Annotated in this window: 46 protein-coding genes, 1 other RNA gene and 2 pseudogenes (2 of these 49 only partly in view); 26 read left to right on the top strand and 23 right to left on the bottom strand. The window is 56.5% G+C overall.

The features are described from left to right. A protein-coding gene (locus ACOYXE_RS18830; RefSeq protein ID WP_454565781.1) for a hypothetical protein crosses the window boundary here: on the bottom strand, positions 1–147 show its 5' portion. 15 nt of this gene lie to the left of the window's left edge; only the first 147 of its 162 coding nucleotides appear in the window; its start codon is at positions 145–147; its stop codon lies beyond the left edge, outside the window. Between the two features lie 463 nt (positions 148–610). Here ACOYXE_RS18830 and ACOYXE_RS18825 point away from each other — a divergent pair, with 463 nt between their 5' ends. From ACOYXE_RS18825 to ACOYXE_RS18810, 4 genes are all read left to right on the top strand, one after another. Continuing rightward, a complete protein-coding gene (locus ACOYXE_RS18825; protein WP_460926418.1) occupies positions 611–1,960 on the top strand; it encodes a GntP family permease in 1,350 nt (449 codons plus the stop codon). A gap of 16 nt (positions 1,961–1,976) precedes the next feature. Further along, complete coding sequence (locus ACOYXE_RS18820; protein WP_160055627.1) at positions 1,977–2,837, top strand: MurR/RpiR family transcriptional regulator; 861 nt, start codon at positions 1,977–1,979, stop codon at positions 2,835–2,837. A 1-nt stretch (position 2,838) separates the two neighbouring features. Then, complete coding sequence (locus tag ACOYXE_RS18815) at positions 2,839–4,296, top strand: N-acyl-D-amino-acid deacylase family protein (protein WP_460926417.1); 1,458 nt, start codon at positions 2,839–2,841, stop codon at positions 4,294–4,296. A gap of 118 nt (positions 4,297–4,414) precedes the next feature. Further along, entirely contained in the window at positions 4,415–4,783 is a 369-nt protein-coding gene (locus ACOYXE_RS18810) for a glyoxalase superfamily protein (protein ID WP_007911550.1), read from the top strand. Between the two features lie 251 nt (positions 4,784–5,034). Here the strand turns inward: ACOYXE_RS18810 and ACOYXE_RS18805 are convergent, their stop codons facing one another. Together ACOYXE_RS18805 and gliR are read right to left on the bottom strand one after the other, a co-directional pair. Then, positions 5,035–5,400, bottom strand: a complete 366-nt coding sequence (locus ACOYXE_RS18805; protein WP_099757938.1) for a DUF6124 family protein — start codon at positions 5,398–5,400, stop codon at positions 5,035–5,037. 480 nt (positions 5,401–5,880) lie between these two features. After that, positions 5,881–6,897, bottom strand: a complete 1,017-nt coding sequence (gliR, locus tag ACOYXE_RS18800; RefSeq protein WP_160055631.1) for an AraC family transcriptional regulator GliR — start codon at positions 6,895–6,897, stop codon at positions 5,881–5,883. A gap of 211 nt (positions 6,898–7,108) precedes the next feature. Between gliR and ACOYXE_RS18795 the strand changes: the two genes are divergently transcribed. The 7 genes from ACOYXE_RS18795 to ACOYXE_RS18765 all read left to right on the top strand — a co-directional run bounded on the left by ACOYXE_RS18795 (position 7,109) and on the right by ACOYXE_RS18765 (position 17,290). Beyond that, positions 7,109–8,704 carry an FAD-binding oxidoreductase gene (locus tag ACOYXE_RS18795; RefSeq protein WP_460926416.1) on the top strand — a complete coding sequence of 532 codons (1,596 nt, stop codon included), beginning with the start codon at positions 7,109–7,111 and terminating at the stop codon, positions 8,702–8,704. Positions 8,705–8,709: 5 nt separating this feature from the next. Next, positions 8,710–10,302 (top strand): glycerol-3-phosphate dehydrogenase/oxidase, encoded by a 1,593-nt coding sequence (locus tag ACOYXE_RS18790; protein ID WP_460926415.1) that lies wholly within the window; start codon positions 8,710–8,712, stop codon positions 10,300–10,302. A gap of 20 nt (positions 10,303–10,322) precedes the next feature. Next, a complete protein-coding gene (locus ACOYXE_RS18785) occupies positions 10,323–11,891 on the top strand; it encodes an FGGY-family carbohydrate kinase (protein WP_460926414.1) in 1,569 nt (522 codons plus the stop codon). Positions 11,892–12,132: 241 nt separating this feature from the next. After that, on the top strand, positions 12,133–13,422 hold the full coding sequence (locus ACOYXE_RS18780) for a phospholipase (RefSeq protein WP_460926413.1): 1,290 nt from the start codon (positions 12,133–12,135) through the stop codon (positions 13,420–13,422). Positions 13,423–13,469: 47 nt separating this feature from the next. Beyond that, positions 13,470–15,428 carry a DUF1302 domain-containing protein gene (locus tag ACOYXE_RS18775; protein ID WP_460926412.1) on the top strand — a complete coding sequence of 653 codons (1,959 nt, stop codon included), beginning with the start codon at positions 13,470–13,472 and terminating at the stop codon, positions 15,426–15,428. Positions 15,429–15,591: 163 nt separating this feature from the next. Beyond that, entirely contained in the window at positions 15,592–16,965 is a 1,374-nt protein-coding gene (locus tag ACOYXE_RS18770; protein WP_405122341.1) for a DUF1329 domain-containing protein, read from the top strand. 76 nt (positions 16,966–17,041) lie between these two features. Beyond that, entirely contained in the window at positions 17,042–17,290 is a 249-nt protein-coding gene (locus tag ACOYXE_RS18765) for a FitA-like ribbon-helix-helix domain-containing protein (RefSeq protein ID WP_460926411.1), read from the top strand. A gap of 294 nt (positions 17,291–17,584) precedes the next feature. On the opposite strand, the gene ACOYXE_RS18760 is transcribed toward ACOYXE_RS18765, so the two are convergent. Both ACOYXE_RS18760 and ACOYXE_RS18755 read right to left on the bottom strand, forming a co-directional pair. Beyond that, positions 17,585–18,289: a methyl-accepting chemotaxis protein gene (locus ACOYXE_RS18760; RefSeq protein WP_371919303.1), complete on the bottom strand. Its 705-nt coding sequence runs from the start codon at positions 18,287–18,289 to the stop codon at positions 17,585–17,587. A gap of 201 nt (positions 18,290–18,490) precedes the next feature. Then, positions 18,491–19,369: pseudogene (locus ACOYXE_RS18755) on the bottom strand (methyl-accepting chemotaxis protein); the annotation flags it as partial. 388 nt (positions 19,370–19,757) lie between these two features. Here ACOYXE_RS18755 and pmrG point away from each other — a divergent pair. Both pmrG and ACOYXE_RS18745 read left to right on the top strand, forming a co-directional pair. Further along, complete coding sequence (pmrG, locus tag ACOYXE_RS18750; RefSeq protein WP_460926410.1) at positions 19,758–20,429, top strand: lipopolysaccharide core heptose(II)-phosphate phosphatase PmrG; 672 nt, start codon at positions 19,758–19,760, stop codon at positions 20,427–20,429. Beyond that, a complete protein-coding gene (locus tag ACOYXE_RS18745; protein WP_460926409.1) occupies positions 20,426–21,247 on the top strand; it encodes a phosphatase PAP2 family protein in 822 nt (273 codons plus the stop codon). Before pmrG ends, ACOYXE_RS18745 begins: the two co-directional genes overlap by 4 nt. A gap of 66 nt (positions 21,248–21,313) precedes the next feature. Here ACOYXE_RS18745 and ACOYXE_RS18740 read toward each other — a convergent pair whose 3' ends face one another. The 4 genes and pseudogenes from ACOYXE_RS18740 to ACOYXE_RS18725 form a co-directional block, all read right to left on the bottom strand. Then, positions 21,314–22,753 carry an ArnT family glycosyltransferase gene (locus ACOYXE_RS18740; RefSeq protein ID WP_460926408.1) on the bottom strand — a complete coding sequence of 480 codons (1,440 nt, stop codon included), beginning with the start codon at positions 22,751–22,753 and terminating at the stop codon, positions 21,314–21,316. Positions 22,754–22,820: 67 nt separating this feature from the next. Further along, complete coding sequence (gene rimJ, locus ACOYXE_RS18735) at positions 22,821–23,408, bottom strand: ribosomal protein S5-alanine N-acetyltransferase (protein ID WP_405122337.1); 588 nt, start codon at positions 23,406–23,408, stop codon at positions 22,821–22,823. Positions 23,409–23,667: 259 nt separating this feature from the next. After that, the gene (locus ACOYXE_RS18730) at positions 23,668–24,039 is read right to left on the bottom strand and encodes a DUF6124 family protein (protein ID WP_460926407.1); all 372 of its coding nucleotides are present in this window, start codon (positions 24,037–24,039) and stop codon (positions 23,668–23,670) included. Between the two features lie 176 nt (positions 24,040–24,215). Next, positions 24,216–25,456: pseudogene (locus ACOYXE_RS18725) on the bottom strand (DUF2252 domain-containing protein). Positions 25,457–25,763: 307 nt separating this feature from the next. Between ACOYXE_RS18725 and ACOYXE_RS18720 the strand changes: the two are divergent. Continuing rightward, on the top strand, positions 25,764–26,804 hold the full coding sequence (locus tag ACOYXE_RS18720; RefSeq protein ID WP_460926406.1) for a DMT family transporter: 1,041 nt from the start codon (positions 25,764–25,766) through the stop codon (positions 26,802–26,804). 544 nt (positions 26,805–27,348) lie between these two features. Next, positions 27,349–28,203, top strand: coding sequence for a hypothetical protein (locus ACOYXE_RS18715; protein ID WP_460926405.1), 855 nt, complete (start codon positions 27,349–27,351; stop codon positions 28,201–28,203). Positions 28,204–28,362: 159 nt separating this feature from the next. Here the strand turns inward: ACOYXE_RS18715 and ACOYXE_RS18710 are convergent, their stop codons facing one another. The 3 genes from ACOYXE_RS18710 to ACOYXE_RS18700 form a co-directional block, all read right to left on the bottom strand. Then, positions 28,363–29,388, bottom strand: a complete 1,026-nt coding sequence (locus tag ACOYXE_RS18710) for a hypothetical protein (protein WP_460926404.1) — start codon at positions 29,386–29,388, stop codon at positions 28,363–28,365. Between the two features lie 166 nt (positions 29,389–29,554). Further along, the gene (locus ACOYXE_RS18705; RefSeq protein WP_460926403.1) at positions 29,555–31,405 is read right to left on the bottom strand and encodes a phospholipase D-like domain-containing protein; all 1,851 of its coding nucleotides are present in this window, start codon (positions 31,403–31,405) and stop codon (positions 29,555–29,557) included. After that, positions 31,402–35,064: an AAA domain-containing protein gene (locus ACOYXE_RS18700; protein WP_460926402.1), complete on the bottom strand. Its 3,663-nt coding sequence runs from the start codon at positions 35,062–35,064 to the stop codon at positions 31,402–31,404. The genes ACOYXE_RS18705 and ACOYXE_RS18700 overlap by 4 nt, the downstream gene beginning before the upstream one ends. Before the next feature lie 1,369 nt (positions 35,065–36,433). Here ACOYXE_RS18700 and ACOYXE_RS18695 point away from each other — a divergent pair. The 4 genes from ACOYXE_RS18695 to ACOYXE_RS18680 are packed head-to-tail and all read left to right on the top strand — an operon-like array spanning position 36,434 to position 39,410. Next, positions 36,434–37,834 carry a YfjI family protein gene (locus ACOYXE_RS18695; protein WP_460926401.1) on the top strand — a complete coding sequence of 467 codons (1,401 nt, stop codon included), beginning with the start codon at positions 36,434–36,436 and terminating at the stop codon, positions 37,832–37,834. Further along, entirely contained in the window at positions 37,827–38,180 is a 354-nt protein-coding gene (locus tag ACOYXE_RS18690; RefSeq protein WP_460926400.1) for a hypothetical protein, read from the top strand. The genes ACOYXE_RS18695 and ACOYXE_RS18690 overlap by 8 nt, the downstream gene beginning before the upstream one ends. Beyond that, positions 38,164–39,144 (top strand): integrase domain-containing protein, encoded by a 981-nt coding sequence (locus ACOYXE_RS18685; RefSeq protein WP_460926399.1) that lies wholly within the window; start codon positions 38,164–38,166, stop codon positions 39,142–39,144. Before ACOYXE_RS18690 ends, ACOYXE_RS18685 begins: the two co-directional genes overlap by 17 nt. Beyond that, positions 39,141–39,410, top strand: a complete 270-nt coding sequence (locus ACOYXE_RS18680) for a hypothetical protein (RefSeq protein ID WP_029299025.1) — start codon at positions 39,141–39,143, stop codon at positions 39,408–39,410. The genes ACOYXE_RS18685 and ACOYXE_RS18680 overlap by 4 nt, the downstream gene beginning before the upstream one ends. A gap of 52 nt (positions 39,411–39,462) precedes the next feature. Here ACOYXE_RS18680 and ACOYXE_RS18675 read toward each other — a convergent pair whose 3' ends face one another. From ACOYXE_RS18675 to ACOYXE_RS18640, 8 genes are all read right to left on the bottom strand, one after another. Further along, positions 39,463–40,734: an integrase domain-containing protein gene (locus ACOYXE_RS18675; protein WP_460926398.1), complete on the bottom strand. Its 1,272-nt coding sequence runs from the start codon at positions 40,732–40,734 to the stop codon at positions 39,463–39,465. A gap of 186 nt (positions 40,735–40,920) precedes the next feature. Further along, positions 40,921–41,309, bottom strand: a transfer-messenger RNA (tmRNA) gene (ssrA, locus tag ACOYXE_RS18670). Positions 41,310–41,405: 96 nt separating this feature from the next. Then, positions 41,406–41,678 carry a hypothetical protein gene (locus tag ACOYXE_RS18665; protein ID WP_460926397.1) on the bottom strand — a complete coding sequence of 91 codons (273 nt, stop codon included), beginning with the start codon at positions 41,676–41,678 and terminating at the stop codon, positions 41,406–41,408. A gap of 130 nt (positions 41,679–41,808) precedes the next feature. Next, positions 41,809–44,619 (bottom strand): FAD-binding and (Fe-S)-binding domain-containing protein, encoded by a 2,811-nt coding sequence (locus ACOYXE_RS18660; RefSeq protein ID WP_460926396.1) that lies wholly within the window; start codon positions 44,617–44,619, stop codon positions 41,809–41,811. Further along, positions 44,616–45,287, bottom strand: a complete 672-nt coding sequence (locus ACOYXE_RS18655) for a LutC/YkgG family protein (protein WP_405122325.1) — start codon at positions 45,285–45,287, stop codon at positions 44,616–44,618. The genes ACOYXE_RS18660 and ACOYXE_RS18655 overlap by 4 nt, the downstream gene beginning before the upstream one ends. Further along, positions 45,287–46,741, bottom strand: a complete 1,455-nt coding sequence (locus tag ACOYXE_RS18650; RefSeq protein WP_460926395.1) for a LutB/LldF family L-lactate oxidation iron-sulfur protein — start codon at positions 46,739–46,741, stop codon at positions 45,287–45,289. Before ACOYXE_RS18650 ends, ACOYXE_RS18655 begins: the two co-directional genes overlap by 1 nt. After that, positions 46,738–47,562 carry a (Fe-S)-binding protein gene (locus tag ACOYXE_RS18645; protein WP_460926394.1) on the bottom strand — a complete coding sequence of 275 codons (825 nt, stop codon included), beginning with the start codon at positions 47,560–47,562 and terminating at the stop codon, positions 46,738–46,740. Before ACOYXE_RS18645 ends, ACOYXE_RS18650 begins: the two co-directional genes overlap by 4 nt. 150 nt (positions 47,563–47,712) lie before the next feature. Next, positions 47,713–49,407 (bottom strand): lactate permease LctP family transporter, encoded by a 1,695-nt coding sequence (locus tag ACOYXE_RS18640; protein ID WP_460926393.1) that lies wholly within the window; start codon positions 49,405–49,407, stop codon positions 47,713–47,715. Positions 49,408–49,669: 262 nt separating this feature from the next. Here ACOYXE_RS18640 and ACOYXE_RS18635 point away from each other — a divergent pair, with 262 nt between their 5' ends. Beyond that, positions 49,670–50,437, top strand: coding sequence for an FCD domain-containing protein (locus ACOYXE_RS18635; RefSeq protein ID WP_007915207.1), 768 nt, complete (start codon positions 49,670–49,672; stop codon positions 50,435–50,437). A 119-nt stretch (positions 50,438–50,556) separates the two neighbouring features. Here the strand turns inward: ACOYXE_RS18635 and smpB are convergent, their stop codons facing one another. Next, the gene (gene smpB / locus ACOYXE_RS18630; RefSeq protein WP_008088297.1) at positions 50,557–51,039 is read right to left on the bottom strand and encodes an SsrA-binding protein SmpB; all 483 of its coding nucleotides are present in this window, start codon (positions 51,037–51,039) and stop codon (positions 50,557–50,559) included. Between the two features lie 119 nt (positions 51,040–51,158). Here smpB and ACOYXE_RS18625 point away from each other — a divergent pair, with 119 nt between their 5' ends. From ACOYXE_RS18625 to ACOYXE_RS18615, 3 genes are read left to right on the top strand one after another with little or no spacing between them, the layout of a single operon-like run. Then, entirely contained in the window at positions 51,159–52,562 is a 1,404-nt protein-coding gene (locus ACOYXE_RS18625; protein ID WP_016986511.1) for a sodium-dependent transporter, read from the top strand. A 7-nt stretch (positions 52,563–52,569) separates the two neighbouring features. Further along, a complete protein-coding gene (locus ACOYXE_RS18620; RefSeq protein ID WP_053117014.1) occupies positions 52,570–53,004 on the top strand; it encodes a type II toxin-antitoxin system RatA family toxin in 435 nt (144 codons plus the stop codon). Continuing rightward, a complete protein-coding gene (locus ACOYXE_RS18615; protein WP_160055771.1) occupies positions 52,997–53,311 on the top strand; it encodes an RnfH family protein in 315 nt (104 codons plus the stop codon). The genes ACOYXE_RS18620 and ACOYXE_RS18615 overlap by 8 nt, the downstream gene beginning before the upstream one ends. 59 nt (positions 53,312–53,370) lie before the next feature. On the opposite strand, the gene ACOYXE_RS18610 is transcribed toward ACOYXE_RS18615, so the two are convergent. Then, positions 53,371–53,898: an outer membrane protein assembly factor BamE gene (locus tag ACOYXE_RS18610; protein WP_160055773.1), complete on the bottom strand. Its 528-nt coding sequence runs from the start codon at positions 53,896–53,898 to the stop codon at positions 53,371–53,373. 97 nt (positions 53,899–53,995) lie between these two features. On the opposite strand from ACOYXE_RS18610, the gene fur reads away from it, so the two are divergent. Beyond that, positions 53,996–54,400, top strand: a complete 405-nt coding sequence (gene fur / locus ACOYXE_RS18605; protein WP_064119476.1) for a ferric iron uptake transcriptional regulator — start codon at positions 53,996–53,998, stop codon at positions 54,398–54,400. Positions 54,401–54,475: 75 nt separating this feature from the next. Here fur and recN read toward each other — a convergent pair whose 3' ends face one another. After that, positions 54,476–56,149 carry a DNA repair protein RecN gene (recN, locus tag ACOYXE_RS18600; protein ID WP_460926392.1) on the bottom strand — a complete coding sequence of 558 codons (1,674 nt, stop codon included), beginning with the start codon at positions 56,147–56,149 and terminating at the stop codon, positions 54,476–54,478. A 240-nt stretch (positions 56,150–56,389) separates the two neighbouring features. Here recN and grpE point away from each other — a divergent pair, with 240 nt between their 5' ends. Beyond that, on the top strand, positions 56,390–56,956 hold the full coding sequence (gene grpE, locus ACOYXE_RS18595; RefSeq protein ID WP_007915219.1) for a nucleotide exchange factor GrpE: 567 nt from the start codon (positions 56,390–56,392) through the stop codon (positions 56,954–56,956). A 102-nt stretch (positions 56,957–57,058) separates the two neighbouring features. Beyond that, on the top strand, positions 57,059–57,671 hold the 5' portion of the coding sequence (dnaK, locus tag ACOYXE_RS18590; protein WP_007915221.1) for a molecular chaperone DnaK. The gene runs 1,304 nt beyond the window's last position; only the first 613 of its 1,917 coding nucleotides appear in the window; its start codon is at positions 57,059–57,061; its stop codon lies beyond the right edge, outside the window.

Raw genomic sequence — 57,671 nt, 5'->3', positions numbered from 1 at the left:
CAAGTGCAGGAACTTACTGGACCTGAGTTTGAGTTTGCGCTCAATGGTCTCGACGCTTTGACCTGTCTCGATGGCTGTCGAACTGGCAACTGCGCGGATCAACGTTTCGGTTGTCAGTTTTTTTTTGGTGCGAGGCGTGGGGCTCATGGCAGGGACTCCGCGGAGGTTGTCAGGCGAGTATAGCGCTTGGCTGGATTTGAAAAACATGTCCATGGCTGGGCACCGAAGCGCACGTCGGTGGTTGAATGGATTCGTAACGAAATGGTGTGAGTCGTCCACCAGCTCCCACAGGGTTTGCGCATTCTGTCTGGAGGAATGCGATCAAAACTGTGGGAGCGAGCCTGCTCGCGAAAGCGCTGGATCAGTCGGCAGAGATGTTGAATGTGAAGCCGCCTTCGCGAGCAGGCTCGCTCCCACATTGATTTCTCGTTCACCGAAAAGCCATGTAAATCCCGCCCCGTGATTTTCATTAATCACGACAAGACATATCCATCTGCGACACGCCTTGCCTCTCCACGAAAATTACTTTCATGTGGTTTGAAATCTCGATCTCGAAATGATTTATGAGTTTCACAACCCATTCGAACGTGACCCTTTCGAGGAGTACCGCATGACGCCTTCCTTCGGCTATTGGCTGCTGGTCTACGCCGCCGTCGCCATCATCGCGCTGATCGTGTTGATCGCCCGTTACCGGCTCAATCCGTTCATCGTCATCACCCTGATTTCCATCGGCCTGGCGCTGGTGGCCGGGATGCCGCCATCGGGTGTGGTCGGGGCGTATGAGGCCGGGGTGGGCAAGACGCTGGGGCATATCGCGCTGGTGGTCGCGCTCGGGACAATGCTCGGCAAGATGATGGCCGAGTCCGGCGGCGCCGAGCAGATGGCGCGCACGCTGATCGACAAGTTTGGCGAGAAGAACGCGCACTGGGCGATGGTCTGCATCGCTTTTCTGGTCGGGCTGCCGCTGTTCTTCGAGGTCGGTTTCGTCTTGCTGGTGCCGATCGCATTCACCGTGGCCCGGCGCGTCGGCGTGTCGATTCTGATGGTCGGTTTGCCGATGGTTGCCGGCCTGTCGGTGGTGCATGCGCTGGTGCCGCCGCATCCGGCGGCGATGCTCGCGGTGCAGGCTTATCAGGCGTCGGTCGGGCAGACCTTGCTGTACGCGATTGCCATCGGCATTCCCACCGCGATCATTGCCGGGCCGCTGTACGCCAGATTCATCGTGCCGCGCATTCACTTGCCGGCCGATAACCCGCTGGAAAAGCAATTTCTCGACCGCGAACCGCGCGACAAACTACCGGGTTTCGGCATCACCATGGCGACCATTCTGTTGCCGGTGGTGTTGATGCTGATCGGCGGCTGGGCCAACCTGATTTCCACCCCGGGCAGCAGCTTCAACCAGTTTCTGTTGTTCATCGGTAACTCGGTGATTGCGCTGTTGCTGGCGACCTTGTTGAGCTTCTGGACGTTGGGCATCGCCCAGGGTTTCAACCGTGAATCGATCCTCAAATTCACCAACGAATGCCTGGCACCGACCGCCAGTATCACCTTGCTGGTCGGTGCCGGTGGTGGCTTGAACCGCATTCTGGTCGACGCGGGCGTCACCGATCAGATCGTCGGCCTCGCTCATGAATTCCACCTGTCGCCGCTGATCATGGGCTGGCTGTTCGCCGCGCTGATGCGTATCGCCACCGGTTCGGCAACCGTGGCCATGACCACCGCGTCCGGCGTGGTCGCGCCAGTGGCCATTGGTCTGGGTTATCCACACCCTGAGCTGTTGGTGCTGGCGACCGGCGCGGGCTCGGTTATCTTTTCCCACGTCAACGACGGCGGCTTCTGGTTGATCAAGGAATACTTCAACATGACGGTCGCGCAGACGTTCAAGACCTGGACCGTGCTCGAGACGCTGATCTCGGTAGTCGCGTTCGGCCTGACCGTCGGCCTTTCTTATCTGCTGTAACCGGAGCCCGCCGCCCATGGATATCCTCTACCAGATCCGCGCCCGTCAGGATTCCTTCAGCGCCGGTGAAGGCCGCATCGCCCGTTTGATGCTCGATGACGTTGGTTTCGCCGCCAGCGCCAGCCTCGAAGACCTCGCGCAACGCGCCGAAGTCAGCACCGCCACGCTGTCGCGTTTCGCCCGCACCGTAGGCTGCCGCGACTTGCGTGATCTGCGCCTGCAACTGGCTCAGGCCAGCGGCGTTGGCAGCCGTTTCCTCGACCCGGCGGGCACGCCTGAACAGTCGGCGTTTTACGGGCAGATCGTCGGTGATATCGAAACCACGCTGCGCCAGCATCTGGCCGGATTCGACGAGTCACGCTTTGCCGATGCGGTGAAGATGCTCGGCCAGGCACGAATGATTCACGCCTTCGGCCTGGGCGGTTGCTCGACCCTGTGCAGCGATGAATTGCAGGTTCGCCTGGTGCGCCTCGGCTATCCGATCGCGGTGTGCCATGACGCGGTGATGATGCGCGTCACCGCCGCCAGCCTGAACGCCGAGCAAGTGCTTATCGTTTGTTCGCTGACCGGCATCACCCCGGAGCTGCTGGAGACCGTGGAACTGGCGCGCAACTACGGCGCGCGCATTCTGGCGATCACCCGCGCCGACTCGCCACTGGCAGAACTGGCCGACATCGTCCTGCCGCTGCAAGGCGCAGAAACCTCGTTCATCTACAAACCGACGGCGGCCCGCTACGGCATGCTGCTCGCCATCGATGTGCTGGCGACCGAGCTGGCGCTGGCCAGTCCTGAAGACAATCAAGAACGTCTGCGGCGGATCAAACTCGCCCTCGACGAATACCGTGGCGGCGACGATCACCTGCCGCTGGGAGACTGACATGCTGTACGACACCCTGATTCGCAATGCCCTGATCATCGACGGCAGCAACGTGCCCGGCTACAAGGCCGACGTGGCGATCCGCGAGGGCCGCATCGAGCGTATCGGCGACTTGCACGATGCCACGGCGACCGAGGAAATCGACGCGGCCGGCCGTGTGCTGGCGCCGGGTTTTATCGATGTACACACCCATGACGACACCGTGGTGATTCGTCAGCCAGAGATGCTGCCCAAGCTCAGCCAGGGCGTGACCACGGTGATTGTCGGCAACTGCGGCATAAGCGCCTCGCCCGTGACATTGAAGGGCAATCCGCCCGACCCGATGAACCTGCTCGGTACAGCGGCGGCATTCGTTTATCCGCGCTTCAGCGATTACCGCGCGGCGGTGGAAGCGGCCAATACCACGCTGAACGTGGCGGCACTGATCGGCCACACGGCGCTGCGCAGCAATCATCTGGATGATTTGTTCCGTACCGCGACGCCAGAAGAAATCGCCGCGATGCGCGAGCAGTTACGCGAAAGCCTTGAGGCCGGTGCATTGGGTTTATCCACAGGTCTGGCGTATGCGAGCGCCTACAACGCCTCCACCGATGAGGTGATGCAACTGACTGAAGAGCTCACGGCCTTTGGCGCGGTGTACACCACCCATTTGCGCAGCGAATTTGCCCCGGTTCTGGAAGCGATGGACGAGGCGTTTCAGATCGGTCGACATGCGAAATCGCCAGTGATTATTTCCCACCTCAAATGTGCCGGCGTCGGTAACTGGGGGCGCAGTCCGCAGTTGCTCGCGTCGTTGGAAGAGGCAGCGAAAACTCACCCGGTCGGCTGCGATTGCTACCCGTATGCGGCGAGTTCTTCGACGCTGGATTTGAAGCAAGTCACCGATGCTCATCGCATCACCATCACCTGGTCGACGCCGCACCCGGAAGTCAGCGGTCGCGATCTGATCGACATCGCTGCCGAATGGAATCTGAAGCTGCTCGATGCCGCGAAACGCCTACAACCGGCAGGCGCGGTGTATTACGGCATGGACGAGGCGGATGTACGAAGAATCCTCGCCCATCCGTTGTCGATGGTGGGTTCTGACGGACTGCCGGAAGACCCGTTCCCGCACCCACGCCTGTGGGGCGCTTTCCCACGGGTGTTGGGACATTTCAGTCGTGATGTCGGGCTGTTTCCGCTGCACACCGCCGTACACAAGATGACCGGTTTGTCGGCGGCGCGATTCGGGCTGAAAGAGCGCGGTGAGATTCGTGAAGGTTATTGGGCGGATCTGGTGTTGTTCGATCCGGCGACGGTGCGTGATGTCGCGGATTTCAATGATCCACAACGGGCTGCGCAGGGGATTGATGTGGTTTGGATCAATGGCGTGTTGAGTTACCGCGATGGACAGGCGAATGGTCGCAGGGAAGGGCGGTTTCTCGCTCGACAGGGTGATCTGCGCGACAACTTTCACTGAGGTTTCGCGGACTGGATCACAGTGATGGCACATTGCGACTAAAGAAAGTCATCAACAGGCCGAATTGCTGACATCCACCCCGTCTACACTGTGGGGCCAATCAGTCAGGGAGCACCCCATGAGCTTCGGCAAAACCACCCCGATCCTGCGGATCTTCGATGAAGCCAAAGCTGTCGAGTTTTACGTCGACTTCCTCGGTTTCAAGATCGACTGGCAGCATCGCTTCGAGGCGAATTTTCCGTTGTATCTGCAGGTGTCGCGTGGCGAATGTGTGTTGCATTTGTCCGAGCATCATGGCGATGCGTGCCCGGGTTCGGCGCTGCGTATCGAGACGGATGAGCTGGAGGCGTTTCAGCAGCAGTTGGTGGCCAAGGATTACAAGTTTTCGCACCCGGGTATTCAGGCGATGCCGTGGGGGAGTCAGGACATGACGATTGTTGATCCGTTTGGTAATCGGCTGGTGTTTACCAACGCGATTTGTCTCTGAGCTGAAAAGCCCCTCACCCTAGCCCTCTCCCGGAGGGAGAGGGGACTGAACGAGTTGTCTGGCGCTGTACATCGACCTGAAAGACCGAGTCGATTATGGATTCACAGCAGCACTCTCAGGTCGGTGTATCTAGTGAACATCCCCCGGTCGGCCCCCTCTCCCTCGGGAGAGGGCTGGGGTGAGGGGGAAATGGCACACCGCAAAAAGAAGCCCGCCACCTGACCATCACAGTCGGGCAGCGGGCTTTTTCGTTACTCGGTCGGCACTAACCTGTCCAACACGCGATTGACGGCCATTTCCGCCACCATCACCACTTGCGCGATGCCCTGCAGGGTTTTGCGGTGAGTGCCTTCAACCTGCGCGGCATGGTTGTTGAGCATGACGGTCGCCGAGCCAAGAGTTTCGCTGGCGTCGGCCAGCAGGGATTCGGTGCCTGCCTCGGGGTTGGCCATGTACAGCGTGTTGGGCGAGTAGGGCGTTGCCATGAGGTCGGCGTTCGTCGGACCGAGGTAGTGATCGAGGGCGCGTTCGGCGGCTTCGTGGAATTTCTTCGAATCAGCGGATTCGTAGGGGGAGGCCGGGTCAGTGACCGGCGGGTTTGGCGTTATCTTGAACATAGCTGTGTTCCCTTTGTTGAGCGGCAACCCTTTGGCTACTAAACGAAAGGGTGGCAGCTGTACGCAGGTTAGTAGACCGGGGAACTCAGCTAAGCCGGCGCGCCGAAGCGCCCTGCGTACAGCCACCATCAAGCTCAGGTACGCGAGTACCTGTGATGAATGTACGACCAGCAGAATTACCTCCGGGCTACTAAACCCGATCACTGGGAATCAGTGACGCAATCAAGTTACGCAGCATGCTCAGGGCGCACAAGCCGGCGGATTCTGGCTTAGGCGTAGGTTACGGCGCAAGGATTTGTGGGCTGTTTCGCGTAACGCTGAGTGTCCTTAAACATCATCTTTGAAAGTGTTTATTGTGTTGTGGCGGCTGGCCTCATCGCGAGCAGGCTCACTCCTACAATGGATCTTCAGTGAACGCAGATTATGTGTCCGACACAAACTTCTGTAGGAGTGAGCCTGCTCGCGATGAGGCCCGTGCAATCACCCCCGATGCATCTGCCGAAACTCCCCCGGTGGCATCCCTCGCCGACTCTTGAAAGTGCGGTGAAACGAGCGCGGTTCGGTAAACCCCAGATACTGCGCAATGTCCTGAATCGGCAGCGCGCTGTTGAGCAAATAATGCTCAGCCAGCTCCTGGCGCAAATCATCGAGAATCTGCTGATACGACGTCCCCGCCTGATGCAATTGCCGCTGCAGCGTACGCACTGAAACAGCGAGCTGTTCGGCGACCTGCTCCTTGCGCGGCAGACCTTCCTTGAGCAACTGCCGCAGGATGTTCTTCACCTGCTGCTCCAGCGACGCATCCTCCAGCGTCGCCATCAATCCCAACGCATGTTCTTCCAGCGTGCGCAGCAACTGCGCATCGGCCTGACGCAACGGCAGCTGCAAATACGCCAGCGGCACGACCAGCGCCGAATACGGCTGATCAAACAGCACCGGGCAATCGAAAAACGCTTCGTACTGCGCTGGCGTCACCTCGGCCGGGCACGAATGTTCGAGCCAGACCCCGGCCGGCGACATCTGCGTGTCGGCGATCCAGCGTGCATAGTGCAGCCATGAGCCGAGGACGTTTTCCACCAGATGCCGGCGGATTCGCGGGCGCTGATAACGGCAAGTCCAGATCAGGTGCACGTGGCCGTCCTGCACCTCGGCGCGGCTGACGCCCATGTCCCCCACCAGTTTCTCGAACGGCATGATCCGGCTCATCGCATCACCGAGCGTCGCACAGTTCATGGTGATGTAACCGAGCACGCTCCACGAATTGGGCAGGACGAAGTTCGCCGCGTTGAGCCCGAACAATGGATCGCCCGAGTGCTCGCAGAAATAATCCAACAGCCGTTCATGCGCCTCACCGGGCAAACGCAGGGTGTTGTCGCTCAACTGCTGCGCCTGCAAACCCGCCGCCGCCAACGCAGGTTCAATCGCCATGCCCAGTTGTTCAGCATGGCGCAGGTACTTGAGCAGCGGCGGAACCGAGGTGAAGCCGAGCGATTGCATGAACCCATTCCTTTGATCAACGGCAGCGGAGGCGGACGAATAGCCTGAAAGGTAATTTGAAACCCCGGCTAAAGTAAATGGCTGACGCTTGCGCGACGTTTGACTCAATTGGCTACACGAACTGGCCGGATGCGACCGTGACACTTTGCAGCCGCTGGCTAGTATGGGGGCCTGAAATATCACTGATTCGACGGCAAAAAAGGACACACGCATGCGACGCTGGAACGGCTGGGGAGATGCAACCACGGTGGTCGAACTGCCGGCCCAGGGCGCGGAGTTTCTTCATGAACGCCTGGGCGAGGGGCGCGCGCTGCCCGATGCCACGCTTGAAGCTGCATTGGCCCGGGTGCCGGCCTCGCGGTTACCGGCGCACACGTTGTACAGCGTCGATGTCCATGACTGCTTGCTGCATGCCCGAGGCCAGAGCCTGCCGGACTGGCTGGCGTTGCGCGAAGGTGCTTTGGGCAATTATCCCGATGCGGTGGCGTTCCCCGAGACTGCCGAGCATATCCGCCAATTGCTGGCGCTGGCTCACGAACAGGACTTGTGCCTGATCCCCTATGGCGGCGGCACATCGGTGGCCGGCCACATCAATCCACCGGATTCGGCGCGGCCAGTGGTGACGGTGTCGCTGGCGCGGATGAATCGCCTGATCGACCTCGACGAACAGAGCCTGCTGGCGACGTTTGGTCCCGGTGCGAGTGGGCCGCAGGTGGAAAGTCAGTTGCGTGCGCGGGGCTACACGCTGGGGCATTTCCCGCAGTCTTGGGAGTTGTCGACGCTGGGCGGTTGGGTGGCCAGCCGTTCCAGCGGTCAGCAGTCGTTGCGCTATGGCCGGATAGAGCAGTTATTTGCTGGCGGCACTTTGGAAACGTTCGCCGGGCCGATGCACATTACAACCTTCCCTGCGTCGGCTGCGGGACCTGATCTGCGCGAAGTGGTGCTCGGTTGCGAGGGCCGTTTCGGGATCATTTCCGAGGTCAAGGTGCGGGTCAGCGCGCTGCCGGCCGATGAGCGTTTCTACGGTGTGTTTCTACCCGATTGGCCGCAGGCACTCAGCGCCATCCGCCAATTAGCCCAGGCGCGCGTGCCGCTGTCGATGCTGCGCCTGTCCAACGCCGTGGAAACCGAAACGCAACTGGCACTGGCCGGTCATCCACAGCAAATCGCCTGGCTGGAAAAGTACCTGAATCTGCGTGGAGCGGGTGCGGGAAAATGCCTGCTGACTTTCGGCGTAACCGGCAATCGTCGGCAAAACGCGCTTTCGCTGAAACAGGCGCGACAACACCTCAAGGCCTACGGCGGCGTATTCACCGGCACCTTGCTCGGCAAGAAATGGGCGCAGAACCGCTTCCGTTTCCCTTACCTGCGCGAGAACCTGTGGAACGCCGGTTACGTGGTCGACACCCTCGAAACCGCCACCGACTGGAGTAACGTCGACAACCTGCTCAACCTTATCGAAAACAGCCTGCGCGAGGCCTTGGCCGCCGAAGGCGAGCGCGTGCATGTATTCACCCACTTGTCCCACGTCTACGGCGAAGGTTCGAGCATCTACACCACTTACGTGTTTCGCCCGGCGGCGGATTACCCGGCGACGCTGGCGCGCTGGAAAGCGCTCAAACACGCGGCCAGCCAGACCATCGTCGACAACCACGGCACCATCAGCCATCAGCACGGCGTCGGCAAGGATCACGCGCCGTACCTGTTGCGCGAGAAGGGCGCACTGGCGATGGATACCTTGCAGGCGCTGAGCAAACACTTCGATCCGGCCGGGCGCCTCAACCCCGGCACACTGCTGCCGGAGTGACGGCCATGAGTCAGGACTGGAACACCGCGTGGCGCCAGCAGATTCTGCCGACGCTGGCCGAGGAAACCTGGGATCTGATCGTCATCGGCGGCGGCATCAGCGGCGCCGGCATCCTGCGGGAAGCCGCTCGTCGAGGTTGGCGTTGCCTGCTGCTGGAACAACGCGATTTCGCCTGGGGCACCTCCAGTCGATCATCGAAAATGGTCCACGGCGGTTTGCGTTACATCGCCAAAGGGCAATGGCGCCTGACCCGTGATTCGGTGCGCGAACGTCAGCGTCTGCTCGACGAAGCGCCGGGGCTGGTCGAGCCGATGAGTTTCATGATGCCGCACTATCGCGGCGGCTTTCCCGGGCCTCGGGTGTTGGGTGGTTTGCTGAGCGTTTACGACGCTCTGGCCGGGCGTCGCAGCCATCGCTTTCATGATGCGCAACAGCTGCGTTATCTGGCGCCGGGGGTGAAGGAAAACGACTTGCTCGGTGGCACCTGTTTTGTCGATGCGCTGACCGATGATGCGCGGCTGGTGATGCGCGTGTTGAGCGAAGCTCGCGCCGATGGTGCTGTCGTGGTTAATGGCGTGCGCGTCGAACATTTGCTGCGTGAAAACGGGCGAGTGTGCGGCGTTCAGGTCGAGGATTGCGAGGCTGGCACAGCCCTGCAATTGCGCTGTGGCGTGCTTGCTGTGGCAACTGGCGCTTGGGCTGAGCGCTTGCGGCCGACTGAGGCACCACGGCAATTGCGACCGTTGCGCGGCAGTCATTTATTGCTGCCGGGTTGGCGTTTGTCGGTGGCGCAGGCCTTCACTTTTATGCATGAGCGCGACCGGCGTCCGGTGTTCGTTTTCCCGTGGGAAGGCGCGACAGTGGTCGGCACTACGGACCTCGATCATCGCGAGGATCTGGATCAGAGCGCGAGCATCTCTAACGAAGAACTCGACTATCTGCTGGCCGCCTGCACGCAACAATTTCCCGGCGCAGAAGTGACGGCGAATGATGTGCTGTCGACCTGGTCCGGCGTGCGTCCGGTGGTGGGCAGCGCAGGTGCGCATCACGACAAACCGTCGAACGAAACCCGCGAGCATGTGCTGTGGCGGGAGCCCGGTTGCGTGACTTTGGCCGGCGGCAAACTGACCACGTTTCGCCCGCAAGCCATCGAAGTGCTCAAGGCCTGCGCGAGCATGCTGGACCGTCCTTTCGTCGATGACGCCGCGCCAGTGTTTGCCGCTGTGCCTGCGCTGCCGATCCCGGCGCTGAGCAGCCATCAATGGCGACGTCTCGCCGGGCGACATGGGCGCGACTTGCCAAGGCTGGCGCAACTGCTCAGGGAGATCGGCCATGACACGGTCGGCGCTACAGATACGCTGTGGGCCGAACTGGCTTTCGCCTGTGAGTCGGAAATGGTTCTGCACCTCGACGATCTGCTCCTGCGCCGCACGCGTATCGGTCTGCTGTTGCAGCGCGGTGGCGAAGCGTATTTTGCTGCCATCCGCCATCTCTGCCAGCCGCGACTGGCCTGGAGCGACGAACACTGGCAGCAGGAAGAACAGCGTTATCAGGCGTTGTGGCAACGCCATCACGGTTTGCCGGATGCCACGCCTTGATGCCCCTTGAAGAGAGCTCCATGGACAACCACCCGAACAAGCGTTACCTGCTGGCCATCGATAACGGCACCCAGAGCGTGCGTGCGCTGCTCTTCGATTTGCAGGGCAATCTGCTTGGCAAAGGCAAGGTTGAATTGCAGGCGTATTACTCGACGCAACCGGGCTGGGCCGAGCAGGATCCTGAGTATTACTGGGCGAAACTCGGCGAGGCGTGTCAGCAGGTCTGGCAGCAAACGGGGATTGATCGCTCGCAGATTGCCGGCGTTTCCCTGACCACGCAGCGCGGCACGGTAATCAATGTTGATGCCGAGGGTAAACCGTTGCGCCCGGCGATTCTCTGGCTTGATCAACGCCAGAGCGAAGTCGAAGGCGGGATCAAAGGGCCGTGGGGCTGGCTGTTCAAACTGGTCGGCGCCCAGGCGACTGTGGATTATTTTCGTGCTCAGGCTGAGGCGAACTGGATCGCTCAGCATCAGCCGGAAGTCTGGGCGGCAACAGACAAGTTTTTGCTGCTGTCCGGTTTTCTCACCCATCGCCTGTGCGGGCGTTTTGTCGACTCCGTAGGCTGCTGCGTCGGCTATCTGCCGTTCGACTTCAAACGGCTGAAATGGGCCGCGCCGAGTGACTGGAAATGGCAGGCGCTGGCGGTGCGCCCCGAGCAATTGCCGAGCCTGCACAAACCCGGTGAAACCCTTGGCTACATCACCGCTGAAGCCGCTCGCCACACCGGTATTCCCGAAGGTTTGCCGCTGATTGCTGCAGGCGCCGACAAGGCCTGCGAAGTGGTCGGTTCCGGCGTGGTCGATGCGAGCACGGTGTGCCTGTCCTACGGCACCACGGCGACGATTACCAGCACCCGCTCGCGCTATCTGGAAATCGTCCCGTTGATCCCGCCGTACCCGTCTGCGGTGCCCGATCAGTACAACTGCGAGGTGATGATTTATCGCGGTTACTGGATGGTCAGTTGGTTCAAGAACGAGTTCGGTTTGCGCGAGATGCAGCAGGCCAAAGAGCAGGGTATCGAGCCTGAGCAGTTGTTCGATGCACTGGTTGAGGCGGTGCCGCCGGGGTCGATGGGCCTGATGTTGCAACCGTACTGGTCGCCGGGGATTCGTGAGCCGGGTGTCGAGGCGAAAGGCTCGATGATCGGCTTCGGCGATGTGCACACCCGTGCGCATATTTACCGGGCGATTCTTGAGGGACTGGCGTATGCGTTGCGTCAGGGCATGGAGAACATCGAGCGGCGTTCGAAGGTCTCGATCAAGCGGTTGCGCGTGGCCGGTGGCGGCTCGCAGAGTGATGCGGCGATGCAGCTCACGGCGAATATTTTCGGCCTGCCGGCGGAGCGTCCGCATGTGTATGAGGCGTCCGGTCTGGGCGCGGCGATTTGTTGTGCGGTGGGGTTGGGATTGCATGCGGATTTTCCCACGGCGATTGCGGCGATGACGCGGGTGGGTGCGGTTTTCACCCCACAGCCCGATGCGCAAAAAATCTACGAGCAGCTGTACAAAGAGGTCTATCTGCGCATGTATCGGCAACTCAAACCGCTGTATCAGAGCATCCGCAAAATCACCGGTTACCCCGCCTGAAAGAACACCACCAATCCCCTGTAGGAGTGAGCCTGCTCGCGATAGCGGTGTGTCAGCCAACATCTATTTGACTGACACACCGCTATCGCGAGCAGGCTCACTCCTACAGGGGGCGGTGGTGTTTTTGATATCGGGTAATTGGCGCCATCGGAGACTTTTTCTGGTGAGATCGGACAGTGTCAGCGGCGGGGGCGGTTGTTAGGCTCATCCCCCACGGCACCGCCAATAAGAACCAGAAGCAATGAAACTGACTTCCCTCCTGTTGCTGCTTTGTGCAACGGCCCCGAATGCCTGGGGCTGGTCGAACCATACGGTGGGCAGCTATCTGGCGTTGCAGGATTTGCCGGCGTTGCGGGATGCACCGCAGGTTGAAGTCGAACCACTGGAGCGTTTTCTCAACGAGCAATATCCGGCCGTGCTGGCGCTGTTGGAGCAACAGGAAAGCTTCGCCCGCGAGCACTTCGCTCAATACCCGCCACGCCCCGACAATCTGAAATTGCCAGCGGTACCCAGTGACAATCTGCGCCACGATTTCCTCACGGCGTTGCGCATCAATCCCGAGATTCATCTGGCGATGGTCATCCAGCCATTGACCGGCAAAGACCTGCCCGAACGTGAGCATTTGCAGGCCAATCAGGTCATGGTCGAGCAAACCCTTTCGCCGTGGAATCGCCAACGCTTCATCGTGGTCGCCGATCATGAAAAAGTCGCCCCGCTGGCCATACTCGCCAGTGCCGCCGACGAACCGGATTACGGTCACGACATCAATCTGTTCAGCGACAACCCCGGCAACGTCGGCGCGATCTACGGTTTCGGCTCGCAACCGTTCGGCGATGCGCGCTTCCAGTACAGCTCGCAGGCGCCGTTCCACATGGGCTTCTTCCATGAAAGCGCGGTGGTGTACGCCGTTGCCGGGTTCCTCGAGCGCAGTTGGCCGGACTGGCGCGCGTATCAGTACATGGGCCTGGCGCGACTGGCGTTTGCCAGCGGTCATCCGTATTGGGGTTATCGCTTTCTCGGCTGGGGCCTGCACCACATTCAGGACCTGACTCAGCCGTATCACGCCAAGCCGTTGCCCGGCGTCGACCTCGCCAGTCTTTTGTTACTGGAAGGCAAGGCAATCGCCGGTTTCGCTGAGGATAAACAAGCCTCCATCGAGCGCGTCGCCACCCGGCACATGGAAGTGGAGAAGTACCAATCCACTTGGCTGCGCCGCGTGCTGCGCGCCGGTCAGCCGCATCCGATGCTCGCGGCTTACGCCGATGTGGCTCAGGACAAAAGCTACCCGCCGTACTCGGTCGACTACCTGCGCGAAGTGGTCAGCGCCGAGTCCGTCAACGACTCCGCAGTCTTCGACGAGGCCATCGGGCAGTGGCTGGAAACGGCGCCCGTCAGCAGTGATTTCAGCAGCGGCAATCAACTGCAACGAGAAGACTTCGACCACCCGGCACTCAACCAGCAGCTGTTCAAGTTGCTCGGGCATTTCGGCGCGCACAGCCGGATTTACGTCAGCGCCGGATTGGCGCCGTAGCGCGGCAACGCACACCAAAACAATAAAAAACAGGGAAGGAGGAACAGATGATCAACACTCGATTGCGCCTGACGGGCGCGGCGCTCCCCGGAGTCGGCCTGGCCGGGTTGCTGCAACTGTGCGCAGTCGATGCGGCGCACGCGGTGGAGTTCAGCTTCATGGACAAACAGGTCACTGGCTCCCTCGACACGACCTTGTCTTACGGTCGTTTGTGGCGGGTGCAGAGCCGCGACAAGACTAACGATGACGTCAACACCAACGACGGCAATCGCAACTTCGACACCGGGCTGGTTTCCGAGGTGTACAAGATCACCTCCGAGCTTGAAGCCAACTATCAGAATTACGGTTTGTTTGTGCGCGGCACCGCGTTTTACGACACGCAACTGATGGACAAGCGCAACGACTACTACGACAACAACAGCCCGTCGCAACCGAGCCAGAGCTACCCGCAGGATAACCATTTCACCAGCCAGACCCGCGACATCGCCGGCAGCCGCATCGAGATGCTCGATGCCTATGTGCATGGCAGTTGGGACGTCTTGCAGATGCCAGTGACGGCGCGCGTCGGTCGTCAGGTGTTCAACTGGGGCGAGGGGATTTTCTATCGCGGCGGGATCAACACCACCAACCCGGTGGACGCTGCCAAGTACCGTTTGCCCGGCGCCGAAGTGAAGGAAGTGTTGGTGCCAGTGGAGGCGCTGAGCTTCAACGTCGGCCTGACCGATTCGCTGACCATGGAGAGTTTCTACCAGACCAACTGGAAGGAAACCCGCATCGACCCGGTCGGCACCTTCTACTCGCAGACCGACCTGTTCGCCGACGGCGGCAACACCGGTTACAACAACTTCAGCGGCACCGCGCTCGACACGCCGGTTCCGGGGTTTGGCAACGTCATCGGTTTGTACAGCGCGCTGGGCAACAACCCGTTGCTCAACTCCGCCCTGCAAAGCACCGGGCTGTACGCCAATGGCGTGACGCCGGCCTATGGCAACACGCTGAAAGTGGCGAGCATCGGCAAGGACTACAACGCGCGCAACGACGGGCAGTTCGGTTTTGCCTTTCGCTACATCGCCGAACAGCTCAATAGCACCGAGTTTGGTTTGTACATGGTCAATTATCACGCCAAGGAGCCGACCATCGCTGCCGATCTCGGCGGCTACAAAGGCATCGACATGGATGCCCTGACCAACCTGTTGTCCGGCGTTGCGGGCAGTCAGGCCGGGGCGCTGGCCAATGGTCTGGCCACGGCTGATGTGATGGGCAACATCCAGGCGCATCGGCGTTATGCCGAAGACATCCGCATGTATGGCTTCAGCTTCAACACTACGCTGGGCGAGGCCTCGGTGTTCGGTGAAATTGCTTACCGGCCGAATCTGCCGATTGGCGTTGCGGCCACTAACGATTTGATTGGCGACCTGGCCAACGGTGCAGCTGTGGCGGTGACGGGTCGGTCGATCAACGTCGGCGGGCAGATGGTCAATCTCAACAGCGAGATCAATAACGCCGAACGTGTCGAAGCGTTCAACACCTCGCTGGGGACCATTTACAACTTCGGCCCGACCGCTTCGTTCGACTCGCTGTTCGGCATTTTCGAACTGGCCTCCGAGCACCTGCGCGGCAGCAGCCTGCAATACACCGCGTATGACGGCAGCCGTCGCTTCTACGCCGGCACCGGTAACTATTCCTATGTGTCGGGCGGTGATCGCGACGATCAGGTCAACCGCAATTCCTACAGCTACACGGCGATGCTCAACGGCACCTGGAACGACGTGTACGCCGGGGTCAACGTCTCGCCGTACATCGTTTACAAGGATGATTTCGAGGGCAACAGCTATCAGGCCGGCAACACCATCGAAGGGCGCAAGGCCTACACGCTGGGGATCAAGGCCAACTACCAGAACAAGCTTGAAGCCGAGTTGCAGTACACCGAGTTCTACGGCGGCGGGCAGAACAACGGCATTCGCGACCGCGATAACGTCGGGTTCAACCTCAAGTATTTCCTTTGATATCCAGAACACAGGCGCACCCCCTGTAGGAGTGAGCCTGCTCGCGATAGCGGATTTTCAGTCGCTGTAGATGTTGTCTGACACACCGCTATCGCGAGCAGGCTCACTCCTACAGGGGATCTACGGTGATTTGCAGACCTCACTCCCGTTTCGGAGATCGATTATGTTTCACACTTCAAGATTGACCAAAGCTTCGCTAGGGCTTGTGTTGGGCCTGGCTGCCAGCGCCGCTCTGGCCGCCATCACCCCAAAACAAGCCGAACAACTGAAAACCACCCTGACCCCCATGGGCGCCGAGCGCGCGGGCAACGCTGCCGGCACGATTCCCTCCTGGACCGGCGGCATCACCCAGGCGCCCGCCGGCTACAAACCCGGTCAGCATCACCCCGATCCATACGCAGCGGACAAACCGCTGTTCACCATCACCAAAGCCAATCTCGACCAATACAAAGCCCACCTCAGCCCCGGCCAGATCGCCCTGTTCAACAGCTACCCCGACACCTTCCAGATGCCGATCTACCCATCCCGCCGCTCCGGCTCAGCGCCGCAATGGCTGTACGACAACACCCTGAAAAACGCCACCTCGGCCAAATTGCTCGAAGGCGGCAGCGGCTTCTCCGATGCTTACGGCGGCGTGCCATTCCCGGTGCCCAAGGACGGCGTTGAAGTGTTGTGGAACCACATCACCCGCTATCGCGGCATCTACGTCGTGCGCCGCGCCTCCGAAGCGCCAGTGCAACGCAATGGCAGCTTCGCGCTGGTGACCTCGCAGCAGGAAGCGCTGTTCAACTACTACCGCCCGAACGGCCAGTTCGCCGACCTGAAAAACATCCTGTTCTACTACCTCGCCTTCGTGAAAAGCCCGGCGCGACTGGCCGGCGGTGCCGCCCTCGTGCACGAAACCCTCGATCAGCTCAAGGACGCACGCCAGGCCTGGATCTACGACGCCGGCCAACGCCGGGTGCGTCGCGCGCCGAACCTCGCCTACGACACGCCGATCGCATCCTCCGATGGACTGCGCACTGCCGACGACACCGATCTGTTCAACGGCTCGCCTGATCGCTACGAGTGGAAGCTCAAGGGCAAACAGGAAATCTACATCCCCTACAACAACTACAAAGTCGCCAGCCCCGAGGTGAAATACGCGCAGTTGCTCACCCCCGGCCACCTCAACCCGCAATACACCCGCTACGAACTGCACCGGGTTTGGGTGGTGGAAGGCAACCTGAAACCGGGCTCGCGGCACATCTATTCCAAGCGTGTGCTGTTTCTCGATGAAGACAGCTGGGGCGCGGCACTGGTCGATCAATACGACGGGCGAGGGGAGTTGTGGCGGGTGTCGATGGCCTACCTGAAAAACTTCTATGACCTGCCGACGACGTGGAGTGCGCTGGATGTTTTCCATGATTTGCAGGCGCGTCGTTACTACGTGCAGAACCTTGATAACGAAGAGGCGGAGACTGTCGATTTCGCACAACCGGTGCCGGAGGATGCGTACTTCATGCCGTCGGCGTTGCGGCAGCGTGGGACGCGGTAAGTGATTGCGCTGGCTGTTCTTGGGCGGATGGATGCTAATCTCGATCAATGATTTTTGCTTGATAGCAGGAGGCATCATGGCCAGCATCACAATTCGAAATGTTGATGGTCAGCTCATGGATCAGTTACGGATTAACGCGGCCCAGAACGGAAATTCCATCGAGGAAGAAGCTCGCATGATTCTGGGGCGAGCATTGATTAGAAGGGATCGCGCTGGAGGCTTGGGTAGCCGGATTCGCCAGCGCTTTTCCTCGGTCGGGGGGATCGACCTTGGTTTGCCTTCACGGCAGGAAAAAGCCAGGGTTATGGATTTTCCAGATTGCTGATGCTCGAAATGCGCACGCGCTGAAGAATACCTTCATGTAGGAGCTGCCGAAGGCTGCGATCTTTTGATCTGGCTTCTGATTTGTTCAAAAGCGAAGATCAAAAGATCGCAGCCTGCGGCAGCTCCTACATTAGGCGGAGTTTTTTCCGGGACATCGGGGTGATGGGGCGGATGCAATCGCGGGCAAGCCCGCTCCCACAGTTCATGAGTCGAACACAACATCTGTGAACGACTCCAAACCCTGTGGGAGCGGGCTTGCCCGCGATTGGTTTTTTGCTTCAGCGCTGTAAGAAGGTCAAACGCGGAAGTGGCTGACCATCTGCTGCAACTGCCCACCCAGACGCGCCAGTTCAACACTCGACGCTGCCGTCTCATCACTCGCCGCTGCGGTCTGTTCTGACACGTCGCGCACGTTGATGATGCTGCGGCTGATCTCTTCGGCCACGGCGCTCTGCTGTTCTGCAGCGGCGGCGATCTGCTGGTTCATCGACTGGATGTTCGACACTGTACGGGTGATGTTTTCCAGCGATGCGCCGGCCTTGCGGGTCAGGGCGACGCTGCTGTCGGTCAGGGCGCGGCTGTTGCTCATCACGGCCGAGACTTGCTGGGTGCCGTTCTGCAGACCGGCGACCAGGCCTTCGATTTCTTCGGTGGATTTCTGCGTGCGTTGGGCCAGACCACGAACTTCATCGGCGACCACGGCAAATCCACGACCGGCTTCACCGGCACGGGCGGCTTCGATCGCAGCGTTGAGCGCCAGCAGGTTGGTCTGTTCAGCCACAGCCTTGATCACGTCCATGACGCTGCCGATCTTGTCGCTTTCCTGTTGCAGCACGCTCATGGCTTCGGTCGAACGCACCACTTCGCTGGCCAGACGTTCGATCTGGGCGATGGCTTCGTTGACCACTTTGTCGCCTTCGCGGGCTTCGCCGTCAGCGGCGGCAGCCGCTTGCGAGGCTTCTTCGGCGTTGCGCGCGACTTCCTGCACGGTGGCGGTCATCTCGTGCATGGCGGTGGCGACCTGATCGGTCTCGACTTTCTGGCTGTTCACGCCGGCGCTGGTCTGCTCGGTCACGGCCGAGAGTTCTTCGGCAGCGCTGGCGATCTGGGTGACGCCGTCGCGGATGCCGCTGATCAAGTCGCGCAAGGTTACGCCCATGCGCGCGATGCCTTGTTGCAGCACGCCGAGTTCGTCACGGCGGGTGACGGTGACGTTCTGGGTCAGGTCGCCGCTGGCGATGCGCTCGACCACGGCCAGAGTTTCTTGCAGCGGACGGGTGATCTGACGGGTGATGATCACCGCAGCAATCACACCGACCAACAGTGCCAGCAGGGTGCTGATCAACTGGAAGGTGCGCGCCTGGGCGCTTTCGACATCGCGACGGTCGAGCTGAATCTGATACAGCTGTTCACTGGTATTGACGATCGCAGTGCCTTGATCGGTCATTTCCTTGCGGGCCTGCACGGCGTCGGTGTTGGCGTTTTTATATGCCATCAATGCGCTGCGATAGTTAACCAGTGCGGTTTCCAGCTGACGCAGGGCGTCTTGCTGAGAGTCGGCGAAATGCACGTTCAGTTGCTTGAGGCTGGCGATCGCCACATCCAGTTGGCCAACGGCTTTCTGCTCGGTTTCGGCATTGGTGGTAGCGGTGTAACCGCGCACTTCGTAGCGCGCGAGGATGAACGCTTCCTTGGCGGCGGTGATCGCCTGGAACTGATCGAAACGCTGCTCGCTCATGTCCATCTGCTGTACGCGCTTGCTGATCGATTCGATCTGGTTGTACGCGGTCTCGGCACTCACGCTCATGCTGTCGCGCGCACTGTTGCCGGTGCGATAGGCGTTGCGCATTTTGTTCAGCGACGTCTGGTATTCAGCGATGGTCGCGGCCTGCTCCTTGAGCAGTTTGACGTTTTCCGGGCTCTTGAAACTGTTGATCAGCTTCTGTTGTTGCGCGGCGAAGCTTTCAAGGGTGGTCTGCACATTCTGTGCGGCAGTTTCATCGCCATTGGTCAGCATGTATTGCAGACGCACCACGCGCAGTTTGGTCAGACCGGCGTTGAGCTGGGTGATGTCGCTCATCCAGTTGCTGCGGTCGATCAGGCCACCGAGGCTGGTCCAGCCTGTCAGGGCCAGCACGCAGGTCAGGGCCAGCACGAGGCCGAAGCCCAGGCCCAGTTTCATGTTCACGCTGATGTTGCCGAACCAGCTATTCATCAAAAATCCTCCAGAAACGTTGGGTTTCTTGTCGTCGGTTAGGCTGGAAGATTGTTGTTTTTTTGAGCCAGCAAGGGTGTTAGCAGGTTTGTATCGGCCGCATTTCCCAGAGCTGAAAGGATTTTGTCCTACGGAATTTGTAACATCGGATCCCAAGACTTTTTTCACATGGGTTTCACTGGCTGCCCACGCGCGCCTCTGTACCTTCGCCGCATCGAATGAACCCGTGATGCACAGTGGCGAGGCGGTTTTTGTGGAATTGAGACTGAGTCTGTTCGGCGTCAAACGCTCGATCGATCTGAGCTTTTTGGCGCGTTTTCGCAACACTTGGGTGGTGTTGGCGGCATCGGTATTGGTGATCCCTTTGACCCTGTGGTTGCTGGCGCCGGCGGCAGTGCCGGATCTCGCGCATGGCAATGCGGCTGGTGCGCAGGCGCTGGCAGCCGGTTGGGCCAAGGGCGAGATGATCGTGCTGGTGCGTCACGTCGAGCGCTGCGATCACTCGAAAGCCGCGTGCCTGAGTGGCAACGACGGCATCACCGATCGCTCGCGCAGTGTCGCGGTGGCGGTCGGTGCAAGGTTCGAACAACTGGGCCTGAACAACGCCGACATCTATAACAGCCCGTCGATGCGCACGGTGCAGACCGCCGGTTACATGTTCAACCATGCCGCCAGCGGTGACGACTGGCTGATCAACTGCCGGGGCCGCATGTTGCAGGACGCGTTGGCCCATAAGGTTCCCGGTCGCAATCTGGTACTGGTGACCCACAGCGAATGCATGGCGCAGATCGAGAAAGACCTCAAAGTGCCGACTTCGGACATGGGTTACGGCTCGTCATTGTTTGTTTCCGCTGCCAGCCCGGCGGCTCCCAAGATGCTCGGCTTTATTGAAGCCTCCGACTGGCGCACGGTGACCACCCGATGAAATCCCGTTTCTACGCTTACAATTTTGGTATTCCGCTCGCCTGTGCGGCGCTGGTGTTCCTGATGTTCGACATGACCAGAATCGACATCGCCTTCAGCAACCTGTTGTTCGATCCGCTGACGCAGTCCTTCCCGCTCGACAAAATCCAATTCTTTGAGAAGCTCACGCATAAATGGGCGCGGATCATTCCCAACTGGACGGCGGAAATCGCCCTGATCGGCGCGCTGCTATCGGTGGTCTGGCCGTTGGTCAATCCGCACAAACGTCCGCGACTCGGTGCAATGCTGGAGCGCAGCAAAGTCGCGCCGGTGCTGCGATTTGCCGCTGATTACCGTAGGGATTTTCTGTTTGTGGTGGTCGCATTTGCGGTTTGCACCGGGGTGATCCACTTCCTCAAATCCCACACCAGCGTTTACTGCCCGATCGAGACCACACTGTACGGCGGAAAAATGGCCCACATTGAGTGGTACAGCAACTTTCAACTGTTCCATGAAGCCGGTAGTGGCCGGTGCTGGCCGGGTGGTCATGCGTCGGGCGGCTTCACCATGCTGGCGCTGTATTTCGTGGCGCGGCGCTATCAATGGCGTTTTTCCAGTGCAATCTTGTGGGGCTCGCTGTTGCTGGGATTCGTTTATGGCACTACTCGCGTCCTGCAAGGCTGGCACTACATGTCCCACACCTTCTGGGCCGGGATCTTCGTCTGGCTGGCGTGTTTGCTGACGGCGCTGGCCTTTTACGGGCGGGCACGGCTGGATGTGCCGGTGCTGAGCAAGCGCACGCAGAAAGCTTTCAGTGCTCAGCCAGAGGTTTCTCTCTGAACCCGTTCGGATGAAATGAAAAACCCGCCAACCACCGGCGGGTTTTTTTATGCGGCTGCGCAGGCCTCAATAGCCGACGAAGTAATACGCCTGACGCCCAACCATCATGGTTTTGAGCACTTTCAGAGGCGGCGCGGGCTCACTGTCACCAGCCATCACCGCGACATGCGAGGGCGAGGCCGTGAGGAAATCTCGCAACTGCGCTTCGGTATCCAGCCCTTTGAGTACTTGCTGAGTATAGAAGACCGTCGCGCCACCGACCCGCTCGTTGGCCTGAAACAGCGCGACTTGATGCCCGGCGGTTTGCAGCGTCTGAATCTCTGCACTCAACGGCAGGAACGAAAGCTTTTTGTCGGCATGAGGCAGCGCCCACTGCGCGGCGGCGAGATAACTGCCGATTACCAGCGTGAGTAAACCCATTGCCAATGTCTGACGGTGACGGGCGATTCGGCCTACGAATCCATTGCCGGATTCGTACTGCTTCAAGCGATCGAACAGCACGCCCGCATACTCCGCTGCGATCACCGCGGCGGCCGGTGTCATCGACATCAGGTACACCGTGCGTTTGCTCGACGCCAACGTGAGCATGATGAACTGCGCCACGATCCACAGGCTGAAAAACAGCAGGTAACGGTTGGCTTTCAGTTGTTTGCGGAAATGCCAGAGCCCCAGGTACACCAGAATGTTCCACGGCAGAAAGGCTTCCGGCAGTTTGGCGAGGTAGTAATAGAACGGCTCATAGTGCCCGGCCTCGACGAACGATCCGCTGAAGCGTCCGACGCTGTTGGTCAACAGCACTTCTCTGACGGCTTGTGCGCCGCCGTGCTGGAAGAGGATGACGAGCCAGATCAGCAGCGGAATCAAGCCGACCAGGGTCAGTAAGCCCGGCCGCAGCCAATCGGTGATTTTCAGGCGCTTGTCCATCAGGTTGTCGGCCAGCAGATAGGCGAAAATCACCACTCCCGGCATGGCCAGCCCCAGCACACCTTTGCTCAATGTAGCGATGGCGATCCCGACGACAAACAACAGCAAGTTGCTCGCGGTCGACGCCCGTTGCGCCTGGAAAAAGGCCAGCAGCGCCATGGTCACTCCGAGGGCGAGCAAAGCATCCTCACCGACCCCGCGCACATTGCTCCAGTAACTGGCCATAGTCGCGAGCAGAATGCCCGCCGTCCAGGCAATCATTTTCGGCCGTTCAAAGCGGCGCAACATGCCGTACAGCAGCATCACGCTGAGCAAGCCAGCCACCGCCGACGCCAGCCGCACGGCCCACGGTGAAACACCGAACACACGCATGGCGCCAGCATCCAGCCACAGACTCAGTGGTGGTTTTTCCAGAAACGGTTCGCCGAACAGGCGAGGCGTCACCCAATCGTTATCAAGGTGCATCTCCATGGCGATCCCGGCGACGCGGGCCTCGGTGGAGCCTTGCAATTGGTGGCCGCCCAAGCCGAAGAAAAACAGCAGGGCGGCAAGCAGAAACAGCGAAGTGGCGGCACGCGACATGGCTTTCAGGCAACCGGAAGGGGCGGGAGCCTGAGCATACGGCGGCAATCCTGAATAAATTGTGAAGCTAGGCCAGTTGTCGTGACCAACGCTTCTCCGGCGTTTCGAACAGCGGATTGACCAGGGCCGTCAGCACATGATCCTGCCAGCGCCCGGCAATGTTCAGATACGCCTTGGCGTAACCCTCACGTTCGAAGCCCAGACGCTCAAGCAAGCGCTCACTGCGCTCATTGCCGGGAATGTAGTTAGCCATGATCCGATGCAGGTTCTGGATATCGAACATGTAGTCGATACCAGCCTCCAGCGCTTCATGCATCAAGCCCTGTCCCTGTTGGGCTTCATCAATGTGATAGCCCAGATAACACGCCTGAAAGGCCCCGCGAATAATGCCGCTGAAGTTGCAGGCGCCGATCATTTGCTGGCCGTCCGGGGTCAACAGCGCGAAGTGCATGGCCAGCCCGGCCTCGAATGCGCTGGCCTGTATTTCAAGGCGTCGGCGAATCTGCTCGGTGGAAAAATATTCGGTGGTGCGGATCGGCGACCATGGCGCGAGGTGGCGCCGGTTGCGCTGGTAGAACTCGCTTTCAAGTTCGGCCTGATCCGGAGCGAATATTGCGAGCGTCAGGCGTTGGCAGGGCAGGGTCAACAGCGGCATCGGATACTCCGGAGTGGCGGATCTTCCGGCAGGTTGGCGCACTCACCTGTGGGAGAGCAAGCCCTCACAGGCTGACGCGGTAAATCCGAGGCAAAAAAAAGCCCGCAGGAGCGCGGGCGAACCGTAGTTTCTTGAATGAGCGAGCGGACTGTACAAGGCTTGGCCGCGCAGCTGCAGTGAAGAAAAATTCATCTCGATGGGCGGCTCGGCGTTGTCCGATGCTCACCCGAGCGACGGTGCGACTCTACAGTTTCACCCGTCAATGGCGGGTTTCAGGCCCGCTGGTTTGCGGTCCCTGCGGGTCAAGATTGTCCCGCGCCCGGCAGACCAGGATCTCGGCCAGTGCGCTCAGTTGCTTCATGGCTACCGCCACATGGCGTTTCGAGCCGTCGAACTCATCGGTAAGGTTTGCGCTGATGGCGACGAGGGAGTCGAGAATCTCGCTGGCGTGGGTGAGCAGGGTCAGTGTGTCGACATCGTCGCGCACCCTGATGAGTTGATTGAGCGGGACGCTACGCCGCCGACGGGTCGCCTCGGCGCGTGCGGTGTTGTTCGACTGAGGTTGGGTGCTGGAAGCGGGCGCGTCGGACGGTGCCGAGCCAACCAGCGAAAGTTGTGGGGTCTTTTTCATGACGTAGCTCCGTGGAGTGAACATTCACTGCAGTTGCGGCTGCCAAACCGTCCGTTGGATGGCAGTGGTCGTGGAGCGTAACGTCCTGAGGAACTGTCCACCAGTTCACCAAAGTCGACGCGTGTTGCGGGAATTTTCCTAGGACGTTCGGTGTGGGAAGGAGGAGCCGGCCCCACTCAAGGCATATGGTCAGCGGCAAAATCAGCTTCTGACCGGGCGCGCAAACGGCCCTTGCGACAAGCCATCTGGAAGCGCTCGAAGTCGCGTTCGTTTTGTGCGGTGTAACTTTGCGCGTACTTCAGCAGCGCATCCGCCAGCGCATCGCCTTTGCCAATGTAACCGCTGATTTGCGCCGCGAGGCCGGATGCCTTGGCATGTGCCCGGGCGAGGGCTCGGCCGCACACACGTCCATAGGCGGCGAAGGTTTCGGCGTCGAAGGTCTCAAGCTCAGCGGAGATTTTCATGTCGCGCAGTTGCCGCACATAGAAGTGCCGACCGCTGGGACCGGTGGTCCAGCCGAGAAAAAGATCGCTGGCGGCCTGCATCAACCGCTGCCCCTCGACCACTCGTTGGCCTTCGTGCGCGTGCGCGATTTGACTTTGACGTAATCGGCGAGCACCGAACGTCGCGCTTCCTTGAACTGCAGAAACAACGGAAATTCCTGATCGTCGGTCAACAGCGCCACCAGGCAGCGCGTACCGACACTGCCGACGCCGACCACTTTGAAGGCCATGTCCTGGGCGTGAAAGCGTGAGAGCAGCTCGCGACGGTCAGGTTGCAGCGTGTTTCGATAATCACGCATGAACGCATCGTATAGAGGTCGCCAGTCTGACAACCGCAGCCAGTCATCGTCGGCGTCCAGCAGCGTGGTGTTTTTGTGCAGGTGGAAAATTTCCGGCAGGTCATCGCGAATAATCAGACGACCACTGGCATCGCGTTCACTGATTTTAGGCAACAGCTCGGCGTGGGTACGCCGCTCAGACTTTTCGATGGCGCGCTCCACATGTTCGAGGGTACTTTTGCGCGCCTGAGCGAGCAGATCGTTGTAGCTGATGGATTCGTACCAGTTTTCCAGCGAACTCTGTTCGGCGCATTCCAGCAACGTCGTCTGATAGGCGCCGACCATTTCACGGCACACCTGTTCCTCGACCGATTCGCCGTGGCGCAAATCGCGGGCAGCCACCACGAAACTCGCCGCGAGACGCTTCAGATCCCACTCCCACGGCCCGGGATGTGCTTCGTCGAAATCGTTGACGCTGAACAGCAGATTGCGCTCAGGCGTGGCGAAACCGCCGAAATTCATCAGATGGCAGTCACCACAGATGGGCAAGTTCAGGCCCATGTTCGCCGTGCCCGACAAATCGTGCGCCTGCAACAAGGCATTGCCGCGAAAGAACGTGAACGGCGACACCAGCATGCGCCCGTAACGCAGCTCGACCAGCGACGCGACGCGGCCCTGGCTGGAGGCCTTGATCAACGGAATCGGGTCACGGTTCATTTTGCCGGTGGATGCCTGAGCGCTGCGCGGGCAATGCTTGCGGGCGTCCTTGCCTTGTTGCATGCGGTCTTTGAGTGCGGTCATGGGGGCTCGGTCTGGCGTAAGGGCACTGTGAGTGTAGAAGCGCTTCCGGGGTTTATCCGCTGGCTTGAGTCCGGTGACGTGAACTCTGAGTTTTGCCATGATCATTGCCGGTATTCCATCGGCCCGAGCGAGTGATCCCGTCATGAATGTGAGCGTGCTTTACGCGTTGGTTGCAGCAGCGTTGTTTGGCGCCAGTACGCCACTCGCCAAGCTGCTGGGCGTACAGATTTCACCGATTCTATCGGCCGGATTGCTCTATCTGGGCAGCGGTCTGGGTTTGACCGTCCTGCGCTTTGCCCGCGATCGAGGTTGGCAGCGTTCCGGACTCGGCACCGGCGAATGGCCGTGGCTGGTCGGAGCCATCGGCTTCGGCGGCGTGCTGGCGCCGGTGGCATTGATGTTCGGTTTGACCAGAACGTCCGGCGCGAGCGCGTCACTGATGCTCAATCTGGAATCAGTGCTCACGGCACTGCTGGCGTGGCTAGTGTTCAAGGAAAATGCCGATCGGCGAATCGTGATCGGCATGCTCGCCATCGTGGCCGGCGGTGTCGTGTTGTCCTGGCCGCAAGAGGCCGTGTCGGCGCAGGACTGGACAGGCCCGCTGGCCGTCGCCTTCGCCTGCTTTTGCTGGGCCATCGACAACAACCTGACGCGTAAGGTCTCTGCCTCGGATGCACTGTTTATCGCGGGCAGCAAAGGTCTTGTGGCGGGTGTGGTTAACTGCAGCCTCGCCTTATTCATCGGCAAACAACTGCCCGCAGCCGACTCGCTGATGCCCATCCTGCTGGTCGGGTTTCTCGGCTACGGCGTCAGCCTGGTGATGTTCGTCCTCGCCCTGCGCGGACTGGGCAGTGCGCGCACCGGCGCGTACTTTTCCACCGCGCCGTTTCTGGGCGCAGCGATCTCGATTCTGCTACTAGGCGAGTCGGTATCGCTGATGTTCCTGCTCGCAGCAGCGTTGATGGCTGTGGGGGTGTGGATTCATCTGATGGAGAACCATGCTCATGAGCATCAGCACGAACGGCTTGAGCATGAACATCGCCACACACACGATGAGCATCACCAGCATACGCACGGGTTTGAATGGGATGGAACAGAGCCGCACAGTCATCCGCATTTGCATACGCCGATGCGGCATAGCCATGCGCATTTTCCTGATGTGCATCATCGGCATGAGCATTGAGGTGTGTGGGCAGGGATTGGTTTTTGGCGGTGGGGGCAGGATGGGGCGGCGAGATGCAACAAAACCCGTACGAGGCGGGCTTTGTCGTAGAGAGTTGGGCCGGGGTAATCTGAATCCGTGTTCGATTTCGTTGATTTTTATAGCTAATATCTTATTTTGTTATTCGTTGGAATACCAACTGGAATACCGTGTGCAATTGTATTCCGCTTGACCGTCTGCTTGTATTCGATCTGACAACCGTGCACATCCGAGCTGACGCACTTCGTATCTATAATGAGTGAACTCCCTCCGCTGTCGGGACAACATACAGCAATCAGTCAGAAGCAGATCGTCGATCGAGCGTCTTTTCTTTTGGTTTTGTGCCTATAACTATCTTCCTCCTGAGGAAGATAGTGGTCTACCATGTGCTTACTCCGCTGATAATTCCATATCCAAAGTAAATCTCTTATTGGTTAAAGGTTTCGTATTCGTGAAAAATGAGTCAAAAATCGGATCAAGAAACTTGTCTCTTACTATATAACTTGCGCCAACGGGACTAATCGACATGAAGCAGATTGGATTTGACAAGAAATTCACCTTATTGGCTCAAGAGGCTCACCTGACAAAGAACTCAATTCTCTCCGGCTTCGATCTCCTTCTAAAAGCAAATTTTTTTCAAGACAAAGATGGCTACTTCTATTCTTCTTTTTTTAATATTTCTATAGGGGTGGAACGAATTTTAAAGCTGGCTATTATTACTAATTACATGCTTACGAACCACTACTCAACGCCAACAATAAAGCAGCTGAGAAATCAGTTTGGACACGATATAAAGAGCTTATATGGCGAATGTATGAAGCTGATACCGGTATATAGTCCAAGGCGAACAGAACAACCGACCTTGAGTGCTGAGGATCAAGACCTGATTGACTTTTTCACTGAATATGCAATGAACTCTCGCTACTTCAATTTGAATGAAGTGTGCGAGGCGAAGATGGATCGTAGCCCATTAGATAAGTGGTTGAAGATCGCCCGCTCCGTCTATGAACAACATACACCTTATCAAGTCATACAAAAAAGTGCGATGGATCTTATTTATAACATGGACAGGACAGGACAACCAAATGGTTTCACCACTTACTTGAACGAATCAGGTCGCCCTATGATGGTCTTTGACTGCCTTCATCGTCAATACGTAATTCAGAAGAGTTCCCCTTTGGTGATTTGGAGACTGGTAGAAATACTTCGCCCTATTCACCTTCTGCTTGAAGCCATGTCACACAAAGCAAGTGAGTACGAAATGAGTCATGGCAAACCGACAATGATCGTTCCTCACTTTGAGGATTTCTTTTACTTTCTGTTGGCAGATAAAACAGCTATAAAGCGGCGCAAAAGATGGCTTGACATTTTCAATAGCTAAATTAACATATAAATGTATCGTATATACTCGGTGGAAGTCAGGAAAGTTTGGAGTCAGACTACGTTATAGATAACAGTGGTCTGCTCCCAATTTTTGTGACTTAATCCCCGTTCACTAAAAGCGGGAGCAGAACTAAATTAGAGTTCTAATGTATCGTAACTATGTTTTCTTTATTTTTGAGTAAAAATCTGCGCTCACACCGGCGTAGTATCGAACGGGACAGGCTTGGTTTATAGACTTTTCGTCATGCTGATAAATAGAAAACATTCTATTGCTAGAGATTTTGTCAGAGATGCAAAAAAGAAGGATTTCTTCTAGGAAATCCAACATGTTATTTAAGTATGTTTCCATCTCTAAATGGATGGGAACCGAAAGTTCTTGTAGGCTTAGTTTTTTCGTAAGATCGTAGCTCCATGTAGGAAGTGAAAATTTATTTCCTGGATGGAGTTTTGTATTTTGTATGGTAAGCAATTGTCCGGGACCTGGATGTTCAATTGCATTTCGGCATTCTGATAGTCGACGAATCCAAGGGAGATCATTGTTCAGTGCTAATACTAGCTCGTGTAGCGATGGACGATTCTGATCTAGCCACTTTATATGTTTCTCGAAGTGTGCTTCTTCTCTAGGGGATATCGGAACATCTGTTAGAGTGCTGATTATTTTAAAGCAATCTATAAGAAATTGCTTTCCTGCCAAAAGAAAGGACTTTGCATCATTCTCAAGATTTTTAAATTTTGGAAGTGGTGGGATATTAAGCGTATTCTTGTTGCTCTCAATGAGTGCATCGCATTTTGTAATTATGTCGGCAAGTTGGTCTGTGATATTTAGTTCAAATTGAGCACAGGATAACAGTTGCTCATTAAGATTCCATATCTCTTGTATTGTTCTTTTCTTTAAAGGTCCTTCTGGAAAAGTTTGATCGATAATGCCTTTGAATTGAATAAATATTCTGGCGACGTAGGGTGATGATGCTCCTAGGTTTGATATTTTTTCATATGTGTGTCCAGTGTCTGGGTACGTCCCTTCCGGGTCTGTCGAGTCTGCAGTTATTAACTTGTAGATGCTTTTTTCTTTGAAGATTAAAAGTAGCGAATCATTAATGTTTTCTGTTTTAACTATAGGGGATTTATCTATCGAGTCCGGGTCGCGGATTTCAATAGAAAAAGCTTCATCTCTTTTTTTCATGGGTTTAAATCCATATTGAGTATTGAAAATGAAAGGAGCGAATTGAAGCGAATTGAGTTAAGCATAGAAAGAGGTAATAAATCGGCAGACCCAAAGGTCTGCCTCGTACAGAAGTTATTGCATTAGAACCTATCACGCTTGCATGAGTTCAAGAGCTTATTGGAAGTCATGCGTTTTCGTAGAGTTGGTTAAATGAAGTCATAAGCTTACCCCCAAAATTCGCGCCACTTAAATATATGCCAAGCTCGCTAAAATCATGCCCTTTTGAAGAGGCCGACAACCAATTTAGGCTGCTTACTATTAGGTTAGTATCATCCCAAATTACGAATTTCGCATGTATTTGTGGATCGTCCGCCTTAGTAACCTTAAACCCTAAACCTTGCAGTTCATCATTAACAGACTTAGCGTCCTTGTTTTTCATTGCACCACTAGAGCGTCCGTAGGCAACCCGAATAGATAAGTCAGGATTTGCTTTTCTTGCCGCAATTAGCGGGGTCAAAATAGGGCGTTCCGCAGCGAAGCTAAACCTGTGGCTGCATATGAAAAAACTATTAATAACGGATTCGCTTGCTTGCTTTATTGCTGCGTGATGTTCTGCTGATGTTAGGATTTGAGCCTCAACGGTATTACCCCCGGAAGGCGCGATGCTCTCAGCGGCTTTGTAAATACGTGATGCCTCCATGGCAAGATCTCGACTTAACATGTTAGGAACCCCATATCGCCCAGTCGCTAAGTCCGATGCAATATTTAGGCAGTCCGAAACTAAAATGGAATCTCTAATTTGTACCGAAGCTTCAAACCTATTAAATCCACTCGATAGCCAGTTACATGATCCGACTGTCATGCTCCAAGAACCGTCTGCGTCATCGGTTACGATGAATTTTGAGTGCGAGCCAGTTGGAGTCGTGTGAAAGTTTATTTGTGTTGAAAGTCCTTCTGAGTTTATCCGGTGCTGAAATTTTTCAATTGCATGTACTAACTCATTGTACTGCTGAACTTTGTTTGTATCGCCTGGTTCTGTTTGCCCCCATAAAACGTCTACTTTTACTCGTTTTTTACCAGACTCAAGAAGCTCGACAAAGATTTCCTCAACAGTAGATGGATTTATAAATGTTGAATGTATGATTAGTCGAGTGTGTGCGTTTTTAATGCTGTCAAATAGGTGCTGCCGATGTTCTTCGCCGCCTGATATAATGTTCACTCTTTCTAAGTCTACCTCGCGTGCTTTGAAGTGACGTTCCAGAGAGTCTACTTCGAAAACCTTTCCCTTATGACGCAGGGGAGTTGTGGCACTAGCACTTTCAGCTAATACTTTTCTTTGATTTTTAGCTGCCTCAATAATAGCCCCTCTTAAGTCCACCGAGATGTCAGGGATTCCTGATACCTGATCTTCGCTATCTACGCATGCGAGCATGTATCTGAGAGAGTCGCTAAAGTTTTCTTTGATATATTCATCTTCAATACCAACTATCTCCTCATTCTCATTAGGCAGGCAGTTAAGTATTTCGGTGAGCTTTGGCGAAAACTTAGGATGCTTTACTTTCAACTCCACGCATTGACTTCCATACTGCTTAGCCAAGCTAGTCGCTTTGCCAGTTTTGTATATCAAATAGTTTTGTTTCCTTTTTTTCTTTTCAAATCTATAGCAGTCTCCGGTTAATGGGTCAATTAAAAAGCTTCTAACCACACTCATAGGTACCTGATTTGAAGGCAGTTCTTCATTTCCCGAGACGGCCATTCCACGCTCTGTAAGTGCAAATAAAAATTCACTATCAGAGTTTATTATCTCTATCCACCCTGCTTTCATCAGCGGTATTAAAATCTCAACTATAAGCTGCCTTGGTAAGCATGACTCACTGGACAGTGTTTGAGAGGTTTTTGGATTTTCAATTAATGAAATTAGTATCATTAGGTCTATGGCGCCCCATTTCTGAGAGCGCGAAATTTTTAATCGAAAAGTTCCAAAACCGAAAGGGACCTTGACAAATATTTTTTGACGATTCTCAGTTTTGGTCATGATCTCTTCCTAGTTGTTTTAGGCTCAAGCGGGGCTGGGTCAGATTTAAATTTATCTGAACTTATAAATACGGCGTGCTTGGATGACCTGAGGCTTTCAAGCTTCGAAATCAGAGTGACAAGAAATTCGTTTCTCGTGTTCCCTTTGCTCACCTCTTCTCGTTGAATTTTTTTTGCCCAATGTTTTAAAAATTCATATGATCCGACTATGACCAGTTGATGCTTTGCACGGCTCAATAAAACATTCATGCGTCTGCTGTCCAGCAAAATCCCCAAAGCACTTAGAGGATAAGAGTCACTATTATTTCGGACCAATGAAATAATAGTTAAGTCTGCTTCCGCTCCCTGAAAGGCGTCGACTGTACTGCAGAATGAGGAGGAGTCGTCAGGCTTTGAAAAATCGTGTAGATTTAAAATTTTCTGGCTTTCTCTATCAAGCATTGTTGAAATTCGTTCAATTTGCTTGTTGTAGGGAGACAGTAAGGCTAGCTTCGGTGGTTTTTGAATACCCGGCTTCCTTCGCAGGAGTTTCAGTAAATTGACTACGGCTTCAACTTCAAATGGATTGTTCCATTGTGGCTTTCTATCGCCCGACTTTACCCCCTGGTTAGCCTGTACATCGGGAGTTTCAATCCATACGATGGGGGCGCTGTTTATCTCCTCAAAATCTGCAGTTTCAAAGTAGAATGGCTTGTTTTGCTCTGTATAAAATTCTTTTTTCTCATCTGATGTGTCCAATTTGTGTTTGTAGAATACATCAGATACAACCTCCGCAATTATTGGATGCATCCTGTGCTGTATCTCTAACATACTCGCGATGGGTTTATGTCGACCCTCATGACCATAATGATCTTTCGATCTCTTTAGGGCGATTTCTTCTTCGTTTATTAAACTTTCGAATAGCAAGTGGAGACGTAGAGCTTCCCTGCAAATATCTTCAAGGTCTTGCTCGGAAAAATTATCAATAGACTCTTGGTTTAGTTTGTTTTTTACGAACTCACCTTTTATATTGTTGTTGTAGATTTCCTGCGAGAATTGTAGAGATTTTTTAAGACTGCTTACATCTCCTAATGCCTTTCTCATAACTTCTGAAGCATATGGTGGGAGTTGCTTGTGATCGCCAATCATCAATCGCCTGTGCGATAGCAGCATGGGACTTAATAGTTCTAGTCCGGTAACTTTTCCTGTTTCCTCCATAATCGACCAATCGAATTGAGAGTTGGATCTTATAAGGTCTTCAACTTGTTTTGAGTTGGTCGTGGCGAATACCAAGTTTGCTGATTTAAGGAGCTGGTTGACTAGTGTGCTACGGCCTGATCGGTTTCCTGGGGTGCTGAGTGCAATGACTCCATTTTTCGTGCTTTCTGATGGGCAACTCTTGAAAAGAGAGCTTGAGATAAGATTGTTGATTTGCTCCTTCGCTAGCTCATCTACTTTAAGGTTCGGATCTGCATCATCTTCCGGAGAACCATTTTTAACGCAACTTATAACCAAGAGAGGGTTCTGGGTATTGTCTCTTCCTAGCGCTTTATTAACTTCATTAAAAAGGTGATGAACTGTGGAGTGGCTTTGTGCCGTAAGAAGTAACCGACTGTTAGCCTCGCTCGAAAAAACTTGCTGCACTAACGTGGTGACTAAGTAAGTTTTACCCACCCCGGGTGGGCCTTGAACTAGATATAGAGGTAAAGTGCTTAGTACTTTTTGAAAAACGTCTCTTTTTGAGCTGTCCAACTCATTGAACGAATCATGTAAAGTAATATTTTCGTTGGAGCTCATGATCCTTCTGTGTGGAGATTTTAGTAGCTCTATCAATTCGTCATGGTGGCTTAAGGCATCAATTGCTGCAGCCCGTCTGCTGAGTTGGCTAATTGTTCCTTGAGTGGAGCTTGTGATTATGAAAGGAGTTTTGTGGTCTGGATTTGGCGTATTTGTTGTGAACTCATAAGTGATTTCACCATTATTTTGTTGGCTAGATAAATAGTCGAGTACAACCTCGTGATCTTCGTCGTTAAAATTAGAATTGCTTAGGAAAAACCATCGTGAATACTCGCCGCTGTTCGTAAAAATCTGTTTTAGCCTTACAGCGGGGCTCTTTATTGATAAACTTTGAGATACGGTTTCTGCTTCCGGATCAATTCTTGTGCGCAGCTTTACGTTGTACAGGGAGGGGTCGTCAGAATCTATCGTGTATGATATGACCTCAATTGGGTAAATTTCGGCTTTGGCAAACGCTATTTCAGTCAGGTGATACGCAGCAAAACCTGTTGTTAGATCTTTTGCGACCTCATCCTTAGTGGCTGGAGAATCCAAATTATCAATATACTCGCTCCACGGGTAGGGATTAAGTCGTTCCAGCTCAACTCTATTTGTATGCACAACACATTTAATGTGCCTATTGATCTGTACCTTTTGATTTCGCTGCCCAAGCTTGATGGGTGGAGTTAAGTATGCTGAATGGCAGAATGCTGTATTCCAGCTTCCCTCGGAGTCCAATCGGTTACTTTTGTTTTTTCCAATGATGTAGGAAAGCTGAGAACCGATAAGCAGATATTCAATCTCACCGTTATTTTGAAGTATCTTTGTTATGCTTGAGGTCGCGAGATCTTGACTAATAAAATCTAGTAGTTCGGATATGTCTGCTTCTGATAGAGAAATGGAGTGATTTTCAAAAAATATATGCTGTACGGCATTAAATACTGATGTTTTTCCAGAGCTATGCTGCCCTTTGGTAGATGATGTGTTAAATAGAAAGGCTATCGCTAGTGGGTCAGGGCTTTTTTCGAGGAGGCTATTCAGCTCTGTAGTTATATCCTTTATTTTCTTTAGTGCTATGTCAGAGTTTATTACCTTGCTTGAAGCGCTTTTATCAATATCGATAGAGCCGATTAGGCCTCGTATGAGAACTACCTCATTTATTGTCAGGTCGGTTTTTTCGATGATTTTGTCAATGGGGTGATAGGTGCTTGATATTTCTTCATTATCGATTTTCAGGATTTTGGCGATCAAAAAACCAAGGTCCATCCAATCAGTTAGGAATGAAAAGTGCTTCCTATTAACATCAGTGGATGCATTTCTGGTTTTATTAGATTCAGACATTCGCTGAACCCGGATTGACCACTCAAAGCCTGTAAGTTGAAAATCTAAATCACTAGTTGGGTCGGTAAGTATCGAATCAATATTTAGATGCCTGTGTAGAAGACCCTGAGAATGCAAGATGCTAATTGCCGATATTATTCGACTAATATTTCTCCAGAATTTCAATCGATTTGATATCGGTCTCAGGTTGAAAATCCAAGGGCGTTGTAAATACAGAGTCCTCGATGTGGATTCGTAGTAGAGCGAAAGGGGTAGTCGTGACCCACTATCTAGAACTAAATAAAATCCATGTTCATCAGCGTGTGATTCATATATTGGAGAAATATAATCTCCCACTCCAGGGCAACCTTTAAGCCTTTGAAGTTGCCTTTTTTCGTACAACCATATTTCTTTTAGTATTTCGGTTTTATCTTGATGGCGGTTGAGCCAGTATTTGACTATTACTTGTTTTCCTTCTACCTCCGCTCCTAGAAGGCCTGGGTTCCCATGTTCAAAGTCATATTCTCTTATAGGTATTAAATCTGTGAATTTTGCGAAAAATGGTATTGAGGAAATGTTTTGCATTACCAGCCCCTATATTCCATGGCTTAAAGATTTGATCCTATATCGAAATGCTAGCTTTGTGCTACTAGGCGCTGAGGTGAGTATGGTTCGGCCCACTCAAGGTTAAGACGCGTCTAATAACAGCCTCCATCGGATAATCCGTCTCCACCGCCTCCCCTACCTGCTCTGCTCTGCTCTGCTCGGATGCATGCAGGTGATACCCAAGAAGCGCTCGAAGCCGGTCTTCGGCTGCGGTTGCAACAGACGCTGATCGTCCGGCGTGAAGCCGACACTTCCCAATCAACCAGCGTTGATGCTTGAGGCTGTATTTGACGTTTGAGATTTGCTTTTCCCGCCAAACCCTCCGATCAAGCGATCTTTGATCGCGCCGATCAGAGGGTTCACTCGCTCTTTCTCGATGCCGCCTCGTACCACTACCTCATTTTATATTTCAATTAGCGCCACGCCATCGTTTACCCGTCAGTAATTGCCCATGATCTCTATCGCACGCAGTTCGTTCCGGTGTCAGAGCGGAGCTTGTCGTAGGGCTATGGAAAAAGAAGTGGCGACACCGGCGACACCGACGACAACCCAGGCAGAGCGGGGCTTGGAGCATGGCGACAAAAGTGGCGACAGTCGCCACTTTCTGAGCGCTTTGGCCGTGACGCTTGACCGCCTTTTCGAGTGGGTATAAAAATTGGCGCACAGACCGCTGTCGTTGGCAGCACCTGCCCAGGTAGCCAGAACCTTCAAGGCTATGCCACTTACGTGGTGGTTCTCCCGAAGTGCGATTAGCGTCCGGCGGCTCGCACGGTCACTCCTCAAGAGTGATGGATGCCTACTCGACTTGTCTGTCCACTGCGGCAGATGATGGACCTCCCGCGCTGCGCTGCAGCAACCTCACCTCTCGGCACATTTCGCTGCGCCAATCCGCGCCCGTCTCTTTCTCCTGGAAAGAGACGGGCGCTCGTACCACTGCTGCAAGCCACGTCGTACAGGGCATTGCCGCAACTCTCCTCGTGACAATTGGCCTGACAAATCCGATTCGTCGCCATCCGCAACGACGCAGGCACGGGGGCCGCAGCCTATGGAAAGGCTGCACCTGACTGAGAGTCAGGCATGCCCCAGGTGCCGATGTTGTTGCCTTCTCCCACTCAGAATCTCCAGGTGTCGAACTCGTCAGTCGGCATAGCCTCCACCCGCCCGCATCTTCGGATGCGTCTAAGGAGGCCAGATTCATGGGTTTACGCCCTTGCTCCCGGTCGTAAGGAGCCGTTCGTTCCGCGTCAGTGAACACCTCACAGGCCGCAGGGGCCTTGATCCCTGATAACACTCAACAGCCGTGGCGGGACTACGTGAGGACAACCAGCAATGATCGAGGAGAGGGCCCATGCAGCAGTTAGATCCGAAGCTTGAACTACCACGACCACCTCGACCGTTGATTGAGTCGAACCCCGTGCCCCAGCCTTATCCGGTGCAGGCACTGGGTGGGATTCTTGGGCCTGCGGTGAAGCGCATGGCCGAGGTCATCGGCGTGCCCCAAGCACTGGCCGCGCAATCGGTGTTGGCCGCCTCGGCCTTGGCCACTCAAGGTCATGCGGGCTTACAACTCGACGGGAGAAATTATCCCCTGTCGTTGTACCTGATCACGGTGGCTGCGTCCGGTGATCGCAAGACCGCGGCAGACCGATCCGCACTGCTGCCAGCGCGCCAATGGGAGCGTGAACAGTGGCAACACTATCGTGAACAGCTCTCCCGGCACCGTGCCGCACAGCGTCAAGCGCAGCGTATCAATCCTGCCGATCCCGCCCCCACAAACAGCGTACCGCTTGAAGCGGAGCCTTCGGCCCCTCGGCTGATCACCACAGACCCGACGATCGAGGCCCTGATCAAGGGGCTCTGCCATGACTTGCCGAGCATGGGGCTGTTCTGTGACGAGGGCGGACAATTCCTTGGCAGCAGCACCATGAGTCGGGACAACCGTTTGAAAGCGGTCACGACCTTGTCGTCACTCTGGGACGGTAGCCCGATTGATCGTGCTCGCTCTATGGCAGGCGAAAGCCTACGAGCCTATGACCGACGCCTGAGCCTGCACCTGATGCTGCAACCGTATTTGGCCATGCAGTTACTCAGTGACCCGTTGCTGCAGGGGCAAGGCATTCTAGGGCGCTGCTTGATGACCTGGCCCACCAGTCTAGCCGGGCAACGTAGCTACCAGGCTGTCGATTTGTCCAAAGACGCCGCACTCAAGCGCTACCATCACCGCCTTTCGGCTCTGTTTTATCAGCCTTGGTCACTTTCCGCTGACGGAGCCTTGCAGCTGTCAAAGCTGAGCCTCAGTCCGCTGGCGCGTCGTCGCTGGATTGATTTGCATGATGCTATCGAAGCTCAGCTGGGGGAGTTTGGCGAGCTGGCCAGCGTACGGCCCAGCGGATCAAAGGCCGCCGATAACCTGCTGCGCGTCGCCGGCATTCTTGCAGTTGTGGAGGAGAGCAGCGTCGTGGAGGTCGACCATATCCAACGGGCCTCCGCTTTAGTCGGCTACTACCTCACCGAGATCCAGCGTCTGACTGAGCAGGAGCCAGTGTGTCGAGTAAAAGAGGAGGCAGACCGGCTGCTGCGATGGCTACAGGTCAAAGATTGGAAGCGTTTCAGTATTCGTGAATTGAATCGCAACGGTCCCCGCTTTGCCCGCAAGAGCAGTCGTCATGCCGCCAAGCTGCTGGTCGAGTTGATTGATCATCAGTGGTTGATCACCGATGGCCACACCTTCGAGGTGCGCCATGTTTAATCTTGATGAAGCGCTGCGCAACCATCTGGCTCAGCGTCAAAAGGAGCGCAAAGCGCGATTTGTCGCCGCTACTGTCGCCACTTTGTCGCCACGCTCAAAACCAGGCAGGACAAGGGTTGTCGCCGCTGTCGCCAGTGTCGCCACCACCCATAAAGCTATCGCCTCTACGACAGCCATTATTCAATGGTTGAAAGAGGAGGGTGCGCATCTTTACGTCACCGACAACACGCTGTGTTTTCGCCCGACTGATTGGGCTCAGTTCGCGATTGTAAGTGCGCACTGGCGAGCCCTTTTGCATGATCTCGCGGCAGTCGATCAGGAACAGAAAAATGGCGCGGGTCGGTAAGCGAGCGGGGCGCAATTTCGGTTTCGGTCGCCAGCTTAGCTATGCTGGACGGCAAGCACTGAAAGACCTGTTTGGCGACGGCCATTTTGCTACCGTCAAAGCCCATAGCGATCGCTGGCAGGCGTTCGTGCATTGGTGTCGATCCGATGAAGGACCGAGGGTCAACGACGCGCGCCAGATCGACCGCGAGATCCTCATGCGGTACGCCGTCCACGTGCGGGAGCAGGTTGATCAGGGCAACGTCGGCATTGCCACCGCGCAGAACCGACTGTCCAGCGTGAACCGAACGATGGCCGCGCTGCGCGGTGATCAGTACGTCAAAATCCCGAGTCCGAGTAAGGCGCTGGGCTTGCAGCGCTCAAGCGTGCGTAGTGAGGCTCCGCAAGGCCAAGACCGTGCGCAGGTCGAGTTGATCGCGCGGGCGCTGTCAGATCGTCAGCAATCGAGGGTGAGTGCCATTGTGCTCCTCGCCCGTGAGACTGGTATGCGCCTGCGCGAAGCGATCCTGGCCGATCTGCCCCGACTGCAACGTGAGGTTCGGCAACTGGGCAAGATCAACATCCAGGATGGCACCAAAGGTGGTCGATCAGGGGCCTCGGCACCGCGCTGGATTAAGGTAACGGATCAAGTTCGCGATGCCCTGGATTGGGCCAGCGCGACCTCACCCAATGGCAGCCGGAATTTGTTGGCGCCCGACGAAAGCTACAAAGACTTTATGCAGGCAGTTGTGCGACCGGCACGGGACATCCTGCATGAGCATGGATTGAAAGGTTTTCATGAGCTGCGGGCGGCTTACGCCTGTGAGCGCTATGAGCAATTAATCGGCTTTCCTGCACCCGTTAATGGTGGACGTGTTCATCGAGAGGATCGAGCACTCGATCAGCGAGCCCGTAAGCAGATCAGCCATGAGTTGGGACATAACCGCATCGATGTGGTGAGTGCCTACATCGGAGGCCGGCGATGACGGCCGAGTTCGACATAGCGTTGTTCCTGCGCCCCATGCTCAAAGGTGCGCATGCCACGCAGCAGCGGCACATCAGGCAAGCAGAAAGGATGCACGAGGTGATTCGTGAACGCTGGGGTTGCGCGACTCCCTGGTCCTGGAGAGAAAAGCACGTGAGATGGTTTCTGGAGCACTATTTGCGATGCTCAGCTCCAGCTACCGTCTACTACTACGAGTTAACAGCAGGGTTGATCCGCCGTAGAAAGGCAAAAGTCGTGGTTGCCTGATAGACCTTTAAGCATGAGCCCCTGAGTATGGGAATGCGGAGCCTTCCCATACTCAGGGGCAGCGAATCGGTACGACGTTGCGATCTCTGGTTTGATTGATGGCCGATGCCGACAGGCTGCCGGTGGCCGCCTTCTGGATATGTTCACTCCACCAGGCCATCATCGGACGCCGGCGTTCGATGTAATCCGCCCGGTTGTAGGCGCTACGAACTTCGTCCTTGTCGACATGCGCCAGCGCGACCTCGATCAGCTCCGGATCCCAGCCATGCTCATTCAGGATGGTGCTCGCCATCGAGCGCAAGCCGTGGCTGACTAGACGGTCCTGAAAGCCCATGCGCTTCAACGCCATGTTGGCGGTCTGGCTATTGGCGTGGGTGCGGGGGTTTCTATCTGAGGGGAACACGTACTCTCTGTTACCGCTGAGTTGCTTGAGTGTCTCCAGTAACGAAAGTGCCTGATCGGTAAGAGGGATTGTGTGCGGCCGACGTTTTTTCATGCGCTCTGGCGGAATGGTCCAAATGCGCTTGTCGAAGTCGATATCTGCCCATCGTGTGGTGGCTGCTTCGGCAGGGCGGGTCATCGTGTGCAGTTGCCATTCGATCAGGCAGCGGGTCGTGCGCTTGATGCTGGCATTCGCGATTTCCATCATGAGCTCGGGAAGCTCCTCAGGTGGTAGCGCAGCCATGTTCTCTTTCTTGGGTTTCTTGAATACCGCCCGAATTCCATTGAGGGGGTTCGCGAGTATCAGCCCGGAGTTGACCCCGTAGGTCATGATCTCGTTGAGTCGTTGGCTCAATCGTTTCACGGTTTCGAGGCTCCCTTTGGCCTCGATTGGACGAAGGATCTTGATAACCATCGGAGCAGTGATTTGAGAGAGCGGCGTTGTTTTCATGCTTGGGAAAACATGAAGCGTCAGCGATCTCCAAATGTCTTCGGCGTAGGCTTTGGTTACGGAGTCTTTCTTCAGCTCGAACCAGGCCGTGGCCACCTTCTCGAAAGTGTGTTCACTCTCAGCAAGTTTGGCTTGCCTTACCTCATCACGCTGGGTTTTGGGATCAATGCCCAAAGCGAGCAACTCACGCGCCTCTGCGGCTTTCTTTCGAGCGTTGGCTAGCGATAGGTCGGGGTATGGACCAAGCGCCATGTTGATACGGCTTCTGATCAACGGCTCGCGGTAATTGAAATTCCACATCATCGAGCCGCTGGCGCGTACTCGAAGCTGCAAGCCATCGCCGTCGCTGAGGACGAAGTCTTTACCAGTTGCCTTGACTGCCTTGACTGCCTTGAGCTGGCGATCGGAGAGGCGGGTTGCGTTAGTAGGCATGGGGGCTACCTCCAGCACCGTTTTGGTATCCTGAAAATAGCATTTGGTAGTCCGGGATACCACCTGGGATACCAAAGCGCCTGGAACTCAGAAATCCTCAAAAGCCCCAAGAAGCGCTGAAACCCCTGTATTTACTGGATTTCAGGCACAAAAAAAGACGTCCGTGGACGTCTTTAGATGATGAAGTGGTGGAGCCGGGGGGATTTGAACCCCCGTCCGCCAGTACTCCGCTGTCGGTACTACATGCGTAGCCGTGTCTATTAAGTTAACCCTCAGCGACCCGACGGGCAGGGTGCTTTGGGCGAGTTGTGTAAGTTTTAGCCGCTTCGTCCACAACGTACTGCACGGCGATTCTGTTCTATATGACAATCATTTTGGGTTTACAGACATCCCCTGATGATTGCTGGACCCGAAGGTACCAGGAGCATTGTCAGCTGCAATTAAGCAGCGAGAGCAACACCGTATTGGTCGTCATTGGCAACTATAAGTAGTTGCAACAGTGGATTTACGACTTCTGTTACCAAGTCGGCATGCACCTAGAGTTTCGCAACCGGCGTCGAATCCTAAACGGCCCCGAACTCATTGCTCAGTACATCTGTTTGAGCAACAAGCCTGCGCAGTGTACGCCAATCAGCCCACAAGGCCAACCCGAAGGTTGGCCGGGACGCTGATCAGTTGTTGGTACCGGTGGATTTGCGCAGTTCCACGATGGTTTGCGAGGTTTCCGCAATGCAATCGTCAATTTTACCTTGAGCCTCAAGCGCCTTGGCTTTGGCCACGCTGGTATCAGCACGTTGTTTGAGTTCGGGCTTGTCCGACAACTGTGTATTGTTGATGGTCTGAATATTGGCCTGACACAGATCGGCAGGCTTGCCGTCAGCAAACGAAGCGGACGCCATCATCGATGCAGTAACGAACAGACCTAACAGTACAGAACGTTTCATGTGTATCTCCTTGAACCGAGTGGGTCCAGACTTCGCTGGCCGTCAGGACGGGCAACCGTATGGAAGAAAAACCCCGATCAGTCGGGGTTAATCTGTGGACTACAGTCGACCTCAAGGGTTCTATTTTTCTTCAGCAGGCCTTCGCCCGGGTCACCCGATCCACCAGATAGACCAGCCCGTGGTAGTCGATTCCGCCATGTTGCGTCAGGCCGATCTCGCACGTGCGGCTGGTGGAGATCCCTTCGCTGCAATGCTGCACGGCATCCTTGAGCGTGCGCAGCGAATGGCTGTTCAGCTCCGGCGTGGTGAAGCCTTTGTCGCCGGCGAACCCACAGCAATGAATGCCTTCCGGAATCACCACGGTTTTGCTGCACTTGCGCGCCAGATCGATCAGCGCTTGGCTTTCGCCCAGATGTTGCGTACTGCAGGTCACGTGTACGGCAATCGGTGCGTCTTGTGGGGTGAAATCCAGTCGATCGAGAAGGTGCGTACGGATGAAGCGCACCGGGTCGTACAGGTCCAGGCGAACATCTCCCACGTCCTGCACCAATCGCAATGTGCACGGACTGGTATCGCAATAGATCGGATCGAGCCCGCCGCGACTGGCATGCAGCAGTGCGCTGATCAACTCCTGACGCTTGTGTTCGGCCTGTTCGGCGTAGCCTTTTGAGGCGAAGGGCTGGCCGCAGCAGAGGTTGTCCTGGTTGTCCGGGAACACCACTTGGTAACCAGCCTTTTCCAGCAACCCACGGGTTTTGTCATATAGCGACATCTGCTCTTTGTCGCCCGCCGCCGGGCCCATGACCCGCGACACACAAGCCGCCAGATAGACAACGCGCGGGCGTTCGTCTGACACGCTCGGGCTGAAGCGAATGGCTTTCTCTGGCTGCGGCATCGCATTCGTCCACAACGGCACCTGGCCTTTGGACAGCCGCGTAATGGTTGCGGAAAGTTTCGCCAGACGCGGTGCGCCAAGCATCATCCGCGCGCCGTTGGCCACATGCAGGGTGAAGCGTGCGCCTTGCAGGGTCTTGGCGAAATTTCCTTCGATCCAGTCGGCGGTTTTCTGATGCGTCGCGTGTCGGCCACGGAGCTTTTTCACCAGCTCACCGGTATTGATGCCTACCGGGCAACGTTGCGCGCACAGACCCGTTGCGGCGCAGGTGTCGATGCCTTGGTACTCGTAGGCTTCTTCCAGTTTGCGGGTGTCGATGCCCGCACGTTTTTTCGCCTGAATATCGCGCCAGATGACGATGCGCTGGCGCGGGCTCAGGGTCAGGTCTTTCGAAGGGCAGACAGGCTCGCAGAAGCCGCACTCGATGCACTTATCGACAATCTCGTCGGCCGCCGGCAGCGGTTTCAGGTGTTTGAGGTGGATCTGCGGATCTTCGCTGAGCACCACGTCCGGGTTGAGAATGCCGTTCGGATCGAGCAGACGTTTGAGCTGCCACATCAACTGATAGGCGTCGCTGCCCCATTCCAGTTCCACGAATGGCGCCATGTTGCGGCCGGTGCCGTGTTCGGCTTTCAGCGAACCACCGAATTCCACCGCCACCAGTTGCGCGACGTCATCCATGAACGCTTGATAGCGTGCGACTTCTTCCGAGTTGTTGAAGCCTTGGGTGAAGACGAAATGCAGATTACCTTCCAGCGCGTGTCCGAAAAGGATCGCTTCGTCGTAGGCATGTTTGTCGAACAGCTCGATCAGGCGATTGACGCCGATGGCCAGTTGTTCGACCGGGAAGGTCACGTCTTCGATGATCACCGTGGTACCGGTTTTGCGTACGGCGCCGACGGCGGGGAAGGTGTCTTTACGGATGGCCCAGAGCTTGGCGTTCTCGGCAGGGTCTTCGGTGAAGTCGACCTGCTTTTCTACAGGGAAACCGCTGAGCGACGCCATGATCTGCGCCAGCTGTTCCCGCAGCAAAGTGGAAGAGGCGGCGCGGGATTCGATGAGCAGCGCACAGGCATTGTTCGACAGTTGTTGTACGAAAGCCGGCATGCCCGGTTTGTCCTGCACCGAACGCAAACTGCGGCGATCCAGCAGTTCTACGGCTGACACCGGTTGGCTTTTCAGCACGGTGACCGCGTTGCAGCAGGTTTCCACATCCGGGAACACGATCAGTGCCGACGCCTTGTTCGGATGATCGATCACCGTGTCGTAAGTCACCGCGCTGATGAAGCCGAGCGTGCCTTCGGAGCCGACCAGCAAATGGCTCAAGATATCCACAGGCTCATCGAAATCCACCAAGGCGTTGAGCGACAGGCCGGTGGTATTTTTCAGACGATATTTGTGGCGGATTCGTGCAGCCAGTTCGGCGTTGGCGCGGGTCTCGCGGCCCAATGTCGCCAAGCGTTCGAGCAGATCGCCGTGGCTCACGCGGAATGCCGCGACACTTGTAGCGTCTTCGGTATCCAGACGTGTGCCATCGGCCAGCACCAGGCGAATCCCGGCCAGCGTGTGGTAGGTGTTTTGCGCGGTGCCGCAGCACATGCCGCTGGCATTGTTAGCGACGATGCCGCCGATCTTGCAGGCGTTGATCGATGCTGGATCCGGGCCGATCTTGCGCCCGAACGGCGCCAGCCACGCGTTGGCCTGCGCGCCGATCACCCCGGGTTGCAGGCGGATTTGCATGCCTTGGCCGCGAATCTCGCGCGCGTTCCAGTTATCCCCAAGCACGATCAAAACGGAATCGCTGATCGCTTGGCCGGACAGGCTAGTGCCGGCCGCACGGAAGGTCACCGGAACATGGTCGCGCTGAGCCAGTTTCAGCAGAGCCACAACTTCATCTTCGGACTCGACGCGGATTACCAGTTTCGGAATCAGCCGATAAAAACTTGCATCAGTGCCGAAGGCCAGCGTCGATAACGGATCATCAAAGCGGCGCTCGGCCGGAATCAGTTGTTGCGCATCACGCAGGAAGTTCGCTGGAAGCGTCATTGGTCCTCCAGAATCAGCACCACCAGATCTTTCGGGCCGTGGGCGCCGTATGCCAGCACTTGCTCGATGTCAGCAGTTTTCGACGGGCCGGACACCAGCAACGCGTTGGTCGGCATGCCTTGCGCCCATTCGAATTCCTGTTGCACCTGATAGAAGTTGTCGCGGATTTCACTGGCCTTGAGCAGGGCGAAATGCACCGGTGGCACCAGGCTCATCAAACGCGGTTCTTCGCGGGTCGGCCACATGATGAGGCTGCCGGTGGCGGCGATCGCGCCGAGGGTGCCGGTGAGGCTGGCCGGGGTGTCATTGAACAGTTCGGCTTTCCACTCTTCCATCGGCCGGTCGTAGGACTTCAGCGCTGGCAGATCAGGATTGTTCGCCCAGTGCTGTGTGATTTTCTGCCCGTGCGCTGTCGTCGGCGCGATCAACAGGCTCGGCAACTGACGATCGCGCAGCAGTTGCGCGAGCAGTGCCGGCCAACCTTCGCCCGAGGTCATGTGAATCTCGGTGTGCACTGCTTCCATCAATTTGCGCAGCTGCGGGATGCGCTGTTCAGCAGTGTAGGTGTAAGGCTGCGTCACCAGATCGACATCGAAGTTGTCGGCAATCGGCGTGGTGCCGGTCAGACTTTTCCGCAGTTTGCCGAGGATATTTTGCTTGGCGCTCATCAGCGGTCCCCCTGTTTGGCCAGATGCTCGCGGGCCATGTCGTGCAGTGAACGGGCGGCGGGTTTCGGCGCGCTGTGGTTTTGCGTCCACGGGCCGACGTTACTCGGAGTCAGGGCACGCAGGCGCGTGGCGAAGAAACCGAACAATCGATACAAAGTCGGAGAGCTGTTGAGCCTGGCCCAGGCGTTCCAGATAAAACGTTCCTTGCGCGAATACTTGCTGCCCTGACCGCGCATCACTTGATTCGGGCTGTCCGGGGCTTTGACGTTTTCTTCGCGCAGGCGCCGCAGGATCGCCGGGATCGGAATTTTTACCGGGCACACTTCACCGCAGGCACCGCACAGCGACGAAGCGCTCGGGTGATCCGGAACCTTGGCCAGACCGACCATGTGCGGGGTGATGATTTTGCCGATTGGCCCCGGATACACCTCGCCGTAAGTGTGACCACCGACGCGGGTATAGACCGGGCAATGGTTCATGCAGGCGCCGCAGCGGATGCAGTTCAAGGTCTGGCGCAGTTCACTGTCGGCAAACGCCTGGCTGCGACCGTTGTCGAGCAGGACTAGATGGACTTCCTGCGGGCCGTCGAGTTCGTGTTCCTTGCGCGGGCCGGAGATCATGTTGACGTAAGTGGTGATCGGAATGCCCAGCGCCGAGCGCGTCAGCAGTGACAGCAGCGGCACCACGTCACGCAGGTTTTCCACGACTTTTTCGATGCCGGTGACGGCGATGTGCACCGGTGGCACGGTGGTGGTCATGCGGCCGTTGCCTTCGTTTTCCACCAGCAGCAGGGTGCCGGTTTCGGCCACGGCGAAGTTGACACCGGAGACGCCGATGTCCGCTTCGAAGAATTTCTGCCGCAGGACTCTGCGACCGATCTGAATGAGTTGGTCAACGTCCTTGGTGTATTCCACGCCAAGTTTGTCGTGGAACAAGGACGCGACCTGACCGGCATTCTTGTGGATCGCCGGCATAATGATGTGTGAAGGCTTCTCGTGGTCGAGCTGGACGATGTATTCCCCCATATCGGACTCCAGACATTCAATGTCCCGAGCCTCGAGGAAATGGTTCATCTCCATCTCTTCGCTGACCATCGATTTGCCCTTGATCACTTGCCGCGCCTCGTGAGCGCAGATGATCGATAAGACGATGCCATTGGCCTCGTCCACCGTTTCCGCCCAGTGCACTGTCACACCGTTGCGGGTCAGGTTCTGTTCCAGTTGCTCGAGCAGGTCGGGCAACTTGGAGAGCGCGCGGGCTTTGATCGAATTGCCCAGTGCGCGCAAATGTTCTCTTTCGTGGGGATCACTGAACGCGGCTGCCCGCTTGACCATCAGTGAGTCCATGGCAGTGCGGAAGTTGTTCCGTAGCTGCTGATCACCCAAGGCATTGTGTGCCCGGGTGCGGAAATCTTCTTCTACGGCGACCGTAGGAATAATCGCGGAAGTGCTCATTGCGCACCCCCGGTTCGTTGCCACAGAAAGCTGGCGAGATGTTGCCCGCGCAGCGCTTCTTTTTGTTTCTCCAATGCGCCGTTGATGTTCATCAAACAGCCACAGTCGGCGCTCAACACCTTGTGCGCGCCGGAATCCTTCAACGCTTTGGTCTTGTCAGCCACCATTGCGCCGGAAATGTCTGGCATACGGACGCTGAATGTTCCGCCGAAGCCACAGCATTCGCTTTCATGGTCGTGATTGACCCGTTCCACATTGCTCAACTGCGCCAACAACTCGCGACCGTGCAGGTGGGTGTTCATTTCGCGACGTGCCGAACACGAAGTGTGCAGCGCGACTTTGACCGGCTCGCCACTGTCCTTGAGCTGCACCTTGCAGACGAACAGCAGAAACTCGGCCAGTTCATAGGTGCGGGCCGCGAGGGCCTGAACCTGTTTCAATGTTTGCGGCTCGTCCTTGAACAAGTCGGCGTAATGCTCGCGCAGCATGCCGGCGCAGGAACCCGACGGCACCACCACCGGATAATCCCCGGCAAACAGCGCCAGTTGCGAGCGCGCTACCGTCCGTGCTTGCTCGGTGTAACCCGAGGTGTAGGCCGGTTGCCCGCAGCAACTCTGCCCTTGCGGATACTCGACCCGAATCCCTTCGCGCTCCAGCAAGCGGATCGCGTCCATCCCGGCTTCGGGGTAGAACAGGTCGACCACGCACGTGCCGAACAGGTAGACCCGCGACGGTTTCTCGCTGGGGTATTGCCGAGGTTCGGGCAGTGGCGGTGCCACACGGGTCGCGTTTGGCACGGCGTTGTAAAAAAGCTCGCTCATCAGGCGTGTCTCCGGGTGGGCCCGGTTATCCGTCTGTTGTAGCTGCTGAATATAGAGAGCATTGCTTTCAGCAGCCTTACAGACCGGGTTGTGAATTGCTGACGCCGAAATCACGGATCGGCGTCGGTTTTTTCCATGCTTCTTGTCGGTTTAGTGGACCAGCATGCCGGTGAACCAGTAGGCCTGAGCCAGGGTGATCAAGCCGACAATCGTTGCAAAGAATAGGCTGTGCTTGAGGGTGAAGCGGAACAGATCTGATTCCTTGCCCACCAGTCCGGTCGCGGCGCAAGCCACGGCTATCGATTGTGGCGAGATCATCTTGCCGGTCACGCCGCCACTGGTGTTCGCCGCCACGAGCAAGGTGTCGTTGACGCCGATCTGGTGCGCAGTGGTTGCTTGCAACGAACTGAACAGGGCGTTGGACGAAGTATCCGAACCGGTGAGGAATACGCCCAGCCAGCCGAGGAATGGCGAGAAGAACGGGAACGCTGCGCCCGTACCGGCCAGCACCAGCGCCATGGTCGAAGACATGCCGGAGTAGTTGGTGACGAAGGCGAACGCCAGCACCATGCCGATCGACAGGATTGGCCAGCGCAGTTCGTAGAAGGTCTCTTTCAAAGTGGTCAGACCAGTTTTGAAATTGATCTTCAAGACCAGCATCGAGATCAGCGCGGAGAAGAAAATCGCCGTGCCGGTCGCGGAAATCGGATCGAGTTTGAACACCGCTGGAATGGCAGTCGGGACGGCTACGATCGGTGCGGTTTTGATCACTAATTGATCAAGGTGTGGGATCGCGAAGTTGAACACCCAGCTGTACATTGAACCGCCAGCGGCGAACATCGCCTTGAAAGGCTTCAGTGTCCAGATGGTCACCAGTACGGTGAGGATCAGGAACGGCGACCACGCTTTGAAAATTTCCCCGAGGCTGTAAGGCGAAGCCACGGTGGTGCGTTTCTGACCGAAACCGCCGACGCTGGCGGTCACCACCGAAGCGGAAACGGCGCCGGCGATATGTTGGCCGGCAGCGCGTTTTGGCTGCCAGACTTTCAGGAACAGGGTCAGGGAAATCAGGCTGGCCAAGGCCGAGGTGATGTCCGGCAACTCTGGGCCGATGAAGTTGGACGTGAAGTATTGGGTGACGGCGAAGCTCAGGCCCGCGACCAATGCAGCCGGCCAGGTTTCACGCACGCCGCGCAGGCCGTCCATCATGAACACCAGCCAGAACGGCACGAACAGCGACAGCAGCGGCAGTTGGCGACCGGTCATGGCTCCGATCTTGAACGCGTCGATACCGGTGACTTGGCCGGCGACGATGATCGGGATCCCCAGTGCACCGAACGCTACCGGTGCGGTGTTGGCGATCAGGCACAGGCCAGCGGCGTACAGGGGGTTGAAGCCCAGTCCGACCAGCAACGCGGCAGTAATCGCCACGGGTGCGCCGAAACCGGCGGCACCTTCCAGGAACGCTCCGAAGCAGAAACCGATCAGCAGCACTTGCAGGCGCTGGTCGTCAGTAATCGATAACACCGAGCTGCGAATGACCTCGAACTGACCACTTTTGACCGTCAGTTTGTAGAGGAATACCGCCGCGACAATGATCCAGGCAATCGGCCACAGACCGTAGGCGAAGCCATAACCAGCGGCGGCGAAGGCCATGTCGACCGGCATCTGGAACGCGAAGATTGCCACGGCAATCGACAGCGCGAGGGTGATGCTCCCGGCCACATGGCCTTTGAGGCGGAACACCGCCAATGCGAGGAAAAAGAACACGATGGGGATGACGGCCGCGAGTGCGGACACGCCGAGACTGCCGAGCGGGCTGTAGAGCTGTTGCCAGGTTTGCATATGGGGTGGCCCCTAATTGTTGTTGGTCAGGCACTGTCAGCGTTCTTGGATAATTGGTAAGACCAATTTACAATCGCTGTTGGCTAGGGTAAAAGCCTTGATGGCGGTGTGTCAATTTGTCGCCCTGAAACTTTTGTCGAACAAGCGGTGCAGAGCGCATCTGATCTGGTTTGGGCAAGTGGCGTCTGGTAGGTGTCGACAAGGCGCCGATAGGCCAGAATAGAGAGCCCGGCGAGCGGTCGGGATCGTGGAGAAATGAGTTATGGGGTTTGATCAGATTCGGCAGCGCCGTTTGTCTGACGATATTGTCGAGCGACTCGAGGGGATGATCCTCGAGGGCACGCTGAAGTCCGGTGAACGGCTTCCGGCTGAGCGCACGCTGGCCGAACAATTTGGCGTATCACGGCCATCATTGCGTGAGGCGATTCAGAAACTGGCGGCCAAAGGTCTGCTCGTCAGTCGTCAGGGCGGCGGCAACTATGTCGTGGAAAGCCTCGGCTCGACGTTCAGTGATCCGCTGCTGCAGTTGCTCGAAAGCAATCCTGAAGCACAGCGCGATCTACTGGAGTTTCGGCATACTTTGGAGGCATCGTGCGCCTATTACGCCGCATTGCGCGCCACCGATGTCGATCGTGAGCGGCTGACCGCCGCGTTTGAAGAGCTGCAGGACTGCTATTCGCGTCACGATGAAGTCAGTCGGGCAGAGGAGGGCGCGGCGGATGCGAAATTCCATCTGGCGATTGCTGAAGCCAGTCATAACGCGGTGTTGCTGCACACCATTCGCGGGCTGTTCGATCTGCTCAAGCGTAACGTGGTGACCAACATCGGCGGCATGTACAAGCAGCGCACGGAAACTCGCGACATGCTGATCACTCAGCATAGGGAATTGTATCTGGCGATTATTGAAGGTCGTGCGGAGCAGGCACGGGAAGTCTCCAGCCGACATATCTTGTATGTGCAGGAAGTGCTGGAAGAGGTGCGGCAGGAGGTTCAGCGCATGGCCCGGGCGGAGCGACGCAAGGGGATGTGATTTTTTAAAGCAAAAGATCGCAGCCTGCGGCAGCTCCTACACAGGAATATGTATTTCCCTGTAGGAGATGCCGCAGGCTCGGGCCGCGATCGGACGATCTTTGCTTTCGGGGGGGAAGACTAGTCTTCCTTGCCCTTGTTGCGCACCGCACGCTGCAGTTCACGACCGGCGTCGCGTTCGCGCTCGGTGTCACGCTTGTCGTATTCCTTCTTGCCCTTGCCCAGAGCGATCTCGCACTTGACCATGTGCTTGCTCCAGTACCAGGACAGGCAGACGCAGGCGTAACCCTTTTGCTGCACCATCGCTGCAAGCTTTTCCAGCTCGCGGCGGTTGAGCAGCAATTTGCGTGTGCGCACCGGGTCAGCGATGACGTGGGTGCTTGCGGTCATCAGAGGCGTGATGTGGCTGCCAAGCAACCACGCTTCGCCATCCTTGAGCAGGACATAGCTGTCGACCAGCTGTAGCTTGCTTGCCCGCAGACTTTTTACTTCCCAGCCGGCCAGGACCAGACCAGCCTCGAACTTATGCTCGATGAAGTAATCGTGTCGCGCCTTTTTGTTCTGCGCGATGGTCCCTGTTGGGTGTTTCTTCTGTTTAGCCATAGGGGCGGCATTATATGGAGATAAACGGCTGTCGGCTACGGTGATGCTGCGTGCTTGAGCAGGTTGAGTGAATCCCGGACAATGCGGCCTCTTTTTCTAACGCTTGGGCGTGATAAACGATGTCGACAGACAAGGTTTCTGTCCACGGCAGTTGGGCTAGCCGCTGGGTATTCATACTCGCCGCGACCGGTTCGGCCGTGGGACTGGGTAGTATCTGGAAGTTCCCCTACATGGTCGGGGTCTACGGCGGCGGTGCGTTCGTGCTGATGTTTCTGGCGTGCATCGCGCTGATCGGCATCCCGGTCATGCTCGCGGAAACCCTGATCGGCCGGCGCGCCCGGCAAAGTCCGGCGAACGCCTTGAAGGTGCTGGCGCTGGAAGCCGGGCACTCGGGCAAGTGGTCGTGGGGGGCCTTTGCCGGGATGATCACGGCATTGCTGATCCTGTCTTTCTATAGTGTGGTGGGCGGCTGGTCGCTGGACTACATCGTCGATATGGGCCGCGGCGACTTCCAGGGCGCCACGGCCGATCAGGTCGGTGCGTATTTCGGCAATGTCATTTCCAATCCATGGCGTCTGACACTTTGGCATACGATTTTTATGCTGCTGTCGGCCTTCGTCATCGCCAAAGGCGTGGTCGCCGGGCTTGAGCGCAGCCTGCGTATCATGATGCCGCTGCTGTTCGTGATGATCCTGGTACTGCTGGGTTACAGCATGACCACCGGGCATTTCATGGAAGGCGTGCATTTCATGTTCGACTTCCACCCGGAAAAAGTCCTCGACGGCTTGTTGCCGGCGATGGGGCATGCGTTCTTCTCGCTGAGTGTCGGTGTCGGCTCGATCATGATCTATGGCGCTTATATGCCGAAGAGTTCGTCGTTGTCGGGCACCGTTGTCGGCGTGGCATTGCTCGATACCTTTGTTTCGCTGATCGCCGGCCTGGCCTTGTTCCCGATTGTATTTGCCGGCGGCCTGAACCCTAGTGAAGGGCCGGGGCTGATGTTCGTCAGTCTGCCGTTTGCCTTTGGTAATGTGGCGTTCGGTCAGTTGATGGGCGTGGTGTTCTTTGTGCTGGTGGCGATTGCTGCCTGGAGTTCGGCGATCTCGCTTCTGGAACCGATGGTTGCCTATCTGGTTGAGCGCACGAAAGTCAGTCGCGCGTGGGTGACTTTCTGGCTGGCGTTCATCTGCTGGTTCGTTGGTCTGGGCACAGTGTTCTCCTTCAATATCTGGAAGGAGGCCAAATTTTTCGTGAACGAAGGCGGGATGTTCCACCTCTACCAATGGGGCGCGCAGAGCGGTCTGGACTTCTTTGGCGTGATAGATTTCTTCACCTCGCGGATCATGTTGCCGCTCGGTGGTCTGTGTTTCGTGCTGTTTGCCGGATGGGTGATGGGGCGTGAAGCGGTACGCGACGAGTTGTCGATCCGCAATCCGGCACTGTTCGCCCTGTCTTTGTTTTTGATGCGCTACGTGGCGCCTATCGGCATTGTTGTAGTGTTTGCCGCTCAGCTCTGGAAGTAACGCTTACATGACGACACATATTCAACGATCGGCGTTGCTGCCGTACCCGGCGCAATTTCTCTACGACCTGGTCAACGACGTGGCCCGCTACCCGGAATTTCTGCCGTGGTGCTCGGCTGCCGAAGTGCTGGAAAGCTCGCCGGAGCATATGCGCGCCAGCGTTGGCGTGGCCAAGGGCGGCCTTAGCCAGCATTTTGTCACGCGCAATACATTGGTGCCGGGACAGTCGATCGAGATGAACCTTGAAGAGGGGCCGTTCAATCAACTGCACGGCGTCTGGGTGTTCAAGGCGTTGAACGAGAAGGCCTGCAAGATCAGTCTGGATCTGTCGTTCGACTATGCCGGGCCGCTGGTGCGCGCCACGTTGGGTCCGCTGTTCAATCAGGCGGCCAATACGCTGGTGGATGCGTTCTGTCAGCGCGCCAAGCAGATACATGGTTGAACCGGTGATCGAGATAGAAGTGGTGTACGCGGCCGTGGATCGTCAGGTTTTACGCGCTGTCAGCGTAAATGAGGGCGCCACGGTGCGGGCTGCGGTGCTTGCATCGGGTATTGGTAGCGAGTTTCCTGAGCTGAATCTGGCGGAGTGCCCGCTGGGCATCTTTGGAAAAGTAGTTGCTGACCCGGATTCACGGGTGATTCAGGCGGGAGATCGCATCGAGATTTATCGCCCGTTGCTTGCCGATCCTAAAGAGGTACGGCGCTTGCGGGCGGCCAAGGCTGCCGAAGCCAAGGCTCGAAACGCGTAAAAGCCAAATCACAGGCAATAAAAAACCCGGTATTTCCGGGTTTTTTATTGCCTCGCAAATTATTGCGGCGAGGTGTCCAGCGGCTCTGGTGTCGGAACCGGAACGGTTTCCACACCATCGACGTCCTTCTGGATCTGATCCAGCAAGGAACCTGGCTTGACCGGTTTTTCCGGTTCTGGCTTCTCGGCGTTTTCAGCAGGAGTCGACACGGTCGTGCCACTGTCCTTGCCGAGAATGGCTTCGTCACGGCTTACGCCCGGCATAAAGTCACCGGACAGGCTGACAAGCTGGTCGTTTGAGTTGAAAATAACGCTGACGCGTTCCTGTTGGCGTTCACCGCCACCCGGTTGCAGGCTGTACAGATAATCCCAGCGATCGGCATGGAACGTGTCGACAAGCAGAGGGTTACCCATGATAAACCGTACTTGCGGCCGGGTCATTCCCGGGCGTAACTGGTCTATCATGTCCTGCGTGACGACATTGCCCTGCTGGATGTCGATTTTGTAAACCCCGGGGAATGAACAACCGGCGAGTGCGAGCAGTCCCACAAAGGTGAAACTGGTTAGCAAGAGCTTGGTGTTTTGCATCGGTGGGCGACTTCCACTATCTTGGCTGGGACAACGTAAACGCCGATCATACCCGCATTAAGAGAAGCTGCGAAGCAGCATCGCGAGAAAGCTGACCATGGTTGAAAATAGCGAACTACGCAAAGCCGGCCTTAAAGTGACCCTGCCACGGGTCAAGATCCTGCAAATGCTCGACTCCACCGAGCAGCGTCACATGAGTGCCGAGGACGTCTACAAGGCGTTGATGGAAGCTGGCGAGGACGTCGGTCTGGCCACGGTTTACCGTGTTCTGACCCAGTTCGAAGCGGCTGGCCTCGTGGTCCGTCACAACTTCGACGGCGGCCACGCGGTATTTGAACTGGCTGACGGTGGCCACCACGACCATATGGTCAACGTGGAAACCGGTGAAGTCGTCGAATTCGTCAGCATTGAAATCGAAAAGCTTCAGAAGGCAATTGCCGAGGAGCACGGTGTCGAGTTGGTGGATCACAACCTGGTGCTGTACGTGCGCAAGAAAAAGTAAGCATGTCGCGCGAATTTCACATTCGCGAAACGAACGAAGGCGACCCAAGGGTCGCCTTCGTGCTTTCTGTCGTTGTCAAACCTTGGTGGTGACAACCATTTTTTTCGCGTGAGCCAGGGATTCCTTGGTCAGATCGATGCCGCCGAGCATGCGCGCCACTTCTTCTATACGGTCGTTCTTGCTCAGTTTGGAGACGGCGGTGTGAGTCGCCTCTTCACCGCGCACTTTGTGCACAAACAAATGCTGATGACCCTGCGCTGCCACTTGCGGCAAGTGCGTGACGGTCAATACCTGGCCGCGATCGCCGAGACGGCGCAACAGTTGGCCGACAATTTCTGCGGTCGGCCCACCGATGCCGACGTCCACTTCGTCGAATACCAGTGTCGGAACGCGGGATGTCTGCGCGGTGATCACCTGAATCGCCAGGCTGATCCGTGACAGCTCGCCGCCGGAAGCGACTTTTGCCAGCGCCTTCAGCGGTTGCCCCGGGTTGGCGCTGACTAGCAATTCGACCTGCTCCAGCCCGTTGGGCAGCAATTCGTCGCTGCTATTGGCCTTCAGTTCGATAGTGAATCGACCACCCGGCATGCCCAGTCGCTGAATCTCCTGCTCAACCGCACTGGCGAGACTGCCGGCAGCCTGATGCCGCAAATCGCTCAGTTCCCGCGCCTTCTCTTGATAGTGGCGGGCGTATGAGGCCAGCTCTTCACCCAAGCGCTCGATGGATTCGTCATTGGCGTTGAGGGTTTCGATTTCATCCAGCAGTTTCTGCTGCATTTCACCGACTTCGGTGGGTTGAATCCGATGCTTGCGCGCCAAGGTGTAGATCGCGTCGAGACGTTCTTCCAGATATTGCAGGCGCGCTGGATCGGCATCGAAGTTATCGAGGAAACGATTGAGTTCACCGACGGCCTCTTCGACCTGGATCTGCGCGCTGGTCAGCAAACTGCTGGCTTCGCCCAGTGCGCCAACGGAATTGTTCACGCTCGACAGGCGATTGAGGCTGGCGGTCAGCGCATTCAGCACATTGCCGGAATCGCTTTCGCTGCATTGCTCGACCACTTGCCGACAGATGCCTAGCAGGGTTTCAGCGTTGGTCAGGTTTTTGTGTTCCTGCTCCAGTTGCTCCAGTTCGTTATCGCCCAAGCCGAGATTTTCCAGCTCTTCCAGTTGATAGCTGAGTAATTGATGGCGGGCGCGTTGTTCGTCACCGGAATTGGAGAGACGTTCCAGCTCCTGGCGAGTCTGGCGCCAGCGCTGGGCGGCGAGTTGAACCTGGCGGGCAAGATCGTTGGCGCCGGCATATTCGTCCAGCAAGCGGCGATGAGTATCGGTTTTCAGCAGGGATTGGTGTTCGTGCTGGCTGTGGATATCGATCAACAACTCGCCCAATGACTTGAGGTCGCCGAGCGGGCAGGGCGTGCCATTGATGTATCCGCGTGAACGACCTTCCGAGGTGATTACCCGGCGCAGAATGCACGGGCCATCAGTATCCAGATCGCGCTCGGCCAGCCACGCGCTGGCTTCAGGAATGTCCGCCAAATCAAAGGTCGCGAGGATATCTGCCTTGTCAGCGCCGGGACGGACCACGCCGCTGTCGGCGCGATCACCCAAGGTCAGGCCCAGTGCGTCGAGCATGATCGACTTGCCGGCGCCGGTTTCGCCCGTGATCACGCTCATCCCGCGATCGAGTTCGAGATCGAGATGTTCAACGATGGCGTAGTTATGTACGGACAGGTGCACCAGCATAAAGGCCGCTCCCAAGCTAAAGGTCTGGTTATTTATACAGTGTTTCGTTTCGCGCTGACAATGCCCTCCCTTAGCTCGATTTGCTTGAACCGCAGATTTGCTTAGCTCATCGAGGAATGAAGATTCGACACTTTTTTGTAGGGTTAATGTTTGCAGGCCCTTGAAGCCTGATTTTGCGGCCCCATATATCGGGGCAGAAGCGCGAGTCAGGCTCGCGGACGAAATTGAAAGGAGAATTCTATGGCTGACGAACAGACAGTAGATACGCAAAACCCAGAAGCCAATCAGGCGCCCGAAGGTTCGGGTGATGACCTGGCGACCCGTGTACAAGTGCTCGAAGAGCAATTGGCCGCCGCGCAGGATCAATCTCTGCGTGTTGCTGCTGATCTGCAGAACGTCCGTCGCCGTGCCGAGCAGGACGTCGAGAAGGCGCACAAGTTTGCCCTGGAAAAATTTGCCGGCGACCTGTTGCCGATCGTCGACAGCCTGGAGCGCGGCCTCGAGCTGTCGAACCCGGACGACGAAAGCATTCGTCCGATGCGCGAAGGCATTGAGCTGACGCTGAAAATGTTCCACGACACCCTCAAGCGTTATCAGCTGGAAGCGATCGATCCGCACGGCGAACCGTTCAACGCCGTTCAGCATCAAGCGATGGCCATGCAAGAAAGCGCCGACGTAGAACCGAACAGCGTTCTGAAGGTGTTCCAGAAGGGTTACCAGCTCAACGGTCGCCTGCTGCGTCCGGCCATGGTTGTGGTCAGCAAGGCGCCTGCGCCAATTTCGCCTTCGATTGACGAGAAGGCTTGAAATTAGCCGCAAGGCCCCCATTTAGAAGTCAAGCGTTTAAGTATTACCGCAGTCAGCCACCACTGCTGCGGCAAAAAAATCCAAAGTTTCGGGAGAGTTAACATGGGCAAAATTATCGGTATCGACCTGGGGACCACCAACTCCTGCGTCTCCGTGCTGGAAAATGGCAAAGCAAAAGTTATTGAAAACGCTGAAGGCGCGCGTACCACGCCGTCGATCATCGCTTACGCCAACGATGGCGAAATTCTGGTAGGTCAGTCGGCCAAGCGTCAGGCTGTGACCAACCCGCACAACACCCTGTACGCAGTAAAGCGTCTGATCGGTCGTCGTTTCGACGAAGAAGTTGTGCAGAAAGACATCCAGATGGTCCCTTACAAGATCGTCAAGGCTGACAACAACGACGCCTGGGTTGAAGTGAACGGCCAGAAAATGGCACCGCCACAAATCTCGGCTGAAATTCTGAAAAAGATGAAGAAGACCGCCGAAGACTACCTCGGCGAGACCGTGACCGAAGCGGTGATCACCGTTCCGGCCTACTTCAACGACAGCCAGCGTCAGGCGACCAAAGACGCCGGCCGCATCGCCGGTCTGGACGTAAAACGCATCATCAACGAACCGACCGCAGCTGCTCTGGCTTACGGTATGGACAAGGCCAAGGGCGATCACACCGTGATCGTTTATGACCTGGGTGGCGGTACCTTCGACGTTTCCGTGA

Source organism: Pseudomonas sp. MC6 (assembly GCF_054790575.1).
This window is presented reverse-complemented; position numbering and strand designations above follow the sequence as displayed.

Coding starts and splice junctions, on each gene's coding strand:
- ACOYXE_RS18825 (WP_460926418.1), top strand. CDS start 611: ATGACGCCTTCCTTCGGCTATTGGCTGCTGGTCTACGCCGCCGTCGCC.
- ACOYXE_RS18820 (WP_160055627.1), top strand. CDS start 1,977: ATGGATATCCTCTACCAGATCCGCGCCCGTCAGGATTCCTTCAGCGCC.
- ACOYXE_RS18815 (WP_460926417.1), top strand. CDS start 2,839: ATGCTGTACGACACCCTGATTCGCAATGCCCTGATCATCGACGGCAGC.
- ACOYXE_RS18810 (WP_007911550.1), top strand. CDS start 4,415: ATGAGCTTCGGCAAAACCACCCCGATCCTGCGGATCTTCGATGAAGCC.
- ACOYXE_RS18805 (WP_099757938.1), bottom strand. CDS start 5,400: ATGTTCAAGATAACGCCAAACCCGCCGGTCACTGACCCGGCCTCCCCC.
- gliR (WP_160055631.1), bottom strand. CDS start 6,897: ATGCAATCGCTCGGCTTCACCTCGGTTCCGCCGCTGCTCAAGTACCTG.
- ACOYXE_RS18795 (WP_460926416.1), top strand. CDS start 7,109: ATGCGACGCTGGAACGGCTGGGGAGATGCAACCACGGTGGTCGAACTG.
- ACOYXE_RS18790 (WP_460926415.1), top strand. CDS start 8,710: ATGAGTCAGGACTGGAACACCGCGTGGCGCCAGCAGATTCTGCCGACG.
- ACOYXE_RS18785 (WP_460926414.1), top strand. CDS start 10,323: ATGGACAACCACCCGAACAAGCGTTACCTGCTGGCCATCGATAACGGC.
- ACOYXE_RS18780 (WP_460926413.1), top strand. CDS start 12,133: ATGAAACTGACTTCCCTCCTGTTGCTGCTTTGTGCAACGGCCCCGAAT.
- ACOYXE_RS18775 (WP_460926412.1), top strand. CDS start 13,470: ATGATCAACACTCGATTGCGCCTGACGGGCGCGGCGCTCCCCGGAGTC.
- ACOYXE_RS18770 (WP_405122341.1), top strand. CDS start 15,592: ATGTTTCACACTTCAAGATTGACCAAAGCTTCGCTAGGGCTTGTGTTG.
- ACOYXE_RS18765 (WP_460926411.1), top strand. CDS start 17,042: ATGGCCAGCATCACAATTCGAAATGTTGATGGTCAGCTCATGGATCAG.
- ACOYXE_RS18760 (WP_371919303.1), bottom strand. CDS start 18,289: ATGACCGCCACCGTGCAGGAAGTCGCGCGCAACGCCGAAGAAGCCTCG.
- ACOYXE_RS18745 (WP_460926409.1), top strand. CDS start 20,426: ATGAAATCCCGTTTCTACGCTTACAATTTTGGTATTCCGCTCGCCTGT.
- ACOYXE_RS18740 (WP_460926408.1), bottom strand. CDS start 22,753: ATGTCGCGTGCCGCCACTTCGCTGTTTCTGCTTGCCGCCCTGCTGTTT.
- rimJ (WP_405122337.1), bottom strand. CDS start 23,408: ATGCCGCTGTTGACCCTGCCCTGCCAACGCCTGACGCTCGCAATATTC.
- ACOYXE_RS18730 (WP_460926407.1), bottom strand. CDS start 24,039: ATGAAAAAGACCCCACAACTTTCGCTGGTTGGCTCGGCACCGTCCGAC.
- ACOYXE_RS18720 (WP_460926406.1), top strand. CDS start 25,764: ATGAATGTGAGCGTGCTTTACGCGTTGGTTGCAGCAGCGTTGTTTGGC.
- ACOYXE_RS18715 (WP_460926405.1), top strand. CDS start 27,349: ATGAAGCAGATTGGATTTGACAAGAAATTCACCTTATTGGCTCAAGAG.
- ACOYXE_RS18710 (WP_460926404.1), bottom strand. CDS start 29,388: ATGAAAAAAAGAGATGAAGCTTTTTCTATTGAAATCCGCGACCCGGAC.
- ACOYXE_RS18705 (WP_460926403.1), bottom strand. CDS start 31,405: ATGACCAAAACTGAGAATCGTCAAAAAATATTTGTCAAGGTCCCTTTC.
- ACOYXE_RS18700 (WP_460926402.1), bottom strand. CDS start 35,064: ATGCAAAACATTTCCTCAATACCATTTTTCGCAAAATTCACAGATTTA.
- ACOYXE_RS18695 (WP_460926401.1), top strand. CDS start 36,434: ATGCAGCAGTTAGATCCGAAGCTTGAACTACCACGACCACCTCGACCG.
- ACOYXE_RS18690 (WP_460926400.1), top strand. CDS start 37,827: ATGTTTAATCTTGATGAAGCGCTGCGCAACCATCTGGCTCAGCGTCAA.
- ACOYXE_RS18685 (WP_460926399.1), top strand. CDS start 38,164: ATGGCGCGGGTCGGTAAGCGAGCGGGGCGCAATTTCGGTTTCGGTCGC.
- ACOYXE_RS18680 (WP_029299025.1), top strand. CDS start 39,141: ATGACGGCCGAGTTCGACATAGCGTTGTTCCTGCGCCCCATGCTCAAA.
- ACOYXE_RS18675 (WP_460926398.1), bottom strand. CDS start 40,734: ATGCCTACTAACGCAACCCGCCTCTCCGATCGCCAGCTCAAGGCAGTC.
- ACOYXE_RS18665 (WP_460926397.1), bottom strand. CDS start 41,678: ATGAAACGTTCTGTACTGTTAGGTCTGTTCGTTACTGCATCGATGATG.
- ACOYXE_RS18660 (WP_460926396.1), bottom strand. CDS start 44,619: ATGACGCTTCCAGCGAACTTCCTGCGTGATGCGCAACAACTGATTCCG.
- ACOYXE_RS18655 (WP_405122325.1), bottom strand. CDS start 45,287: ATGAGCGCCAAGCAAAATATCCTCGGCAAACTGCGGAAAAGTCTGACC.
- ACOYXE_RS18650 (WP_460926395.1), bottom strand. CDS start 46,741: ATGAGCACTTCCGCGATTATTCCTACGGTCGCCGTAGAAGAAGATTTC.
- ACOYXE_RS18645 (WP_460926394.1), bottom strand. CDS start 47,562: ATGAGCGAGCTTTTTTACAACGCCGTGCCAAACGCGACCCGTGTGGCA.
- ACOYXE_RS18640 (WP_460926393.1), bottom strand. CDS start 49,407: ATGCAAACCTGGCAACAGCTCTACAGCCCGCTCGGCAGTCTCGGCGTG.
- ACOYXE_RS18635 (WP_007915207.1), top strand. CDS start 49,670: ATGGGGTTTGATCAGATTCGGCAGCGCCGTTTGTCTGACGATATTGTC.
- smpB (WP_008088297.1), bottom strand. CDS start 51,039: ATGGCTAAACAGAAGAAACACCCAACAGGGACCATCGCGCAGAACAAA.
- ACOYXE_RS18625 (WP_016986511.1), top strand. CDS start 51,159: ATGTCGACAGACAAGGTTTCTGTCCACGGCAGTTGGGCTAGCCGCTGG.
- ACOYXE_RS18620 (WP_053117014.1), top strand. CDS start 52,570: ATGACGACACATATTCAACGATCGGCGTTGCTGCCGTACCCGGCGCAA.
- ACOYXE_RS18615 (WP_160055771.1), top strand. CDS start 52,997: ATGGTTGAACCGGTGATCGAGATAGAAGTGGTGTACGCGGCCGTGGAT.
- ACOYXE_RS18610 (WP_160055773.1), bottom strand. CDS start 53,898: ATGCAAAACACCAAGCTCTTGCTAACCAGTTTCACCTTTGTGGGACTG.
- fur (WP_064119476.1), top strand. CDS start 53,996: ATGGTTGAAAATAGCGAACTACGCAAAGCCGGCCTTAAAGTGACCCTG.
- recN (WP_460926392.1), bottom strand. CDS start 56,149: ATGCTGGTGCACCTGTCCGTACATAACTACGCCATCGTTGAACATCTC.
- grpE (WP_007915219.1), top strand. CDS start 56,390: ATGGCTGACGAACAGACAGTAGATACGCAAAACCCAGAAGCCAATCAG.